Origin of the sequence: Paraburkholderia sp. CNPSo 3076, from assembly GCF_026343935.1 — a bacterium.
In the GTDB taxonomy this organism is placed as follows: domain Bacteria; phylum Pseudomonadota; class Gammaproteobacteria; order Burkholderiales; family Burkholderiaceae; genus Paraburkholderia; species Paraburkholderia nodosa.
Window position 1 is genome coordinate 56,223 of the sequence record NZ_JAPMAL010000024.1, and the last position, 56,944, is coordinate 113,166.

General features: G+C 62.5%; 51 protein-coding genes and 4 pseudogenes (2 of these 55 only partly in view). 32 read left to right on the forward strand and 23 right to left on the reverse strand.

Annotation, left to right across the window (positions count from 1 at the left end; all coding sequences use genetic code 11):
* From M3A49_RS26480 to nirB, 3 genes are all read right to left on the reverse strand, one after another.
* A protein-coding gene (locus tag M3A49_RS26480; protein ID WP_266231680.1) for a bifunctional nitrate reductase/sulfite reductase flavoprotein subunit alpha crosses the window boundary here: on the reverse strand, positions 1–2,787 show its 5' portion. The gene continues 1,407 nt to the left of window position 1, outside the view; the window shows 2,787 of its 4,194 coding nt (coding positions 1–2,787); its start codon is at positions 2,785–2,787; its stop codon lies beyond the left edge, outside the window.
* A gap of 96 nt (positions 2,788–2,883) precedes the next feature.
* Positions 2,884–3,231 carry a nitrite reductase small subunit NirD gene (gene nirD, locus M3A49_RS26485; RefSeq protein ID WP_133186372.1) on the reverse strand — a complete coding sequence of 116 codons (348 nt, stop codon included), beginning with the start codon at positions 3,229–3,231 and terminating at the stop codon, positions 2,884–2,886.
* A gap of 29 nt (positions 3,232–3,260) precedes the next feature.
* A complete protein-coding gene (nirB, locus tag M3A49_RS26490) occupies positions 3,261–5,852 on the reverse strand; it encodes a nitrite reductase large subunit NirB (RefSeq protein WP_266231745.1) in 2,592 nt (863 codons plus the stop codon).
* A gap of 694 nt (positions 5,853–6,546) precedes the next feature.
* Here nirB and cobA point away from each other — a divergent pair.
* On the forward strand, positions 6,547–7,341 hold the full coding sequence (cobA, locus tag M3A49_RS26495) for a uroporphyrinogen-III C-methyltransferase (protein ID WP_266231746.1): 795 nt from the start codon (positions 6,547–6,549) through the stop codon (positions 7,339–7,341).
* 57 nt (positions 7,342–7,398) lie between these two features.
* Here cobA and M3A49_RS26500 read toward each other — a convergent pair whose 3' ends face one another.
* Positions 7,399–8,793, reverse strand: coding sequence for an MFS transporter (locus M3A49_RS26500; RefSeq protein ID WP_266231681.1), 1,395 nt, complete (start codon positions 8,791–8,793; stop codon positions 7,399–7,401).
* 23 nt (positions 8,794–8,816) lie between these two features.
* Entirely contained in the window at positions 8,817–9,551 is a 735-nt protein-coding gene (locus tag M3A49_RS26505; RefSeq protein WP_266231682.1) for a type IV pili methyl-accepting chemotaxis transducer N-terminal domain-containing protein, read from the reverse strand.
* Positions 9,552–10,046: 495 nt separating this feature from the next.
* On the opposite strand from M3A49_RS26505, the gene M3A49_RS26510 reads away from it, so the two are divergent.
* From M3A49_RS26510 to M3A49_RS26545, 8 genes are all read left to right on the forward strand, one after another.
* Positions 10,047–10,415 (forward strand): hypothetical protein, encoded by a 369-nt coding sequence (locus M3A49_RS26510; RefSeq protein ID WP_266231683.1) that lies wholly within the window; start codon positions 10,047–10,049, stop codon positions 10,413–10,415.
* Positions 10,416–10,757: 342 nt separating this feature from the next.
* The gene (locus M3A49_RS26515) at positions 10,758–11,864 is read left to right on the forward strand and encodes an AI-2E family transporter (RefSeq protein ID WP_266231684.1); all 1,107 of its coding nucleotides are present in this window, start codon (positions 10,758–10,760) and stop codon (positions 11,862–11,864) included.
* 64 nt (positions 11,865–11,928) lie between these two features.
* Positions 11,929–13,458 carry a TolC family protein gene (locus M3A49_RS26520; RefSeq protein WP_266231747.1) on the forward strand — a complete coding sequence of 510 codons (1,530 nt, stop codon included), beginning with the start codon at positions 11,929–11,931 and terminating at the stop codon, positions 13,456–13,458.
* On the forward strand, positions 13,455–14,573 hold the full coding sequence (locus tag M3A49_RS26525) for an HlyD family secretion protein (RefSeq protein ID WP_266231685.1): 1,119 nt from the start codon (positions 13,455–13,457) through the stop codon (positions 14,571–14,573). Before M3A49_RS26520 ends, M3A49_RS26525 begins: the two co-directional genes overlap by 4 nt.
* Before the next feature lie 9 nt (positions 14,574–14,582).
* Positions 14,583–15,629: a DUF2955 domain-containing protein gene (locus M3A49_RS26530; RefSeq protein WP_266231686.1), complete on the forward strand. Its 1,047-nt coding sequence runs from the start codon at positions 14,583–14,585 to the stop codon at positions 15,627–15,629.
* A complete protein-coding gene (locus M3A49_RS26535; RefSeq protein ID WP_266231687.1) occupies positions 15,626–16,006 on the forward strand; it encodes a potassium channel family protein in 381 nt (126 codons plus the stop codon). Before M3A49_RS26530 ends, M3A49_RS26535 begins: the two co-directional genes overlap by 4 nt.
* Before the next feature lie 133 nt (positions 16,007–16,139).
* Positions 16,140–17,072 carry a hypothetical protein gene (locus M3A49_RS26540; RefSeq protein ID WP_266231748.1) on the forward strand — a complete coding sequence of 311 codons (933 nt, stop codon included), beginning with the start codon at positions 16,140–16,142 and terminating at the stop codon, positions 17,070–17,072.
* A 96-nt stretch (positions 17,073–17,168) separates the two neighbouring features.
* Positions 17,169–17,498 carry a hypothetical protein gene (locus M3A49_RS26545; protein WP_266231749.1) on the forward strand — a complete coding sequence of 110 codons (330 nt, stop codon included), beginning with the start codon at positions 17,169–17,171 and terminating at the stop codon, positions 17,496–17,498.
* A gap of 51 nt (positions 17,499–17,549) precedes the next feature.
* Here the strand turns inward: M3A49_RS26545 and M3A49_RS26550 are convergent, their stop codons facing one another.
* Positions 17,550–18,326, reverse strand: a complete 777-nt coding sequence (locus tag M3A49_RS26550) for an NAD(P)H-dependent oxidoreductase (RefSeq protein WP_028207140.1) — start codon at positions 18,324–18,326, stop codon at positions 17,550–17,552.
* An 83-nt stretch (positions 18,327–18,409) separates the two neighbouring features.
* On the opposite strand from M3A49_RS26550, the gene M3A49_RS26555 reads away from it, so the two are divergent.
* Together M3A49_RS26555 and M3A49_RS26560 are read left to right on the forward strand one after the other, a co-directional pair.
* Positions 18,410–19,306: a LysR family transcriptional regulator gene (locus M3A49_RS26555; RefSeq protein WP_266231688.1), complete on the forward strand. Its 897-nt coding sequence runs from the start codon at positions 18,410–18,412 to the stop codon at positions 19,304–19,306.
* A 161-nt stretch (positions 19,307–19,467) separates the two neighbouring features.
* Positions 19,468–19,722, forward strand: a pseudogene (locus M3A49_RS26560) (cupin domain-containing protein); the annotation flags it as partial.
* A 70-nt stretch (positions 19,723–19,792) separates the two neighbouring features.
* Here M3A49_RS26560 and M3A49_RS26565 read toward each other — a convergent pair.
* From M3A49_RS26565 to M3A49_RS26600, 8 genes and pseudogenes are all read right to left on the reverse strand, one after another.
* Positions 19,793–21,031, reverse strand: coding sequence for an acyl-CoA dehydrogenase family protein (locus M3A49_RS26565; RefSeq protein WP_266231689.1), 1,239 nt, complete (start codon positions 21,029–21,031; stop codon positions 19,793–19,795).
* 69 nt (positions 21,032–21,100) lie between these two features.
* Positions 21,101–21,865 carry an SDR family oxidoreductase gene (locus M3A49_RS26570; RefSeq protein WP_266231690.1) on the reverse strand — a complete coding sequence of 255 codons (765 nt, stop codon included), beginning with the start codon at positions 21,863–21,865 and terminating at the stop codon, positions 21,101–21,103.
* 46 nt (positions 21,866–21,911) lie between these two features.
* Positions 21,912–22,931 carry a phosphotransferase gene (locus tag M3A49_RS26575; protein WP_266231691.1) on the reverse strand — a complete coding sequence of 340 codons (1,020 nt, stop codon included), beginning with the start codon at positions 22,929–22,931 and terminating at the stop codon, positions 21,912–21,914.
* 22 nt (positions 22,932–22,953) lie between these two features.
* Positions 22,954–23,628 (reverse strand): histidine phosphatase family protein, encoded by a 675-nt coding sequence (locus M3A49_RS26580; protein WP_266231692.1) that lies wholly within the window; start codon positions 23,626–23,628, stop codon positions 22,954–22,956.
* A 95-nt stretch (positions 23,629–23,723) separates the two neighbouring features.
* Positions 23,724–24,623 carry a LysR family transcriptional regulator gene (locus M3A49_RS26585; protein ID WP_266231693.1) on the reverse strand — a complete coding sequence of 300 codons (900 nt, stop codon included), beginning with the start codon at positions 24,621–24,623 and terminating at the stop codon, positions 23,724–23,726.
* A gap of 76 nt (positions 24,624–24,699) precedes the next feature.
* On the reverse strand, positions 24,700–25,467 hold the full coding sequence (locus tag M3A49_RS26590) for a class II aldolase/adducin family protein (protein WP_266231694.1): 768 nt from the start codon (positions 25,465–25,467) through the stop codon (positions 24,700–24,702).
* A gap of 132 nt (positions 25,468–25,599) precedes the next feature.
* Positions 25,600–26,103: pseudogene (locus M3A49_RS26595) on the reverse strand (substrate binding domain-containing protein); the annotation flags it as partial.
* 78 nt (positions 26,104–26,181) lie between these two features.
* On the reverse strand, positions 26,182–27,114 hold the full coding sequence (locus M3A49_RS26600) for a LysR family transcriptional regulator (protein ID WP_266231750.1): 933 nt from the start codon (positions 27,112–27,114) through the stop codon (positions 26,182–26,184).
* A gap of 287 nt (positions 27,115–27,401) precedes the next feature.
* Between M3A49_RS26600 and M3A49_RS26605 the strand changes: the two genes are divergently transcribed.
* The gene (locus M3A49_RS26605) at positions 27,402–27,728 is read left to right on the forward strand and encodes a carboxymuconolactone decarboxylase family protein (RefSeq protein WP_266231695.1); all 327 of its coding nucleotides are present in this window, start codon (positions 27,402–27,404) and stop codon (positions 27,726–27,728) included.
* A gap of 136 nt (positions 27,729–27,864) precedes the next feature.
* Here the strand turns inward: M3A49_RS26605 and M3A49_RS26610 are convergent.
* Positions 27,865–28,095: pseudogene (locus tag M3A49_RS26610) on the reverse strand (DDE-type integrase/transposase/recombinase); the annotation flags it as partial.
* Positions 28,096–28,248: 153 nt separating this feature from the next.
* On the opposite strand from M3A49_RS26610, the gene M3A49_RS26615 reads away from it, so the two are divergent.
* On the forward strand, positions 28,249–29,142 hold the full coding sequence (locus M3A49_RS26615) for a LysR family transcriptional regulator (RefSeq protein ID WP_266231696.1): 894 nt from the start codon (positions 28,249–28,251) through the stop codon (positions 29,140–29,142).
* 21 nt (positions 29,143–29,163) lie between these two features.
* Here M3A49_RS26615 and M3A49_RS26620 read toward each other — a convergent pair whose 3' ends face one another.
* Positions 29,164–30,171 carry an aldo/keto reductase gene (locus M3A49_RS26620; protein WP_266231697.1) on the reverse strand — a complete coding sequence of 336 codons (1,008 nt, stop codon included), beginning with the start codon at positions 30,169–30,171 and terminating at the stop codon, positions 29,164–29,166.
* 106 nt (positions 30,172–30,277) lie between these two features.
* Positions 30,278–31,219 carry a LysR substrate-binding domain-containing protein gene (locus tag M3A49_RS26625; protein WP_254358336.1) on the reverse strand — a complete coding sequence of 314 codons (942 nt, stop codon included), beginning with the start codon at positions 31,217–31,219 and terminating at the stop codon, positions 30,278–30,280.
* 156 nt (positions 31,220–31,375) lie between these two features.
* On the opposite strand from M3A49_RS26625, the gene gtdA reads away from it, so the two are divergent.
* From gtdA to M3A49_RS26705, 16 genes and pseudogenes are all read left to right on the forward strand, one after another.
* The gene (gtdA, locus tag M3A49_RS26630; protein ID WP_266231751.1) at positions 31,376–32,425 is read left to right on the forward strand and encodes a gentisate 1,2-dioxygenase; all 1,050 of its coding nucleotides are present in this window, start codon (positions 31,376–31,378) and stop codon (positions 32,423–32,425) included.
* A 95-nt stretch (positions 32,426–32,520) separates the two neighbouring features.
* A complete protein-coding gene (locus tag M3A49_RS26635) occupies positions 32,521–33,219 on the forward strand; it encodes a fumarylacetoacetate hydrolase family protein (RefSeq protein WP_266231698.1) in 699 nt (232 codons plus the stop codon).
* Between the two features lie 29 nt (positions 33,220–33,248).
* Complete coding sequence (gene maiA / locus M3A49_RS26640) at positions 33,249–33,899, forward strand: maleylacetoacetate isomerase (RefSeq protein WP_266231699.1); 651 nt, start codon at positions 33,249–33,251, stop codon at positions 33,897–33,899.
* Positions 33,900–33,942: 43 nt separating this feature from the next.
* Positions 33,943–35,151 (forward strand): 3-hydroxybenzoate 6-monooxygenase, encoded by a 1,209-nt coding sequence (locus M3A49_RS26645; protein WP_266231700.1) that lies wholly within the window; start codon positions 33,943–33,945, stop codon positions 35,149–35,151.
* 398 nt (positions 35,152–35,549) lie between these two features.
* A pseudogene (locus tag M3A49_RS26650) lies at positions 35,550–35,642 on the forward strand (hypothetical protein); the annotation flags it as partial.
* A gap of 120 nt (positions 35,643–35,762) precedes the next feature.
* On the forward strand, positions 35,763–36,740 hold the full coding sequence (locus M3A49_RS26655; protein ID WP_266231752.1) for a tyrosine-type recombinase/integrase: 978 nt from the start codon (positions 35,763–35,765) through the stop codon (positions 36,738–36,740).
* Between the two features lie 115 nt (positions 36,741–36,855).
* Positions 36,856–37,308 carry a hypothetical protein gene (locus M3A49_RS26660; RefSeq protein WP_266231701.1) on the forward strand — a complete coding sequence of 151 codons (453 nt, stop codon included), beginning with the start codon at positions 36,856–36,858 and terminating at the stop codon, positions 37,306–37,308.
* A gap of 120 nt (positions 37,309–37,428) precedes the next feature.
* Positions 37,429–37,635, forward strand: coding sequence for a helix-turn-helix transcriptional regulator (locus tag M3A49_RS26665; RefSeq protein ID WP_266231702.1), 207 nt, complete (start codon positions 37,429–37,431; stop codon positions 37,633–37,635).
* Between the two features lie 9 nt (positions 37,636–37,644).
* A complete protein-coding gene (locus M3A49_RS26670) occupies positions 37,645–37,857 on the forward strand; it encodes a hypothetical protein (RefSeq protein ID WP_266231703.1) in 213 nt (70 codons plus the stop codon).
* A gap of 9 nt (positions 37,858–37,866) precedes the next feature.
* Positions 37,867–39,351 (forward strand): primase-helicase family protein, encoded by a 1,485-nt coding sequence (locus tag M3A49_RS26675; protein WP_266231704.1) that lies wholly within the window; start codon positions 37,867–37,869, stop codon positions 39,349–39,351.
* A gap of 213 nt (positions 39,352–39,564) precedes the next feature.
* A complete protein-coding gene (locus M3A49_RS26680; protein WP_266231705.1) occupies positions 39,565–39,756 on the forward strand; it encodes a hypothetical protein in 192 nt (63 codons plus the stop codon).
* Positions 39,757–39,911: 155 nt separating this feature from the next.
* Positions 39,912–40,805, forward strand: a complete 894-nt coding sequence (locus M3A49_RS26685) for a hypothetical protein (protein WP_266231706.1) — start codon at positions 39,912–39,914, stop codon at positions 40,803–40,805.
* 73 nt (positions 40,806–40,878) lie between these two features.
* Entirely contained in the window at positions 40,879–41,295 is a 417-nt protein-coding gene (locus M3A49_RS26690; protein ID WP_266231707.1) for a hypothetical protein, read from the forward strand.
* 737 nt (positions 41,296–42,032) lie between these two features.
* On the forward strand, positions 42,033–44,462 hold the full coding sequence (locus M3A49_RS26695; RefSeq protein WP_266231708.1) for an ATP-binding protein: 2,430 nt from the start codon (positions 42,033–42,035) through the stop codon (positions 44,460–44,462).
* Positions 44,404–45,705: a hypothetical protein gene (locus M3A49_RS26700; protein WP_266231709.1), complete on the forward strand. Its 1,302-nt coding sequence runs from the start codon at positions 44,404–44,406 to the stop codon at positions 45,703–45,705. The genes M3A49_RS26695 and M3A49_RS26700 overlap by 59 nt, the downstream gene beginning before the upstream one ends.
* A gap of 180 nt (positions 45,706–45,885) precedes the next feature.
* On the forward strand, positions 45,886–47,121 hold the full coding sequence (locus M3A49_RS26705; RefSeq protein ID WP_266231710.1) for a hypothetical protein: 1,236 nt from the start codon (positions 45,886–45,888) through the stop codon (positions 47,119–47,121).
* Positions 47,122–47,267: 146 nt separating this feature from the next.
* On the opposite strand, the gene M3A49_RS26710 is transcribed toward M3A49_RS26705, so the two are convergent.
* Positions 47,268–47,576, reverse strand: coding sequence for a hypothetical protein (locus tag M3A49_RS26710; protein WP_266231711.1), 309 nt, complete (start codon positions 47,574–47,576; stop codon positions 47,268–47,270).
* Positions 47,577–47,668: 92 nt separating this feature from the next.
* Complete coding sequence (locus M3A49_RS26715) at positions 47,669–48,025, reverse strand: hypothetical protein (RefSeq protein ID WP_266231712.1); 357 nt, start codon at positions 48,023–48,025, stop codon at positions 47,669–47,671.
* A gap of 359 nt (positions 48,026–48,384) precedes the next feature.
* Between M3A49_RS26715 and M3A49_RS26720 the strand changes: the two genes are divergently transcribed.
* Complete coding sequence (locus M3A49_RS26720; protein ID WP_266231713.1) at positions 48,385–49,377, forward strand: hypothetical protein; 993 nt, start codon at positions 48,385–48,387, stop codon at positions 49,375–49,377.
* A gap of 13 nt (positions 49,378–49,390) precedes the next feature.
* Complete coding sequence (locus tag M3A49_RS26725) at positions 49,391–50,101, forward strand: hypothetical protein (protein ID WP_266231714.1); 711 nt, start codon at positions 49,391–49,393, stop codon at positions 50,099–50,101.
* Positions 50,102–50,484: 383 nt separating this feature from the next.
* Here M3A49_RS26725 and M3A49_RS26730 read toward each other — a convergent pair whose 3' ends face one another.
* Positions 50,485–51,915 (reverse strand): IS1182 family transposase, encoded by a 1,431-nt coding sequence (locus tag M3A49_RS26730; RefSeq protein ID WP_266231715.1) that lies wholly within the window; start codon positions 51,913–51,915, stop codon positions 50,485–50,487.
* 287 nt (positions 51,916–52,202) lie between these two features.
* Positions 52,203–53,957 carry a P-loop NTPase fold protein gene (locus M3A49_RS26735; RefSeq protein ID WP_266231716.1) on the reverse strand — a complete coding sequence of 585 codons (1,755 nt, stop codon included), beginning with the start codon at positions 53,955–53,957 and terminating at the stop codon, positions 52,203–52,205.
* 483 nt (positions 53,958–54,440) lie between these two features.
* Here M3A49_RS26735 and M3A49_RS26740 point away from each other — a divergent pair, with 483 nt between their 5' ends.
* The gene (locus M3A49_RS26740; protein ID WP_266231717.1) at positions 54,441–54,941 is read left to right on the forward strand and encodes a hypothetical protein; all 501 of its coding nucleotides are present in this window, start codon (positions 54,441–54,443) and stop codon (positions 54,939–54,941) included.
* Between the two features lie 384 nt (positions 54,942–55,325).
* Here M3A49_RS26740 and M3A49_RS26745 read toward each other — a convergent pair whose 3' ends face one another.
* Together M3A49_RS26745 and M3A49_RS26750 are read right to left on the reverse strand one after the other, a co-directional pair.
* Complete coding sequence (locus tag M3A49_RS26745; protein WP_266231718.1) at positions 55,326–55,724, reverse strand: hypothetical protein; 399 nt, start codon at positions 55,722–55,724, stop codon at positions 55,326–55,328.
* An 890-nt stretch (positions 55,725–56,614) separates the two neighbouring features.
* On the reverse strand, positions 56,615–56,944 hold the 3' end of the coding sequence (locus M3A49_RS26750) for an ABC transporter ATP-binding protein (protein WP_266231719.1). It continues 372 nt past the right edge of the window; only the last 330 of its 702 coding nucleotides appear in the window; its start codon lies off the right edge, out of view; the stop codon is at positions 56,615–56,617.

Below are 56,944 nucleotides of genomic sequence, written 5' to 3' on the forward strand. Positions count from 1 at the left end.
CCAGAAGGCTTCGCCGTTGTCGGGCGCGTCGCCGTCGCCGAACGTGCTCGTCATCAGGAGGACGTATTGCGCCGTGGCGAGGTTCGCGAGCGGGTAATCCGTCATGCAGGCCGTGCGAATCTCGAAGCCCGACTCCATCAGTTGCGTTGCGTATTGCTCGACGAGCGATTCGACGTTGCCAGTTTGCGAGGCCCACAGCAGCACGACCTTGGGGCGCGTGTGGGCGATGCGCACGCCATGCGGCTTTTCTTCGGGCGCGCCCGGCGCGGTGAGCACAGTCGTACGAGCGACGGGCTCGCCGCGGCTGAACAGGCCCGCCAGCAGGCCGTCCAGCCATACGCGCGTGTCGGCGGGAAACGGCGCGTGCACGGGCAGCATCGGCACGCCGACGGGCTCGGCCGCCCGCAACGAGCGCAGGCCGCCGACAAAGCCCGCGAGATACTGGCGTTGCGCGTCGCCCAGTTGCGGCGCGGCGACGTCGTCGAGACCGAGTAGCGTCGAAAAGGCATCGATACGGGACATGTCGAGTTCCTGAGACGGGTTGACGGCTTGCGCCGCGCTGGCGTGTTCAGCAGACGCAACGGCGGCATCGGCGGCGTCCGGTACGCGCGTGGTCTCGAGCGGCGCGGCTTGCGGGCCGACGCGCGTGAGCGCGACCGCGCAGAATTTCAATTCGGGCTGCTGGGAAATCGGGTCGATCGCGTCGCTCGTGACTGCGTTTACGCAAAGCTCCTCGCCATACACGTCGTTCCAGTGCATGGGCGCGAAGCAGTTGCCGGGCCGCACCCGCTCGGTCACCACGGCGGGCAGCACCACGCGGCCGCGGCGCGAGCGCACTTCCACGCGATCCTTCGCGGCAATGCCGAGCGCGGCGGCATCCTCGGGATGAATCTCGACGAAGGGGCCCGGGTTGAGCTTGTTGAGCATCGGCACCTTGCCGGTCTTCGTCATGGTGTGCCACTGGTGCTGCAGGCGACCTGTGTTGAACACGACCGGGAACGTGCCATCGGGCAACTCGGCAGGGGCAACATGCGGACGCGCGAAGAACATGCCCTTGCCGTGCGGCGTGGCGAAAGCGATGCGGGGGCGCGTGCCGTCGGCGTTTTCCTTGAGCGTCTGGCTCATGCCGTCGTTCACATAGCGCAGCGGGTTGCGGTCGCTCGCGGGATCCGGTGCGATGGGCCATTGCAGCGGCGTTTCGCGCAGCTTCTCGTAGCTCGCGCCGCGCAGGTCGTAGCCCGTCTTCGGGTTCGCGAAGCGCGTGATTTCGTCGAACACCTCGGCGGCGCTCGCGTAGCTGAACGCCTGCGCAAAACCCATCTCGCAGGCCACGCGCGCGATGATCTGCCAGTCGGGCAGCGCCTCGCCCGGCGGCTCGACGGCCTGCTGCATGAGCGTCATGTTGCGCTCGGAGTTGATCATCACGCCCTCGGCCTCGGCCCAGAGCGCGCCGGGTAGCAGCACGTCGGCGTACTGATTCGTTTCGGTGTCCAGAAAAGCGTCCTGGGCGATCACCAGTTCGGCGGCCTTCAGGCCCGCCACCACCGTTTGCCGGTTCGCGACGCTCGCCACCGGGTTCGTGCAGATGATCCAGCACGCCTTGATCTCGCCCGCCGCCATGCGCGAGAACATGTCGATGGTGCCGCCATCCACTTTCACGGGCAGCGTGCCGGGCGCGACACCCCAAGCCGCTTCCACGAACGCGCGGTCGTCTTCCGCAAGCACCGTGCGCTGACCGGGCAAGCCGGGCCCCATGTAGCCCATCTCGCGCCCGCCCATTGCGTTGGGCTGCCCCGTGAGCGAGAACGGTCCGCTGCCGGGACGGCAAATCTTGCCCGTCGCGAGATGCAGGTTGCAGATCGCGTTCGTGCTCCACGTGCCATGCGTGCTCTGGTTCAGGCCCATGGTCCAGCAGCTCATCCACTCGGGCGCCTCGCCTATCATCTGCGCGGCGCGGCGAATGTCGTCGACGGCGAGACCTGTGATTTCGGCGACCTTTTCCGGCGTGTAGTCGTCGAGGAACGCGGGCATCGCGTCCCATCCATCGGTGTGCTGTGCAATGAAGTCCGCATCGGTGTGGCCGTTCTTGTGCAACAGGTGCAGCAGGCCATTGAGCAACGCGAGATCGGTGCCCGGCGCGATCGGCAGGAACAGCGACGCCTTCTCGGCGGTCGCCGTGCGGCGCGGGTCCACGACGATGAGTTTCGCGCCCGCCTTCACGCGGTCCATCATGCGCAGGAACAGGATCGGATGGCAGTCCGCCATGTTTGCACCGATCACGAAGAAGAGGTCTGCGCGGTCGAAGTCCTGATACGAACCCGGCGGCCCGTCCGCGCCGAGCGAGAGCTTGTAGCCGCTGCCCGCGCTCGCCATGCACAGGCGCGAGTTCGACTCGATGTTGTTGGTGCGCACGAAGCCCTTGGCGAGCTTGTTCACGAGGTACTGCGCCTCGATCGACATCTGCCCGGAAACGTAGAACGAGAGCGCGTCGGGGCCGTGCGCGTCGAGCGTCGAGCGCAGGCGGCGCGCCGTATCGGCGATCGCCTGCGCGAGCGGCAGCGGCACCGGGTCCTCGTCGCGCGCGTGGCGTACGAAGGCGCGCTCGAGGCGCCCCGACTTGCGCAGCGCCACGTGCGCCGACGAACCCTTCGTGCAGAGGCGGCCGAAGTTGGCCGGATGCTCGGCGTCGCCGGAGATCTTCGCGACCTGGCCGTCCTCGACGTGCAGGATCATCCCGCAGCCTACGCCGCAGTACGGGCAAACGCTCTTTACGCTCTCGCTGCTCATGCGGTCGATCGATATCAGCTAGAAACAGATTCGGGGCGCACGGCGCATCCTGCGCGCCGCGCGTTTGTCACTACCTTTGTCACTTCGATCGGCATGTCAGGCGGCAATCCAAACCTGACCGTTTTCCACGCGTGCGGGGAACGCGTTGACCGAATGCTGCGGCGCTTCGATGCACTCGCCGGTGGACAGATCGAAGTGATGCTTGTAGATGGGCGAGGCCACCACGATGCGCTCGCCGAAGCTGCCCACGAGCCCGCGCGAGAGCACCGCTGCGTGCGAGTTCGGATCGTAGTTGCCGATGGCGTACACGCGCGCGTCGCCGTCGTCGACATGGAACACGGCGACCTGTTCGCCCTTCACGAGCGCGCACACGCCGGTGTTCGGCACGATGTCGTTGAGCGTGCAGACGGGAACCCAGTTGCCTTGACTATGTTCGTTGCTCATTTCGTACTCCTCGGTTCGATGAATGGGAATCAGACGGTTTCGACGACGACGGGAATGCCGGACAGCGCCTCATGTCGCTTGAATTGCGGCGCCGCCTGCGGGACCTGCGTGCGCTCCTCGGGCGTAGCCGGGCGAATCTGGCCGCGCTCTTCAATGAAGGTGACGTGCTGGTCACCGGCATCGCTATTGACGAAGTGACGGAAGCGGCGGCGCGTTTCAGGATCGGTTACGGCCTTCTTCCACTCGCATTCGTAGGTGTCCACCACGAGCTGCATTTCCGCTTCGAGTTCGGCGCCGAGGCCCAGCTTGTCGTGCACGACCACGTCGATCAGATAGTCGAGGCCGCCTTCGAGGTTGTCGCGCCACACGCTCGTGCGCTGCAGACGGTCGGCCGTGCGCACGTAGAACATGAGGAAACGATCGACGTAGCGCACCAGCGTGGCCTGATCGAGATCGGCAGCGAGCAGTTCCGCATGGCGAGGCTTCATGCCGCCGTTGCCGCACACGTAGAGGTTCCAGCCCTTCTCGGTGGCGATGATGCCGACATCCTTGCCTTGCGCCTCCGCGCATTCACGCGTGCAGCCCGAGACACCGAACTTGATCTTGTGCGGCGCGCGCAGACCCTTGTAGCGGTTCTCGAGTTCGATCGCGAAGCCCACCGAGTCGCCCACGCCGTAGCGGCACCACGTCGAGCCCACGCACGATTTCACGGTGCGCAGCGCCTTGCCGTATGCGTGCCCCGATTCGAAGCCAGCGGCGATCAGCTCCTCCCAGACGAAAGGCAGCTGCTCGACGCGCGCACCAAAGAGGTCCACGCGCTGGCCTCCCGTGATCTTCGTGTAAAGGCCGTACTTCTTCGCCACCTGCCCCACGGCGATGAGGCCGTCCGGGGTGACCTCGCCGCCCGGCATGCGCGGCACCACCGAATACGTGCCGTCGCGCTGAATGTTGGCGAGGTAGTAGTCGTTCGAATCCTGCAGGCTCGCGTGCTCCTTCTTCAGCACGAATTCGTTCCAGCAGGACGCCAGAATCCCGCCCACGGCCGGCTTGCAGATATCGCAGCCCAGCCCCTTGCCGTGCTTCGCGAGCAGTTCGCCGAAGGTCTTGACGCCCTCCACGCGCACGATGTGATACAGCTCCTGGCGCGAGTAATGGAAGTGCTCGCAAAGGTGATTGTTGACGGCGAGCCCCTGGCGCTTCATCTCCGACTTCATGACCTGAGTGACGAGCGGCACGCAGCCGCCGCACGACGTGCCGGCGTTGCACGCCCCCTTCACCGCGGCGATGGTCGTCGCACCGTCGCGCACGGCCGCACAAATTTCGGCCTTCGAAACGTTGTTGCACGAGCAGATCTGTGCGGCGTCGGGCAGCGCTTCCACGCCGATCGCGGGCTTGGCCTTGCCGTCGGCCTGCGGCAGGATCATGAATTCGGGCGACTCGGGCAGATCGATGCCGTTGAGCATCATCTGCAGCAGCGTGCCGTATTCGCTCGCGTCGCCCACCATCACCGCACCGAGCAGCTTCTTGCCGCAATCGGACACCACGATCTTCTTGTAGACCTGGCGGCGCTCGTCGGCGTAGCGGTACGAACGGCTGCCGGGGGTCTTGCCGTGCGCGTCGCCGATGCTCGCCACGTCCACACCCATCAGCTTGAGCTTGGTGCTCATGTCGGCGCCCGCGAAGCTCGACGCCTCGCCCGCCAACGCCCTGGCGGCGATGCGCGCCATGTCGTAACCGGGGGCGACGAGGCCGAAGATCTGGCCTTGCCAGAGCGCGCATTCGCCGATGGCGTAGATGTTCGCGTCGCTCGTGCGGCACTGGCCGTCGATCACGATGCCGCCGCGCGCGCCGACTTCGAGGCCGCAGGCGCGGGCAATTTCGTCGCGCGGGCGAATGCCGGCCGAGAACACGATCATGTCGGCGTCGAGGTGCGTGCCGTCGGCGAACTGCATGCGGTTGGCGGCCGTTGCGCCGTCCACCGTTTTACCGTCCACGATCGCCAGCGTGTTCTTCTGCGTGTGCACGCTCACGCCGAGTTCTTCGATCTTGCCGCGCAGCATGCGGCCGCCGTCGTCGTCCACCTGCACCGCCATGAGGCGCGGCGCGAATTCCACCACGTGCGTCTCGAGGCCAAGGTCGCGCAGCGCTTTCGCGCATTCGAGACCGAGCAGGCCGCCACCCACCACCACGCCCGACTTAGCGTGCGCGCCGCGCGCCTGCATCGCTTCGAGGTCGGCAATGGTTCGGTAGACGAAGCAATCGGCGCGATCGTTGCCCGCGATGGGCGGCACGAACGCCGAGGAGCCGGTGGCCAGCACGAGCTTGTCATACGAAAGCGTCTGGCCGTTGGACACCTCGATGGTGCGCGCTTCGCGATCGATCGACACCGCCCTGGCGTTCAGCACGAGACGCACGTTCTCGCGATCGAAGAAGCCGGGTGCCACGAGCGAGAGATCGTCCGCCGACTTGCCCGCGAAGAATTCGGAGAGGTGCACGCGGTCGTAGGCGGGACGCGGCTCCTCGCAGAGCACGGTCACGCGCGCCTTGGGCGCGCCGTCCGCAAGGATGCACTCGAGAAATTTGTGGCCCACCATGCCATGGCCGACAACGACGATCTCCATCGCCGCCGAGCTGTTCACTTCGTTCGTTGCTTGCACCGTGAGCCCCTGCCAATAAAAAAGGCGTCCCGCGATTCCAGCTTGCGCGAAGCCAGATTCGGGGGACGCCGTTGCCCTGAATACGAAACCCTTGTGCGCCGCGCTACTGCTTGCGGCCGAATCCCCATTGATTCGCGTGGCACTTGCTGCGTAGCAATACGCAAGCACTGTGCCAATCTGCGCGCATCCCGCGCAATGCCCCGTCCGGCGGACTACGGCGGCTGGCGAGCGGGGCGTGCGGCACCTCGCCGGCGCGCGCATCGAGATGCAGGCCAGCACAAGATTGGTGCCGTGCAGCACATTCGCTGTGCGCCGTGGGCGTGCAGGTCGCGGCGTGGTCAATTGGGGGCGGCCGGCTAGGTGCGGCCGGCTAGGTGCGGCCGGCTAGGTGCGCCCGGCTCGGTGCGCCCGGCCCAGGGAGCGCCCCGCTAGCGGGCGGGCGGCGCGAGCGCGTGCAAGTTGGTCTGGAACTTGCGTGAGTCCGGGCGCCCGGCAGCGTTGCCGGGCATGCAACCCTGGTGCCGCGCTTCGCGCGCCGCGCGCCTCTTTTCGAACACACCGGACAATGGCGTCCCCTCGTCGCAAGCGGCGAGCGGACGCCATTTGTTTTATGGCGCTCCCCACGTGGGTGCGCGCAATACAAAGGAAGACAACGATGATGACGGGCAACGAAGGCAAGGTCACGCTGGTGAGCGCAGGTCCGGGCGATCTCGACCTCCTCACCCTGAAGGCGGCGAAGGTGCTCGCGAGCGCCGACGTCGTGCTGCTCGACGATCTCGTGAATCCGGAAATCGTCACGCTCGCGCCGCAGGCCCGCGTGATCCGCGTGGGCAAGCGAGGCGGCTGCCGCTCCACACCGCAGGCGTTCATCGAGCGGCTGATGCAGCGCTACGCGCGCCGCGGCTTGCACGTGGTGCGCGTGAAAGGCGGCGACGCACTGCTGTTCGGCCGCGCAGGGGAAGAACTCGCGGCATTGCGCCGTGCGGGCGTGACGGTGGAGATCGTGAACGGCGTATCTTCGGCGTTCGCGGCGGCGGCGGGACTCGGAGTATCGCTCACGCATCGCGACCATTGTCAGGGCGTGATCTTCGTGACCGCGCACTTGCGCGACCACAGCGAACCGGACTGGCAGGCGCTCGCCGCGACGGGCATGACGCTCGCCATCTATATGGGCATGAGCCGCATCGAGTCGCTGTGCGCAACGCTCGTGGCCGCGCTCCCCACGGCGACGCCCGCCGCCATCGTGCAGTGGGCGGGCAGCGCGAACGAGCGGCGCGTCACGGGCACGCTCGGCACGATTGCGGCGCACGCGCGTGCAGCAGGCCTTGACAGCCCCGCCATCATCCTCGTGGGCAACGCGATTGGCGAGGCGGCTTCGTTCGCCATTTCGCCTGCGTCGTTCGGCGTGCATTCGTGCGAAGCGAGTATCGCGGACCTGCGTCGCCGCGCGTAAACTCGTTAGCGGCCCGTCGCTCGCGCGCGGGCCGCATCCTGCTAACTACCCAGGTCTTCAGTTGCTAGCGCTCGCCTGAGCGCCCTGCACGACAGCCGTTGCCATCGCCGGCTCCTGGGGCAGCGCCCATTCGAGCCAGCGTGCGCGATGCAGCACCACGAGCCCGAATGCGGCCGCCGCGATCACACCGAACGTCGCGAAGCCCATCTGGTAGCTGCCGGTGCTCTCCTTGGCGATACCCATGATGACCGGCAGATAGAAGCCGCCGATCCCCCCCGCCGCGCCGATGATGCCCGACATCAGGCCGGTGCGGCCCTGCCAGCGGCGCGGGACGAGCTGGAACGTCGCGCCGTTGCCGAGACCGAAGCACACGTAGGTGAACGCGAGCAGCGCAATGCCGGCGGCGAACGGCGGCATCCACAGCGCAAACGCGAAGTCGCACACCGAGATCGCGGCAAGCAGCACCACCAGCGCGCGCACGCCCGAGATGCGATCCGCGACAAGGCCGCCGAGCGGGCGCACCATGGCGCCGGTCAGTGCGAGCAGCGACATCACCACGCCGGCTTCGAGCTTCGGTACCTGGTAGAGCGAAATCAGCAGCGTCGAGACATAGGACGACATGCCCACGAAGCCGCCGAACGTGATGCTGTACACGAGCATCACGACCCACGTGTCGCCTTCGGTCAGCACCGCGCGATAGTGGCGCGGCAACACGCCAATGGCGAGCAGCGCGCCGAACACCGGCAGCAGCAGCACACCGGTCTTGCCCGCGCCGAACACGCCGGCATGCACGGCAAGCACGAGCGCGATCAAGCCGGCGAGCGTGATGCCGAACGACCGCAATGCCTGCCGCGCGCTGCCGGACTTCTGGCCGAGGTCGCGGGCCCAGAACGTCACGGCCGTCGCGGCGAGCGCGAGCAGCGGCAGCGCCGCGCCCGTGGCGCGCGCCCATCCGTAGTGGCTGGCGAGGCCCGGAAAGAGGAAGCCGTCGAGCACGGCACCGATATTGCCGGCCGCGGCGAGGCCGAGCACGAGGCCCTGCACCTTCGGCGGATAGTTGCTGCCCGCCATGGGCAGCGCCACGGCGAAGCTCGCGCCGCCCACGCCGAGCAGCACGCCGAGCACGAGCAGCAAGGTATAGGACGGCGTGCCCGGCAGCATCAGCAGCACGGCAGCGGGGATGGCGGAAAGCGCGATGCCCATCAGCGCGACACGGCGGCCGTCGTAGGCCTGATAGAGATTGCCGAGCGTCACGCGCAGAATCGCCGCGCCGAGCACGGGCACGGCCACGAGCAGGCCCAGTTCGGCCGGCGTCATCGCAATGTCCCTCTGGATGAACGGCGCGAGCGGGCCGAACATCACCCACACCGTGAAGCCAGTGTCGAAATACAGGAAACACGCGACCAGCGCGCGCCAGTTACCGCTCTTGAGCGAGCTTACCAGGTCTTTCACGAGGTTCTCTCCAGTAATGGATCTCAACCCGCCATGCGGGCATGCATCCGTTGATTTCGGAATCCAGAATGTCTTTCGGGCGCGCTGCTGCGCGTTTCGGGCTTGCTGACCACGCCCTGCACGAGCCTGTCCATTTCGCCTATCACGTGCGCCAGCTCTGCCGTGATCACCGCGAATTCGCGGCCGAACTGGCCGGCGCGGGCGGCAGCCACCCGTGCATTGAGCGCGACGATGTTCGCGCGCAGGGAAATGGCGGCGAGTTCATCGACGATGCCGGCCTGGCGCTTCGCCGCCGCGGCTTCCACGCTGCGCAATTCGTCCTGGTACGCCTGGGTCAGCGCTTGCAGCAGTTCGAGCAGCGGCGTGGCGGCAGTGGTGAGCTCCGTCACGGCTGCCTCGCACCCGCTATCGGCCGTCGCTGGCTGGACTGAGCGCTCAAGGCAAGCGCACGCGTGCGCGGCGAGTTTCGTGAACGCGCGAATGCGCTCGTCGGCCTTGCGTGCGCCGAAATAGAGTTCGCGCAACGCCGTCGAAAACACGCCGGGAAAGTGATCGTCACCCTCGACCAGCCGTGCGTGCGAAGCCGCAAACGTGTCGAGGCATTCGCGCGCGACGACGAGCGCGGCCGCGTCGCCGTGCAAGCCGAGCAGCGCATGCAGGACCACGCGCTGCGAGAGCATGCGCTGGCGCCCGGCCAGATTGATGAGCTCGCCGACGATTTCCGCAGAGATGTCAGGTATCGTTTCCCGCATGGTCATCTTTAGTAGTGCAAATCGCGTCGCCCAGGGGTTTGCCAGACCACGGCGATTGCGCGACGCGCAAAAAAAAGCGTCCCGAAGCGCACCCGCCACGCACGCTGTGCCGTGGAGTGCCACTTCGGGACGCCGTTGCCCCGCACGATCGAAAGATCCCGCGCACGGCGGGACGATGATGCAATTCATTGGAGCCTTCATTGGCCCCGGTAGCGATAAAGCAATAGGTATGCCACCCGCTCGCAGACAGCCCGCGCGCCCCGCGCAACGCCCGGCTGGCGCGGGTTTCACGGTTCACGCAGCGCGCGCGGCCCGAAACGCCGTAACCGGCTGCGCGCCACCAATCGTGTGCTTCAGGTGGCTGCTGCTGGTGCACTGCAGCGAAGCCCCGCACCATCGCCGGGCACCGTCTTGCCCTTCGGCGCGACCGCACTAATCTGTCAACATGGATTTGAGGGCCGCGCCAGCGCGCATGCGTAACGCCGGCCCGGGAGGTGAGTCATGAAGCCAACCGCAATCGCCCTCGCGCTCACATGGGTCACCTTCGGGCTCGGCGGCGGCGTCATCGCTTCAGCGGCGAGCGCCGCGAATGAAGCGACGATCGCTATCGTCTCCGGCACCTACGGCAGCAACTGCGGCGCGCCACATGGCAATGTCACACGCGACCTCGCCGCGCACTGTGACGGTTTGCGAACCTGCAGCTATCCGGTGTCGATGATCGCCGCGCAATCGGGCGGCTGTCGCAACGACTATCTCGCCGAATGGCGCTGCGGCGGTCATGAATTCCACAACGCGGCACTGGCTCCCGGCGCGGGCAACGGCGATCGGCTCGTTCTCAGTTGCGTGCCTTCGAGTGGTCCGGGGCATTGAGATCTGCAAACAGGAATCAGAATCAGCATCACAGCCCGCGCGCGACGGCATTTTCAGCGCACTGCTAACCACTTTTCTCGCTGGTCCAAAGCGGGCCGCACGTTCATTGTCCCTTTTCAGTGCGTGTAATAGACTCAATTCGACGGAGCGCTCCGCACAACTCACAGGCGTCTGCAAACATCGTAGAGTTGTGCTCCCTGTCACGGGGTCATGCCAGGAAGGAGCGCAACGTCGGCGGACAGTTTCTCGTACTACCTGGGGTTCCGGCGGTCCTCGCCGGAGCGCGATAGGAGCCTCGGCGCGTGTGAATTGCGCGCCCGGGTCAGCGAGGAGACACAGACGATGCTGCTGCCCACTACATCAGCGCCAAAGGCGCAGTCCCGGGATCTGCTCGACGTCCTGATCCGCGCCGCGCTCATTGCCGTCCTGGCGATGTTTTGCTTTCGCATCTTCGCCCCGTTCCTCGACCTCATGGTCTGGTCCGTGATTCTCGCGGTCACGCTTTATCCGCTGCAAATGAAGCTGCAGCGCAGCTTCCCTCACAAGGATGGGCTCATCGCCACGCTCATCATTCTCGTGGCGTTCGGCGTGATCCTCGCGCCCACCTGGCTGCTCGGTGTAGCCGTGGCCGATTCGATCGAGCATGTCATGGGCGTCGCGAAGAGCGGCACGTTTCATATCCCGCCTCCCGCCGACTCGATCGCTCACTGGCCAATCGTCGGTCAGCGCGTCTACGACTTCTGGATGCAGGCGTCGACCGACATCACCGGTCTCGTGCAGCGGTTCGCGCCGCAACTGAAGGCGGCCGGCCTCGCCCTGCTCGGCACCGTCACCGGACTTGGCGCCGCACTGCTGATTTTCTTCGTAGCCCTGATCGTTGCCGGCATTCTCATGGCGCACGGCGACAAGGGCCATCGCAGCACGGTGCTGATCGCTTCGCGCGTTTCCGGCCCGGAAAACGGCCCGCAAATCGCCGAGCTTTGCACCGCCACGATTCGCGCGGTCGCCCAGGGCGTGGTGGGCATCGCGTTCATCCAGATGGTATTGATTGGCATCGGCTTCATCGTGATGGGCATTCCCGGCGCAGGCCTGCTCGCACTGGCCGTGCTGCTGATCGGCATCATGCAGTTGCCCGCCACGCTCATCACCGTGCCCGTCATTATCTTCGTGATCATGACGCAGGGCGTGAGCACAGCGACCATCGTGTTCTCCGTCTACGAGTTCGTCGCGGGTCTCGCCGACAACGTGCTCAAGCCGCTGCTGCTTGGCCGCGGTGTGGCCGTTCCCATGCCCGTGGTGCTGATCGGTGCGATTGGCGGCATGGTCACGGGCGGCGTGATCGGCCTGTTCATCGGCCCGGTGATGCTCGCCGTTGGCTATCAACTGTTCTGGCGCTGGGTGAAAGACCAGCCGCAAGCCGAGCACGCACAAGACGAACAACAGGCTTGAGCCGCGAGGCCACCCTGTGATCCTCTGCGAGCGCCCTTACTGGCTCCCGCTCGGCGCCTGCTGCCTGAGCACGCTACTGGTCGCGTGCACGCGCGTGGGCCCCGACTTTCAGCCGCAACACGAGAGCTGGAGCGAGCACTGGAGCAGCGCGTCGATCGAGCAGGTCACGTCGATCGCGGCACAAGCCAATGAGCAACCCGACGCGCGACAATGGTGGCGCGTATTCGGAGACGAAAATCTCGAACAGTTGATTGCCGCAGCCGACGCGAACAACAGCGACCTGAAGATCGCCGCATTGCGCGTGATCGAGGCGCGCGCCCAGCTCGGCATCGCGCTCGCGGGGCGTTACCCGCAGGTGCAGCAAGCCAACGCCGACGTGCTGGCCTCGGCGCGCAAGCGCCACGACGGTTTCGACCCGCGTTCGGGCGCGTACTTTCAGTACGGTCTTGGCTTTAGCATCGGCTGGGAACTGGACTTCTGGGGACGCTTTAGCCGCGCGATCGAATCGGCCGACGCCTCGTTCTTCGCCGCCCAGGACAACCGCGAGGACGCGCTCGTGCTCGTCCACGCGCAGGTCGCGGACACCTATTTCACCCTGCGCACGACCGAAGCGCGCCTGCGGATTGCGCGCGAAAACGCGCAGCTGCAAAAGCGCAGCTACGACATCACGCAAAAGCTCTTCAAGAGCGGCGAAACCGACGAGCTCGATCTCCAGCAAGCGAAAACACAGTATCTCGGCACGCTGAGCAGCATTCCCGTGTTCGAGAGCCAGATCGCAGTAGCGCGTCACGGGCTGTGCGTGCTGCTCGGGCGGCCGCCCGGCCCGCTGCCGGAACTCGATGTACAGCCGGCCAAGGCTGGCTTCGTCCCGCTCATCGACCGCGCCGTGCTTCAGGATGTGCCCGCGAGGCTTTTGCTGCGTCGGCCGGACGTGCGCGCGGCGGAGCAGCAGATGGCCGCACAGTCGGCGCTGATCGGCGTGGCCAAGGCCGATCTGTACCCATCCGTTTCGCTGGTCGGCTCGCTCGTGTGGAGCGCCAGCTCGCTCGCAGGCGCGCCGAGCACGCTCGCCGTGGTGGGCGGCCCAAGCATCACATGGAATCTGTTCGATCACGGCCGCATCACGAACAACGTACGCGTGCAGGATGCCCGCCTGCAGCAATTGATCGTCGCCTATCAGGAGACCGTGCGCGAAGCGGCGCGCGAGGCCGATGACGCCGCAACGGCACTGAACGCGGCACTGCAGCGCGACACGATCCTGCACGACGCCCAGGGCGCGGCGCAGCGCTCGCTCACGCTCGCCAATACGATCTACCGCGAAGGGTACTCGGACTTCCAGCGCGTGCTCGACGCGCAGCGCGCACTCTCCGCGCAGCAGGATGCGTTCGTCGTCAATCGAGGCAACGCCGTGAGCAGCCTGATTGCGCTGTACAAGGCGGTGGACGGCGGTTGGGATCTGGATCATCCGCTCATCGATCCAGCTACCCGCGCCCAGATGCAGCGACGCACAGACTGGGGCGACCTGCTCGACGAACCGGCATCGCCCTCTGCCGCGCAGAGCCCCGGCAATCAACCGGAAGGGCCGACACGATGAGCAGTGCGTCCGAACCTTCCAGCCCGCCCGAGGCGCCGCCGGCTTCCGACTCCTCGGGCAAGGCGCTCAAGTGGATCGTCGTCCTGATCGCCATCAGCCTGGTCTGGTACCTGCTTGCCGATCGCTTCACGCCTTATACGCAGCAGGCGCGCATTGCGGCCTACGTCGTGCCCGTTGCGGCAGAAGTGTCGGGACGCGTGACGCGCGTGCTCGTGCACAACAACCAGGAGGTCGACGCGGGCGACGTGCTGTTCGAAATCGACAAAGAGCAATACCGCATTGCCGCCGACCGCGCGCGCGCCGACCTCGAATCCACGCGCCGGCAGATCGGCGCGAGCACCGCCGGTATCGATTCGGCGCAAGCCTCATTGCGCGCGGCGCTCGCCAACGAGGTCAAGGCGCGCCAGGATAGCGACCGGCTGGAACGGCTGTACCGCGAAGACGAGGGCACGGTCTCGCTGCGGCGGCTCGAAGTGGCGCGCGCCACGCACGAGCAGGCGCAAAGCCAGGTCGAAGCGGCCCGTGCCGAAATCGAACGCGCGCGCGAACAGCAAGGCGGCAGCGAAGCGGAGAACGCGCAGTTGCGCAGCGCGGCAGGCGCGCTCGAAAAGGCCGAACTCGATCTCGCCAATACGCGCATTCGCGCGCGCTCGGCCGGCGTCATCACCGACCTGCGCACCGAAGTCGGCCAGTTCGCGGCAGCGGGCAATCCGGTCATGACGCTCATCGCCATTCACGATGTCTGGGTCAGCGCGGACATGACGGAGAACAATCTGGGCCGCCTCCATGCGGGCACGCCCGTCGCCATCGCGCTGGATGCGCTGCCGGGCGAAGTGTTCACCGGACGCGTGCGCAGCATCGGCTATGGCGTGAGCGTCGGACAGAGCACGCCGCCCGGCACCCTGCCCACCGTGCAGAATAGCCGCGACTGGCTGCGGCCCGCGCAACGCTTTCCCGTAATCGTCGAGTTCGACAGCGACGAACGCGCACGGCTGCGCAACGTTCGCGTGGGTGGGCAGGCGGAAGTGATGGCGTTTCCGAGCGCCGGCAACCCGCTCAATCCGCTCGGCCGCGTGTTCCTGCGCGTGATGAGCTGGCTCTCCTACCTCTACTGAGCGGCGTCCATGCAAACGAGCCCTTCGATTCCCGGCCGCCGCGCGCTACGCGTTGCCACCGGCACGGCGCTTACGCTTGCGATCAGCTTCGCGCTCGCCTTTCCGATTCCAGTGATCGCGCCGGTGCTCGCCGTCTTTCTGCTGGGGACGCAAAACCGGCCGCTTTCGCTCAAGGCGGCGCTCGCTCTCGCACTGGTCGTCGCGCTCACGACGGGCAGCGGCCTGCTGCTCGTCCCCGTGCTGCGCGATTACGCATTCGCGGGCGTGCTGCTCGTCGGCCTCTGTCTCTTCCTCGCGTTTCGCGCCGGCCTGCGCGGCGGCAACAATCTCGTGGCGACGTTCCTCGCGGCGGGCCTCACGATGATTACCGCGGCCGGCGTGGCCGACCAGCAACTCGCCGCCACGGTGGTCGGTGCGCTCGTCAAAGGGCTGCTGCTCGCCGTGCTCGTCTCGGTCGTGAGCCATGCGCTCTTTCCCGAGGCCGGCGCCGCGGTGGCGGGCGCCAAACCGGCCGCGCGCGTCCTGCCGCAGGGGACGGCGTCGCGCATCGCCTTGCAGGCCGCGCTCGTGGTCATGCCCGCCTGGCTGCTGGCGATGAACGACCCCGCGAGCTACATGCCGATCATCATGAAGTCCGTGAGCCTCGGCAGACAAAGCTGCACCACGTCGGCACGCGGCGCGGCGCGTGAACTGCTCGGCTCCACGGCGCTCGGCGGACTGCTCGCCGTCGCGTTCTGGTTTGCGCTCAGGCTCTTCGTGAACATCTGGATGTTCTATCTCTGGATGCTGCTGTTCGGCCTGCTCGTGGCGCGCAAGCTTTATCGCATCCGCCCCACGCGTTATTCGCCCGGCTTCTGGCTGAACAGTCTCGTCACCATGATCATTCTGCTGGGCCAGTCGGTCCAGGACAGCGTGGCGGGCAAGGATGTGTACCGCGCATTCGCCGTGCGCATGGCGCTCTTTCTTGCCGTCACCGCTTACGCGTGCCTGATGCTGCAGATAGTCGAGCGTTTCGCACAGCGTGGCGCAGCCGCGCCCAAGAGGAATACACCATGAACAATGCGCCAACAAGTGCGGACCATGCCCCGAAAGCACGCGAAATCCTGCTGGAATCGAGCCGGACAATCTGGTACATGCGTCTGCTTCTGGGCGGGCTGCTACTGATATTCGTCGTCCTGACGATCGGCATGTTCTACTTCGGCGGCGCCGTGGAGACGCTGAACCGCAGCCCTTCGCCGATGGGCGAGACCGTGTACTTCTGCGCGATCACGGCGCTGACCATCGGTTACGGCGATGTGGTGCCGACCACCGCGTTCGGCCGCATCGACGCGGTGCTGCTCGGACTGATCGGCCTCGTGTTTACCGGATTGATCGTGGCCGCCGCCGTACGCGGCGTGCAGGAGGCCTCACGCCATGCGCGCAATCGGGCGTGAGAAGGCTTTAAGCAAATTCGAGCAGGTGCAATCAGACCCCATCGGGCATCGGGAACCGGCAGGATCGAACATGACGAACACCACCGTCCGTTGGCTGCAACTGCGCATCGCGCTAGTGAAGACTGGGACGGCGATGCTCGCCGCAGTGCTGCCGTGGCAAGCGCACGCGCAGAGCGTACCGGGTCAACTGTCGAACCAGACCGTGATAGGCGGCAACATCAAGCAGCATGCGGACGCCGTGCTGTCCATCATGACCTACACCACGGTGCCGGACGTCACCACCAGTTCGCTTTCGATCAACAACGGCACCACCGGTAACCCAGGCTTCGGGCAGACACAGCTAGGCGGCGGTTTTACGCTGAGCCGGTCGTTTCCGTTGTACATGGAAGGCACGCTCGCCTATAGCCGCTACGACCCGACGTTCATCGCGACCGACGGTGCACAGACGCGGGCGGTGCCCACGCGGTGGAATACCTTCAGCGGCACGGTGGGGCTTGGCTGGGACTTCCGCATCACCAACGAACTCGTGTTTCGCCCGATCATCAACGGCACGATTGGCCGTGTTTCCAGCGATCTGCGCGTCGGACAGACGTTGTTCAACCATGTCACGGACAGCAATCTCCAGTTCCTCAATAACGGCTATCTGGACGCGTATGGCTACGGCGGTTCGCTGATGCTCGACTATGAGCACTACCGCGAAAACTACGAAATCGATGCGGAATTGCGCGCAACCGATATCTACCTGCGCAGCTTTGGAGGCAGTTCGCAAGCCGTTCAGGGTTCTGCGATGGCGCAGCAAGTGAGCCTCTGGACGCGCTGGCGCGCGCCAACGGGCTGGCACGCGCTCGACAAACCGGTGCGCTACGTGCTGGAGTTCGCCTACTCGCATTACTTCGGCGACAGCGCCGGAGTGCTCGGCTTTAACGAACTGACCTCGCTGGGGGTGGGCCTGGAACTCGACAGCAGCACGTATCCCATCATCATCACCCGTACCCGGGCAATGGTCCGCTATGTGTTTGGCCACAACGTGCACGGCGTGTCGTTTGGCCTGGCGGTCAGCTTTTAGGATGTCGAACGATATTTCGCATTGAGGAGAACTGTGATGAGTCTACGGGGCGAGCGTCAATGTTCCTCAACAGCAGGTTCAGTCGTGAGGGGTCTCATGTTCGCCGGGGCTTGTGCCTGCCTGCTGCCACTGGCGGGATGTCCCTACTATGCGGTGCCGCCCGGCACCGTGGTCATGACGCCCGCCAGCTACGACCGGTCATTCGCCGCCGCAGCGGGCGCCATGCGCGACGAGGGACTCACGATCACGGTGCAGGACCCCGGCGCGGGCACGATTGCGGGGACACTCGACGGCGGCACCGTGACGGCGAACGTGCACCAGCAAACCGACGGCAGCGTAGTCGTGAAGTTCGATACCGCCGAAGCGCGCGACCCCACGCTGATTCACCGGGTCGTGAGCAGCTACGACCGGCGCATGGGGCGCTAGGCGGATCGTTTTCCGGTCGCTCGCGGAGCCCGCAAGCGCCACCGCACTCGCTTACGCTACGTGCGCGGCAAAACCCGTGCGTTCCGGCGCGACGCCTTCACGCAGCGTGAGCGCCGGGATTTCATACGCACCCCCATTCTGTTTGCGAAACGCGATGGGTTCGGTCTTTGCCAGCGCATCGAGGCGAGCACCGAGCGCGTCGCGCGTTTGCGCATAGCGCACCTCGTCCATGCGTCCCGTGCGATACACGAGAAACGGCGGCAGCACGTCGTAGCCCGGGTAATAGAGCACGCCATGATGGATCGGGAACAGAATGTCGTCGATCGGGCCGTTCACGCCCCGAGGCCCGTAGTGCGACGCCCAGCCGCCCATCGTCACGACGAGCATCGCGCGCTTGCCGGCCAGCGTACCTTCGCCGTAGCGGTTTCCCCAGCGCACGTCGGAGTGCTCACCCACGCCATAGGCGAAGCCGTACGCGAATACACGCTCCACCCAGCCCTTGAGGATGGCAGGCATGGAGAACCACCAGAGCGGAAACTGCAGGATGAGCGTATCGGCCCACAAGAGCTTGGCCTGCTCCCGCGCGATGTCCCCGGCCTGGAGGCCGTTCTCGAAAGCGTGCTTCGAATCGAGCGACGGATCGAACGGCGCGCCGCCCCGGCGCTCGACGCTGTCCTGCGCGTCGAGCGTCGCTTTCCAGTTCATGGCATAGAGGTCCGACACCTGAACGGCGTGACCCGCCGCCTCGAGACGCCGCACGGTGAAGTCTCTTAGCGCGCCGTTAAGCGACTTGGGTTCGGGATGCGCATAGACGAGCAGGATATTCATAGGAGGGCTCCGTGATCTGGTACGAACCCAGCTTAGTTCCCCGGCTGCTATAGTGGAAATGAATAACGGAAATACCAGCCATTATGTCCGCTAATTTGCGCAGCCTCGATCTCAACCTGCTCGTCACGCTCGACGTGCTACTCGCCGAGCACAACGTCACACGCGCGGCGCGACGCCTGAACTTCTCGCAGCCATCGGTTAGCGTGCATCTGGCGAGGCTGCGCGAGATTTTGGGCGATCCACTGCTGCTGCCAGGCCCACGCGGCATGCAGCCCACGGCTCGCGCGCTGGCGTTGCGCGAGCCCCTGCGCGAGGCGCTCGAATCGCTCGAGCGGGCAATTGCGCCCGAGAGCCCGTTCGATCCGGCCAGCGCCCGCGATACCTGGTGCGTGGCCGCGAGCGACTATGGCGAGTCCACCATCGCGTTGCCGGCGCTGCGTGGCTTGCGCGAGGCCGCGCCGCATACGCGCCTTGCCGTGATCGAACTCGCGCCTGCGCGCGTTGCGAAGCAGGCGGCGCAGGGCGAAATCGATCTGGCGTTCCATACCACCAGCGACGCACCCGAGAACCTGCGCCGGCGCGCGCTCTTCACCGAGCGCTACGTGCTTGCGGGCCGCGCGGACCATCCGCGCCTCAAGCGCCGTCCGAGCGTCAAGCAGTTCTGCGCACTGGAGCACGTGATCGTCTCGCCCGATGGCGGCGGATTTCGCGGCATCACTGACGAAACGCTTTCGCAAACCGGACTCACGCGGCGCGTCGTGCTCTCCGTTCCGCACTTTCTTTTTGTCGTTTCAGTACTCGAACGCAGCGACCTGGTGGCGATGCTGCCGTGGCGGCTCGTACGCGAAAGCGCTGCGCTGCGCGTGGTCGAACCGCCTGTCGAGGTACCTGGCTACGAAATGTGCATGCTCTGGCACGAGCGCTCGCATCGCGACCCCGCGCACCGCTGGCTGCGCGAGCAGATCGCGCGCGCTGTGTAGGTGCGGGCGACGCACAGCATCGTCACGATCGTTCAAGACACGCGCTGCTAAAGCGGCGTACCCTCGGCTTCGTCAATATCCACGACTGGGCGCTGATCAGCGCAACTTTTCCCCCAATTCCCGTACGACGGGCGCTTCCGCGGCTCATATCGCCCGAGCACGGCGCAGAAATCTGGCACAGCCACGCCGACACCGACGAAACGTTCATCGTGCTCGAGGGCGAACTGCGCATCGACACACGCGAGGGACCCATCGTCGTGCGTGCGGGCCAACTCGCCGTCGTGCCGAAGGGCGCCGAACACAAGCCCTGCGCAATCGGCGAAGTGAAGCTCCTGCTGATCGAGCCGCGCGGCGTGGCCAACACCGGCGACGGCGCGCGCAGCGAACGCACGGTGGAAAACGATCTCTGGATCTGAGTGCTGCCTAGCCTACGGAGGAAACGCGATCGCTCGTGGGTGCGTCCCAAAGCAATCGCGAGACCTCTCGCTAACGCGTCAGGTAAGGACTCTCATGGCCCGGCTCATAGGGCCGCGCCTTGATCTCCATGCGCGCAATGCTCTGGAGATGCACCTCGTCGGGGCCATCGGCGAACTTCAATGCACGCCCCCAGGTCCAGCTGTCCGCCAGCGGCGTGTCGGGGCTCAGCCCCATCGCGCCGAAGGTCTGGATCGCGCGCTCACATACGGCGGTGTGCACGCCCGGCACGAGCGCCTTGATCATGGCGATTTCCTTGCGTGCCTCCTTCGCACCCACGTTGTCGATCATCCAGGCCGCCTTCAGCACGAAGAGCCTTGCCTGATCGATTTCGATACGCGACTTCGCGATCCACTCGCCAACGGAGCCGTGCTGATAGAGCTTCTTGCCGAACGCCGTGCGCGCCTGCGCGCGTTCGATCATCAGTTCGAGTGCCAGTTCGGCGGCGCCGATCGAGCGCATGCAGTGGTGAATGCGGCCCGGTCCCAGACGCGCCTGGGCGAGCGCGAAGCCGCTGCCTTCCTCGCCGAGGAGGTTCGAACGCGGTACGCGCACGCCCTTGAATTCGATCTCGCAGTGGCCTTCGGGCGCCGTGTGGTTGACCACCGTGATATTGCGGATGATCTTCACGCCCGGCGTATCGCGCGGCACGAGAATCATGCTTTGCTGACGGTGCGCGGGGGCGTCCGGATCGGTTTTGCCCATGACGATGAACAACTGGCAATTCGGGTGCGCCGCGTTCGTGATGAACCATTTGCGGCCGTCGATCACATAGTCGTCGCCGTCGAGTCGAATCGATGTGGTGATATTGGTCGCGTCCGAGGACGCCACTGCGGGCTCCGTCATCGCAAACGCCGAGCGGATCTTGCCATCGAGCAGCGGCTCGAGCCACTTCGTGCGCTGCGCGGGCGTGGCGAACATATGGAGCAGTTCCATGTTGCCCGTGTCCGGCGCATTGCAGTTGAACACCTCGGAAGCCCACGACACGCGCCCCATGATCTCGGCCAGCGGCGCGTACTCGAGATTGGTCAGCCGCGTGCCCGGCTCGTCGTCGCGCAGGTGCGGCAGGAACAGGTTCCAGAGGCCTTCCGCACGCGCCTTCTCCTTCAGGTCTTCCATGAAGGAAACGGGATACTGCCCCGCGCTCACTTCTTCGTGCCATTGGTGGATGCGCGGCACGATATGCGCGTCCATGAACGCGCGCAACTGCGTGCGCAGCGCTTCGACTTTCGGGCTATAGGCAAAGTCCATCTTGCTCTTCCTTGAATCATGGTGAATGTCGTGCGGCGCGTGGGTCCATGACGCGCGCCGCTCCCATCGTCAAATCGTCAGGCCACCGTCCACGACGATGCACTCGCCGTTGGTGTAGCTCGCCGCGTCGGAGACGAGATACAGCACGGTGCCGGCCATCTCGCGAGGCTCCGCATGGCGGCGCAGCGGAATCTTCGTCATCCAGCTTTCGTACATGGCCTGGTCTTCGAACAGCGCCCCGGCGAATTTCGTCTTGGTGAGACCCGGCAGCAGCGCGTTCACACGGATGCCGAGCGGCCCGCACTCCTTGGCGAATGCCCGCGTCATGTTGACCACGGCGGCTTTGGTGATCGAATAGATGCCCTGCTTGTCGCCGGGCTGCAGTGCATTGACGGAAGCCGTGTTGACGATCGCACCGTCGCCGTGCTCGCGCATCAGCTTGCCCGCCTCGACCGACATGAAGAAGTAGCCACGCAGGTTGACCTCCACCGTCTTTTCAAACGACGAAAGATCGGTGTCGAGAATGTGGCCGAAATACGGATTCGCCGCCGCGTTGTTCACGAGGATGTCCAGCCGGCCATGTTTCGAGCGGATGTGCTGGAAAACGCCTTGGATGTCGTCGAGACGCCCCACGTGGCACGGATACGCCTCGGCGCTGCCGCCCGCTTCCCGGATGCCGCGCGCCACGGTTTCGCAGTCGTCGAGCTTGCGGCTCGACACGATCACATGGGCGCCCTGTTTTGCCAGCAGCTTCGCGATCTCCTCGCCGATACCACGGCTCGCGCCGGTGACCAATGCAATCTTTCCGCTCAGATCGAACAAATTAGTAGTCACAACTGTCTCCTCAATGTAGTCGCTTGTCCGCGTCAAACACCGGGCATCAAATGACGTCGACGCCCATCTTCGCGAGCGCCGCGGTCATTTCGCCGACCTGGCGCGCCTTCTCATGCGATGCGTTGCCGCCCAGCGCACGCTTTTTCACGCCCTGAGCGATGGCGGCGAGCCGGAAGAAGCTGAACGCCAGGTAAAAATTCCAGTTCCCGACCGATCCGATTCCCCGCAAGCTGCAATACCGCTCGACGATCGCGGCCTCGTCCGGCACGCCAAGCGCTGCCCTGTCCAGCCCCGCGAGACCGCCGATATGGCCTTTGGGCGGCAGCCGCAGGCACATGCAGAAGTACGCGAGGTCGGCGAGCGGATTGCCGAGCGTGGAGAGTTCCCAGTCGAGCACGGCGCGAACCTTCGGCGTGCCTCGGTGGAAGATGAGGTTATCGATGCGAAAGTCGCCGTGCACGAGCGAAGGCTTGCCCGCTTCGGCCGGACAGTGTGCCGGCAGCCAGTCGATCAGCGCTTCCATGGCGTCGAGCTCGTCGGTCTGCGTCGCGCGATATTGCCTCGTCCAGACTTCGATCTGCCGTGAGAAGTAGTTGCCCGCGCGGCCGTAGTCGGCGAGGCCAACGGACTCGACACCCACATCGTGCAAAGCCGCCATCGTGCCGATCAGCGCGTCGTACACGGCGTGACGCTCATCAACGGGCAGCGCGGGCAAAGCTGGATCCCAATAGATTTCGCCCTCTTCAAAGCTCATCACGTAGAACAGGCTGCCAATCACGTCGCGGTCCTCGCAAAGATGCAAGGCCCGCGCGACAGGAACCGGCGTGCTGCCGAGCGCGCTCAGCACGCGGAATTCGCGGTCCACGGCATGCGCGGACTTGAGCAGTTCGCCCGGCGGCTGACGCCGCAGCACATAGCGGCCGCTTTGCGCTTCGAGAAGAAACGTGGGGTTCGACTGTCCGCCAGCGAACTTCTCGACGACCATCGGCCCCTGAAAGCCGGGCACGTGCGCGGCCAGATAGCGCGCGAGTGCATCGACATCGAACTGAAGACTTGCATTCATCATGGAGCGGGAATCCGGATTCGCATCAGCCATAGGTGACGTGTTCGCGCCTCTCGGCCTGTTCGAGATGCGGCAGGGTGTTGAAGGTGACCAGCGACATGGCGCTGTCGTTGAAGACGTACTGGCTCACGCTGCTGTTGCGGGTCTGCATGTTGAGCGCAATCGCGGCCGCAGCCGGCGCCTGAAGAACCTGCTGGGTGAACACGGCAATCGGTCCGCCTGAACTCACCACCAGAATCCGCTTGCCGCCGCCGCGTTGAATGGCGCGGCGTGCACGCTCGCAGCGCGCCTGGAACTGCCGCCAGGTCTCGGGAACGCGCCCGGGCAGCTTATCCTCCGACCAGAGCTGCAAGACCTGCTTGAGCCCCTTGTAGAAGTGCTTCATCGAGCCTTCGGCCAGCAGGCCGGGCGCCAGACCGCTCTCGCCGAGCGCAGAAAACAGGGCGTGAAAATCGTACTCGTTCAGGTCCGCGTCCTGCACGATCTCCGCGGGCGCGCCGCCCATCGCGGTGAGCAAGGCGTCCGCAGTCTGTGCGTGCCGGCGCATCGTGCCGGTCACGACGCGATCGAACGTCAAGCCTGCCTGCGCGCAGTATTCGCCCAGCCAGCGCGACTGGGTGCGGCCGCAAGCTGAAAGCTCGTCATAGTTTTCGGCACCGAGTGACGCCTGCCCGTGCCGCACCAGGTAGAGTTCCGCCATGCCAACCTCGTCTGAACATGACGGAAACGATACTGGGACACAGGCTATTCAGGAAATTTATTCTGGTGATACTGCGTCATAACGATTCGTGACACCTATGGTCTCTGCTTGCGCATGAGGCGGCCAATCTGCTCGCGCAGCCAGCGATGAGCCGGATCGGCCGTGACGCTGCGGTGCCAGTAGCCATGTGTCTCGAGATCGGGGAGATCGAACGGCAGCGCCAGGATGCGTGCGTCATAGCGCTTGAGCAACATGAGCGGCGCAGTCAGGACGAGATCGGTGCGCATCGCGATCAAGGGCGCGACGAGATAATGCTGGACGCGGGTCTGGATGGTGCGCCGGAGTCCCAGCTTGTTGAGTTCGGTATCGACGAGACCGGGTCCCTGCCGGCGGCTGGACACATGGATATGGCCGAAGCGCAGGTAGTCGTCGATCGTGAGCTTCCTCTTCGCGAACGGATGGTCCTGGCGAAGCATGCACGCGTAACGGTCGCGGCCGATCGGCTCCTGCTCCAGGTACGGATCGTCGATGAGCGGCGCATCGATCGCCAGATGGACCGCGCCGCTCGCCAGCGCTTCGGGAACGTCGCGGCGCGTCGTGAAGTAGCTCTCGATGCGGATGCCTGGCGCAAGACGCTGCAACACTTCTTCCAGCGCAGGAAGCAGCATTGTCTCGGTCAGGTCGTTCATGCTGAGCCGGAAGGTTCGCTGCGACGAGGCCGGATCGAAGCGTTCACCGGCATGGGTGCTCGAATCGAGCAGCTGCAGCGCCTCGCGCACGCGCCCAATGATGTTTTCGGAGACGGGCGTGGGCATCATGCCGGCCGGCGTACTCACGAACAACGGATCGTCGAATGCCTTGCGCATGCGCGCGAGCGCGTTGCTCACGGCGGGCTGCGTGATGAAGAGCAATTCCGCCGCGCGCGTGAGGTTGCGCGTTCGATAGACGGCCTCGAACACGACGAAGAGATTCAGATCGACTTTGGATGGGCGCATGGCCGGAGCCTAACCGGCCCATCGCAGCGCCGTCAATCGACGGCGTGATCGAGCGCGGATCGCGTCGCGTCCAGTGTCAGTCCGCATACCCCGGATAAGTTCGATCGAGCCGGCGCAGCAGACCGGGCCAGACGAGCGCCCCTGGCGTGACGCCGCGCGTCACCGCCACGATCTGCTGCTTGAAGCCGTTGAGAATGGGCTGCGCGATTGGCGTCAGCTTTGCGCCGCCCGACTGCGCGCGCACCTGGATCATGCAGGCCGCCTCGAAGAAGTACATCGCGACAAAGGCGTCCGCCGGCGTGCTGCCGACGGTAAGCAGCCCGTGATTACGCAGCATCAGATACGTTTTGTCGCCGAGGTCTCGAACCAGACGAGGCTTTTCGGCTTCGTTCAGGGCAAGGCCCTCGTAGTCGTGATAACCGAGCGACGCCAACACCCCGAGAGACTGCTGCGAGAGCGGCAGCAGTCCCGCCTCCTGGGCCGACACGGCAACGCCGTTGATCGAATGGGTGTGCATCACGCAGTGCGCGTCGTCACGTGCTGCATGCACGGCGCTGTGGATCGTGAAGCCAGCCGGATTGATGTCGTACGGCGACTCGCTGACCTTGCGGCCGTCGAGGTCGATCTTCACCAGGGAGGACGCCGTGATTTCCTCGAACATCATGCCGTACGGGTTGATCAGGAAATGATGCTCCGGGCCGGGCACGCGCGCCGAGATGTGGGTAAACACCAGATCGTCCCAGCGGAACAGCGCTGTGAGGCGATAGGCAGCTGCCAGATTGACTCGCGCCTCCCATTCTGCGGGTGACACGTCGTTCTTGACATTGACACAAGGTGAAGCCATGTCGACGCTCCTTGGTTGGATTTGGTGAAATCGAGAGAGTCCTCATGATGCGTGCGAACTCGCCAAAAGATTGTCGGCCAGGCGACAACTTCATTCAACCGCGGCTGGCGCATGCCATTCGATACCGCTCGTCTAAGGCATCGCCTTGCGATCCCATGGCGGTTCGTCGCCAAACGTCCCAGCAAGGTAATCGACAAACCGGTGCGCCTTGAGCGGTATGCGCCGCACGCCCGGATACACCGCCTGGATCGCCAACTCGCTCGCGCGATAGTCCGGCAGCAGCGCCACCAGTTCGCCGCGCCCGAGGTGCTCGCCGAACACGAAGGTCGGACCATACGCGATGCCGGCTCCGGCCAGCGCGGCGCCGAGCAGCATCTGCGTATTGTTGGCCGCCATCCGGCAAGGTCCGTCGATGATGTGTGCGCGGTTGCTCGCATCGAGCAAGGTCCAGTCGCCAGCCGACACGGCCTCGCTGAAGGCGAGGCGCTGCGCGCGCCGCAAGTCGTCGGGGGTGCACGGCGTGCCATGCCGCTCGAGATACGCGGGCGACGCACACACGACCATCCGGCACGGTGCAAGCCGGCGCGTCACGAGTTCCGGGTCCTGCAGCCGTCCGATCCGGATCGCGACATCGACGACGCTGGTTGAGGCCATCCTCCCACTCCGCCCACGAATGGTTGCTGCACTGGCACATGAACTGCCCTTCCGGGTCCGTTATGCTTTTTGCATGAGGCGCACGCCGCTTGCCCGGCCAGACTCAACGAGGCGCAAAGCCTGCACGACGAGCGAGAATGCTGGCGACGGCTGGCGCCTGCTTGGGTAATACAGGTGATAGCCCTCGAACTTCGGACACCACTCCTCCAGCACGCGCACGAGGCGACCCGACTTCATGTGCGGCATCAATTCGTCTTCAGGCAGGAGCGCGATCCCCAGCCCAGCCAGCGCTGCGTCCACCTGGGGCTGTGTGGTATTGAAAATCAACTGACCGTCGACGCGCACATTCACCCTGCGGCCCCGCCGTTCGAAATCCCACACGTACAGGCCGCCTGAGCTCGGCATGCGCTGGTTGATGCAGGAGTGCCGGGTAAGGTCATTCGGCGTTTTCGGTGCGGGGTGCGCCGCAAGATACTTGGGCGACGCCACCACCGCCAGACGCATCGGCGGCCCGATCGGCACCGCGATCATGTCCCTGTCAATGGTGTTCCCGAGACGCACGCCCGCGTCGAACCGGTCCGCCACGATGTCGCGGAATCCGTAGTTCACGTCGAACTCCAGCTTGATGTCCGGATACTCATGCAGTAGCGGAGCAAGTTGCGGCAGCAGAATGCTGTGCAGCACATAGTCGCCACAGGTGATCCGCACGGTGCCCGCGGGCTTCTCGCGCAATTCGGTCAGTGCATCCAGTTCCGCCTCGATTTCGTCGAAGCGCTCGCCGATGGCCTGCATCAGGCGCTCGCCGGCTGCGGTAGGTGAAACGCTGCGCGTGGTACGCGTGAGGAGCCGGATCTGCAGGCGCTCCTCCAGCGCGCGAATGGTTTGGCTCAAAGCCGATTGAGTCACCCCCAGTGTGGCGGCAGCACGGGTGAAGCTGCCTTCGCGCGCCACGGTGACGAACGCCAGAAGATCATTGAGGTTGCGTCGGACCACAGCCATTTCTCCTGTCAGGAATTGATTAGCCTATCTTATAGGGTCTTTAAGAATCCATTAGCTAGTCAAGGTAGCGTTTGCCCGCGAAGATAGACGCCGTGGGCAAGCTTCCCGATGCCTGCTTGCGATTGGAGCGGTGGTCAACATCGCAGGTTCGGGCAGCACCGCGGTGTCGATTGCCGGTTCGAATACGGTATTGACGCTTGGCTGGCCCGGCAGTTCACAGGACCCGACAGGGCAGCGAACCACGCAAAGGACTGCACCAACCAAATCGGACGAGAAACCATATGAAACACGAACCCACTGCCGCCCGCGAATCCTTTGGCGACGTTGCGCCCCACCTTGCTGAACTCACCGACAAGGTGTTGTTTGGTGATGTCTGGGAACATGCTTCACTATCGCCCCGCGACCGCAGTCTCATCACGATCACGAGCCTGATCTCGCTTTACCGCGTCAACGAAATGCCTTTTCATTTGAAAAAAGCCATCGAGAACGGTCTCTCACGCGACGAGATCGTTGCGACGATCACGCAACTGGCGTTTTATGCGGGCTGGCCGCCCGCCATGACGGCTTTGCAGATTGCGAGGAAGCTCTTAGACGAGACCGGAAAATAAGGGCGACCTGAGCAGACCCTCGTGCCGGAGGCGACCACGCCCCCCTGGGACCACCGCTATCCCTCTGTTGGCGCCTTTATGGGTTTCGTCGCGGTAAGGATCGTGTGGTTGGCGAAGTCTATATGCCATGCACTGCTTACATTGCGGGATCGTAGAATTGTTCAGCAGCGCTCGGATGGGTGCCACGAGCACACTGCATCTGTTTGGCGATCGTGAGCATCAGTTCGATTTCGGCCAGCAAGATCCGGACACAGCGAAAGGTTTTGAGCCACAGCATGGGTCACGTGCGTTGCTTGATCGCCCGATGGTCCTACTCGACTACGTTATTGAGATACTTCGACTGGCGGATCTTGATGGGCGTTGCTCGACGCGTTTCAGGGCGTACGCGCGCTGCAAGCGCCGTGCAAGCGGACTTGCCGGAGCACGTCGCGGCGAATGTGCATCAAGGAGGCGAGGCGCGCACTTGACGTTCGCGTGTTTGATACGATTCGCTCCACCCGCCCCCACAGCGAACCCCATCATGGCGCGTGAAAACTTCAGCGATCTCCTTGCGTTCCTGGCCGTCGCGCGCGAGCGCAGCTTCACGCGCGCGGCCGCGCAACTCGGCGTCTCGCAGTCGGCGCTGAGCCACACCATCCGCAGCCTCGAAACGCGCCTCGGCCTGCGTCTGCTCACGCGCACCACGCGCAGCGTCGCCACCACGGAAGCCGGCGAGCGGCTCTTTCAGGCGCTCTCGCCGCGCTTCGAGCAGATCGACGCCGAGCTTGCCGCGCTCACCGAACTGCGCGACAAGCCGGCGGGCACCATCCGCATCACCGCGATCGATCATCCGATCGACACCGTGATCTGGCCGAAGCTGCGCCCGCTCCTCGCCGACTATCCCGACATCAAGGTCGAGATTACCGTGGACTACGGCCTGCGCGACATCGTCGCCGATCGCTACGACATCGGCGTGCGCCTGGGCGACCAGGTCGAGAAAGACATGATCGCGGTGCGCATCGGGCCGGACGTCAGGATGGCGATCGTCGGTTCTCCCGATTATTTCACCGCGCACAAGGCGCCGCGCGCGCCGCAGGATCTGCTCAAGCACAATTGCATTACGCTGCGGCTCACGTCGTCGGGTGGCCTGTACGCGTGGGAACTCAAGAAGGACGAGCACGAGTTGCAAGTGCGCGTGGACGGCCAGCTCACGTTCAACGCCATGCCGCAAATGCTCAACGCCGCGCTGGACGGTCACGGCCTGGCGTTCGTTCCCGAGAATGCCGCGTTGCCGTTCCTCCGCGCAGGCCGCCTGAAAAGCGTGCTCAAGGACTGGTGCCCGGTTTTTCCCGGTTATCACGCGTTTTACCCGAGCCGGCGACAGTCGTCGCGCGCGCTCGCGCTCGTGATCGACGCGCTGCGCTATCGCACATAGCGCAGCGCGTCCTGGCGCAAATTAAACGCCGATCTTGCGCCCTTCGACCGGATAGCCCGGATCCGTATATCGCGGCGTAGAGGCATGCCCCGGCGCCACGAGGCTGTCGACGAACGTTTCGTCATCGGGGCCGAGCTGAAGGCTCAGCGCGTCGATATAGCTGTCCCAATGCGCTTCGGTGCGCGGTCCCGCGATCGTCGAGCTGACGTGACAATTCTTGAGCACCCATGCGAGCGCGAAAGCAACAGGCGTCGTGCCGCGCTGCGCCGCGTAATTCGCGATCTCGCTCGCAATGTGCAGCGACTCGGCGCGCCACTCCGTCTGGTGAATGCGCCGGTCGCCGCGGCCCGCGCGACTGTCGCCGGGCGGCGGTGCATCGACGGCGTATTTGCCGGTCAGCACGCCGCGCGCGAGCGGACTGTATGGTACGACGCCCAGCCCGTAATGCGCGGCCGCGGGCAACTGCTCGACCTCGGCCGTACGATCGACGATGTTATAGAGCGGCTCGCTCGCCACGGGCCGGTCCATGCCCATCTGGTCGGCGAGGCGCACGATCTCGGCAATGCGCCAGCCACGGAAATTCGACACGCCGAAATAGCGCACCTTGCCCTGGCGGATCAGATCGCCCACGGCGCGCACGGCTTCGTCGAGCGGCACGTCGGGCAGCGCGCGGTGAAAGTAGAGCATGTCGATATAGTCGGTTCCAAGGCGCTTCAGGCTCGCCTCCACCGACTGGTAGATCCACTTGCGCGACTGCCCCTGCTCATTCGGCCCCTGTGCGAACGGGAAACCGAATTTCGTCGCCACGACCCAGCTGTCGCGCTGCGCCGCGATTGCCCGGCCGACGATTTCTTCCGAGCGGCCCGCGTGATAAACATCGGCCGTATCGATGAAGTTGATCCCCTGTTCGAAGGCCTTGTCGATGATGCGCTTCGACGCGGCCTCGTCGGTCTCGCCGCCAAACATCATCGCGCCGAGGCACAGCGGGGAAACCTTGAGCGCACTGCGGCCCAGATTGCGATAGTCCATATCCTCTCTCTTCGAGCTCGTTGCCAAAGTAGCGATTTAAATACGTAGTCGTTTTTCGATAAAGGCCTGGATCGCGCATGCTTTCATGAATGGGATTCATGAAACGCTATTGAAGAACCGCGCCCTCCGCCGGCAGGTTCGCGCTCTCGCGCAGACAATCCAGCGCCAGCGCCACCGCCGCGCGGCTCACGCTGTCGCGCCGCCAGTACATGGCCACCCCGCCCGAGCTGCCGAGGGGCATCGGCATGGCAAGCACGCGCAGCACGTTCAGCCGCGAGAAGCGCACGGCCGCGCGATGCGAGGCCACGCCGATCAGGTGCGTCTGGTTCAGGAGCGTCACATTGAGCATCGACGAATTCGACTCCACGGTGTGGCGCGGCATGCTGCGCCCCGCCGCGGCGAGCGCCGTTTCGAGCGCCGTGCGAATGGGCGTGCCGGCCGGCCAGACGATCCACGCATACTCGAACAGATCGGGCCAGTCCAGCTTGCGGCGTTTCGCAAGCGGATGCCCGAGCCCCACGACGAAGTTCACCGGGTCACGATAGAGCGTTTCCATTTCGAGCGTCGGGTCGACCTGCGCGTTTGCTGCGCGTCCCACCACGATGTCGAGGTCCCCATGCACAAGCGCCGGCATCATGAGGTTCATCGTGCTTTCGACGAGGCGCACCTGCGCGCGCGGCATGGCCTCGACGAGGCGCGCGACCGCGAGCGGCACCGTGTCCGCCGCCGAAACGCCCGACGTGCCGATCGAGATCAGCCCGCTGCCGCCCTCGCGCAGCGCATCCATGTCGTCGCGCGCGCTGTCGAGGTGGCCTTCGATGCGCCGCGCATGCTCGATCAGCGCCTCGCCGTAGGGCGTGGGCCGCAGTCCGCGCGCGTGGCGCTCGAAGAGCGGCAAGCCGATATCGGCTTCGAGATCCTTGAGCCACTTGGAAAGCGCCGGCTGCGTGGTGTTGAGCGCCTCGGCCGACTGGCTCAGATTGCCGGTCTGCGCCACGGAAAGCAGCATCTGCAGGTGCCGCAGACGCAGGCGATGTGTCCAGTCCATGTGTCCCCCACTTAGCCATATCCAAAAACATATGGATACGAAGAAATCATGATTTTACTGGATATGGCTCGCTGGCTTATAAATACGTTCAACGGCGACGCAAGCCTAACGCCGTGCCGACGAATACACGGAATAAAGGAGACTCGCATGTCCAGCATGTCAGCCAGCGCAACGACGCCCGAACGCGAAGCCTACTACGCGCAGATCGCCCGCAGCGGCATGTCGCCGCTCTGGGAATCGCTGCACGCCCTCGTGCCGAAGTCGCCGCGCCCGCAGGCCCTGGCCGCCATCTGGAAGTACGCGCAGTTGCGCGAACTCGTCATGCAGGCAGGCACGGTCATCAGCGCCGAAGAGGCGATCCGGCGCGTGCTCGTGCTCGAAAATCCCGGTCTGCCCGGCAAGTCGAGTCTCACGCCCAATCTGTACGCCGGCCTGCAACTGATCCTGCCCGGCGAGATCGCGCCGAGCCATCGCCATACGCAGTCGGCGCTGCGCTTCATCGTCGAAGGCAAGGGTGCGTGGACGGCAGTGAACGGCGAGCGCACAACCATGCACCCCGGTGACTTCATCATCACGCCCTCGTGGACCTGGCACGATCACGGCAACCCGTGCGTCGAGGAAGGCGGCGAGCCCGTGGTGTGGCTCGACGGTCTGGACATTCCGCTCATCGCCCATCTCGACGCGGGCTTCGCCGAGAACTATCCCGAGGCCACGCAGCCCATTGCGCGACCCGAGGGCGACAGCTACGCGCGCTTCGGCCACAACATGCTGCCGATGCGCCATACGGTGAGCGCTCCGACCTCGCCGATCTTCAGCTACCCGTATGCGCGCAGCCGCGAAGCGCTCGACACGCTCTACCGCGGCGGCGAACTCGACGACTGGGACGGCGTCAAGCTGCGCTACGTGAATCCGGCCACGGGCGGCTGGCCCATGCCCACCATGGCGACCTTCATGCAATTGCTGCCGAAGGGCTTCAAGGGCAAGACCTACCGCAGCACCGATTCGACCGTCTACTGCGTGGTGGAAGGCAGCGGCGCGGTGCGCATCGGCGAGGAACGCTTCGCGTTCGACCCGCACGACGTGTTCGTTGCGCCCTCGTGGGTGCCGGTGCAACTCGAAGCGCAAAGCGACGCGGTGCTGTTCAGCTACTCTGATCGCCCGGTGCTCGCCGCGCTCAATCTGCTGCGCGAAGAACGCATCGGCTAACGCCCTGACGGCGAGCGCACGTCCGATTTGATACGCGTTCGCAACTTGATTCGTCATCCATATCAATCTGTTCACTCTCTCCAAGAGCAACCATCATGGCATTCGTTTTCCAGCCCGAGGCGCCCGTCGCCCTTGCCGTCGCCGGCTCGACCGATCAGTTCGCCGTGCGCCGCGTGTACTGCGTGGGCCGCAATTACGCCGCGCATGCGCGCGAAATGGGCTTCGACCCGGACCGCGAGCCGCCCTTCTTCTTCTGCAAGCCCGATAACGCCATCGTGCCGGTCGCCTATGGCGAAACGCTCGAACTGCCGTATCCGGCGCAAACGCAGAACTACCACTACGAGGCCGAACTCGTGGCGGTGATCGGCAAGGCGGGCTCGGACATCGCCGAGGAAGACGCGCTCTCGCACGTGTGGGGCTACGCCGTGGGCCTCGACATGACGCGCCGCGACCTGCAGATGAAGATGCGTGAAATGGGCCGCCCCTGGGAGATCGGCAAGGCGTTCGATCTGTCCGCGCCGGTGGGCCCCGTGCATCCGGCAAGCGCGGTCGGCCATTTCGGGAACGCAGGCCTGTGGCTCACCGTGAACGGCGAAGCGAAGCAGAAGAGCGACGTCTCGCACCTCATCTGGTCGGTGGCCGAAACGGTTTCGTATCTCTCGAAGTTCTTCCGCCTCGAGCCGGGCGACGTGATCTTCACCGGCACGCCCGAAGGCGTGGGCCCCGTGAAGGCCGGCGACACCATGAAGGTGGGCGTCGAGCGCCTGGGCGAGCTGACCGTGAAGGTGGTTTGAGCCGCATCCGCTCTACAGGAAAGTCCATCGTGCAGCTCTACAGCTTCTTCAATAGCTCGACTTCGTACCGCGTGCGCATCGCGTTGCGGCTCAAGGGCGTCGAGCATGAGTATCTCGGCGTCAACATCCGCACCGGCGAGCATCGCGCGCCGCAGTACGTGGAGCACATCAACGCTTCGGCAGCCGTGCCCGCGATCGTCGAAGGCGACTTCCATCTGGGCCAGTCGCTCGCCATCATCGACTGGCTCGATGCGCGCTATCCCGAGCCGCGTCTGATTCCGGCAGAGCCGCAAGCGCGTGCGCGCGTGCTCGAACTCGCGTACCTGATCGGCTGCGACATGCATCCCGTCAACAACCTGCGCGTGCTCAAGTATCTGCAGGATGTGCTGGGCGTGACGCCGGAGCAGAAGAGCGCGTGGTATCGGCACTGGGTCGCGCAAGGCATGGCGGGCGTGGAGCGCCTGCTCGCGCAGGCCGCCGGGTCGCACGATGGACCGTGGTGCTTCGGCGCGGCGCCCACGCTGGCAGACTGCTGCCTCGTGCCGCAGATCGCCAACGCGTTGCGCATGGGCTGCGATTTGTCCGCTTACACACGCAGCATGGCTGTGTATCGGCACGCCAGCGAGCATCCCGCATTCGCGGCAGCCGAGCCGCAGCGTCAGCCCGATTACACCGAATAGCCGCGCGCCGCGGGCCTCAAACAAGTCATTCAGGAGACAAGACATGCATACATCCAACGCCAGACGCAGCGCGATCGTGGTGGGCGGCGGCATCGGCGGCCTTGCTGCGGCGCTCGCGCTTGCGCGGGCCGACGTCCGCGTGCTGCTGCTCGAGCAGGCCCCGCAGATCGGCGAGATCGGCGCGGGCATCCAGCTCGGCCCCAATGCGTTCACGGCGCTCGACGCGCTCGGCGCGGGCGAGGCGGCGCGCAATCGCGCCGTGTTCACGGACTCGCTCACGCTCATGGACGCGACCAACGCGAAGCCCGTTGCGCGCATCGAAACGAGCGAGCACTTTCGCGAACGCTTTGGCAATCCGTACGGCGTGATTCATCGCGCGGACATTCATCTGTCGATTCTCGAAGCGGTGAAGGACAATCCGCTCATCCAGTTCCGCACCGACACGCAGATCAAGTCGCTCGAACAGAACGAGCAAGGCGTAACCGTGATCGACCAGCATGGCGAGCGCTACGGCGCCGACGCCGTGATCGGCTGCGACGGTGTGAAGTCCGCGGTGCGCGCGGCGCTGATCGGCGACGAGCCGCGCGTGACGGGCCACGTGGTCTACCGCGCCGTGGTCGACGTGGAGAACATGCCGAAGGATCTGCAGATCAACGCGCCCGTGGTGTGGGCGGGGCCGCACTGCCACCTCGTGCACTATCCGCTGCGCGGCGGAAGGCAGTACAACCTCGTCGTGACTTTCCATAGCCGGGAGCAGGAAGTCTGGGGCGTGCGCGACGGCAGCAAGGAAGAAGTCATTTCGTACTTCGAAGGAATCGACGCGTTGCCGCGGCAGATGCTCGACCGCCCGACGTCGTGGAAGCGCTGGGCCACGGCCGACCGCGATCCGGTCGAGCAATGGAGCTTCGGGCGAGCCACGATACTCGGCGACGCTGCGCACCCGATGACGCAGTATGTGGCGCAGGGCGCCTGCCAGGCGCTCGAGGATGCGGTCACGCTGGGCGTAGCGGTCAAGGCTGCCGATGGTGAATTCGTCGAGGCGTTCAAGCGGTATGAGGCGGCGCGTATTCCGCGGACGGCGCGCGTGCTTTACTCCGCGCGGGAGATGGGGCGCATTTATCACGCCAAGGGCGTGGATCGGCTCGTGCGCAATGCGCTGTGGGTGGGGCGTAGCCAGGAGCAGTTCTATGACTCGCTGCAGTGGCTTTATGGTTGGAGTGCTGAGAATTGTCTCGATACTGGCGCGGTCTGAGCCGCTAGTGCGTTTGAGGTTTGCCTGGGTTCTGGTCGTAGTTCCTAGTCGCTTTGGCCTTTCCTTGTTTTCGCGTCGGTATGCAGGCGTTGCCCCTGTGCGGGGAATTTGATTAGTCTCTCTCGGTATCCTAGAGTTAAATTCGTCAACAGAATCAAGACCTTAAGTTCATCCCGGTATCTCTGGGTTCACTGCGGTTTGCGGCGCGTACTGTCCTCGAATAGTCCTCGCGTCGTGAACCGGCCACTTGAGGACAAAAAATGGCGAAGCAACTACAACGTATCAACCGCGAACTGATCCGACGGCTTGAAGGCGAGCGCACGGTGGCGCTGGCCCGAGGCGAGGTGCCGAAGCTTCGCGACGTCTACGACGACACCCTGACCGGCTTCGGGCTGCGCATGCGGCCGAACGGTTCGGTATCGTTCGTGTACCGCTGGAGCGCACCCGAAGGCCAGCAGAAGAGGAGCATCGGACGCTGGCCGGGGATGACCGTCGAGGAAGCCCGTGCGGCAGCGAAGGCCTTCATCGGACGCACCGATCACAAGGCCGACACGATGCCTACGCGCGTCGCGAAACACGAGCGGCGCATGGCCGATGCGAGGCACTGTTCAATGCCGACCGTCGGCAGCTATCTCAATGATGCTTACGCGGCGTACTGGCGTGGCACGACTCGGAGCGAGACGCCCGAACAGAACCTGAAAAATATCCGGCGCGATTTCCCCGACCTGATGAACAGCCGGCTCGATGAGGTGACACGACCGATGATGAAAAAATGGATCGAGGCGCGGGTCGCGGCGGGCTGCAAGCCCACGGGTATCAACCGGATCCTCGGATCGATTGGCGGCCTGTTCTCGCACGCCGTTGAGCACGAGATTATCGGCAGCAATCCGTGCGCGCGGTTGCGCTGCAAGACCGATCCCGAGGAAGAAGCCGCACATGGCCGCGAACTGACGGTCGAAGAAGAAGAACGACTGCGCGCCGTGCTCGCGGCGCGCGAGGCGCGTCTCCGGGAAGAGGCAGCGGCACTCATGCGGGATGGTCGCAGGCTATCGAACCTGCCCGCCGCACATCATACGTTCGTTGACCACGTGCGGCCGGCCATCCTCGTCGCGATCAACACCGGCCTGCGCCGCAGTGAACTGTTGCGGCTCGAATGGAAGTCGGTCAATTTCAGGGCTCGCACGATCACGGTTGAGCCGGCCACGTCCAAGGTGAAGAAGCGCCGCGTGATCCCGATGAACCGTGAAGCCTATGAGACGCTGATTGCGTGGCGGCATCAGGTGAAGTGGGTGCGGGTATTCACCGATGAGTTAGGCGGCCCATTGCGCGAAGTGCGCGACTGGCAGAAGGTCAGGCGCGAGGCGAAGATCGAGGACTTCCGGTTCATGGACTGCCGCCATCACGTAGCTACGCGCATGGTCAATGAAGGCGCGTCTCAGTTTCATGTGCAACGGCTCCTTGGCCACAAGGATGCCCGCATGTCGCAGCGCTACATGAAAGCGCGTGAGACGAAGCTCGCCGAAGCGCTCGCGCTACTCGACCGGCCACGCACGGCCGAATCGCCGGATGCCGACGAGATCGCGGCGTAGAAAAGCAATGTGACTCTCATGGAAGCCTGCAGATCAGCAGGCTTTTTTTGTGTGACTTTGCTCTGGTCTGCATCGGTTAATATAGGTGTCTCCTGTATGAAGGAAACACCCGGCTATGCCCACCGACCTTACGCATGTCGTGCGCCAGCTGCGCCGCGTCAGTGTGCGCGTTCACACGATGCAGGAATGGCTCGACCTGCTGCAACACCAGATCGAGCGAGCGCAAGAACCCAACCCTGAACTTGCTTTCGAACTAAGCGCGATCCATGACGCCATGTACGACGCCGGCGCCTTACCCGGCAGCATGGCCGACCAGCTCGGCGCGGCGGCGCTGGCAGCGCGATCGCTGGCCGTGAGCACAGCCAACAAGAAAAACGCAAACAAGCCACGCGGCACCGACGAGGACGTGAGGGCGGCGCGCGCCGCGTTCGATGCATGGGGTGGCGCCGCGATGACGCCCGAAAAGCGCCGCGAGTGTGAGTTGCACGTGGCGCACGAACTTGGCACGAGCCGCCCGAAGATCACGCGTTGGTTTGCCTATTTCATCGAGCACCCCGACCTCTCATAGCGCCGCTATCACATGTCATAGCCCCGCTATGGCATGTCACGTCTTGCCCGCTCTATATTCCCTGCACCAACCTTGTAACTGCGAGCCTGTTGTGGGCTCAATCATTCAAGGGAGGTAAGCATGGATACGCCCCGCCCGAAGTCCGTCAAGCAGCTCTGCGACTTCTACGGCATTTCCAAGCCCCATTACTACGCACTCAAGGCGAAGGGCCTTGCGCCGGCCGAACTGAAGCTCGGCAAGCGCACCATCATCACGCCCGAAGCCGAGCGCGCGTGGGTTGAAGCGAATACGTTGCGCGCGGCCGCCAACGCGAACGCAATCGCGTAGGAGCCGGACATGATCCACCATCCCTATCAGGACCAGCACACGGTCGTCACGAACGGACAGCACGCGGGCCGCAAGGGCAAAGTCGTCGGCGCGCACCACGACCTGACCAACGGCGCAGGCGACTACTTTGTCGAGATCGAGTTCGACTCGCCACCCGGTTCAAAGAAAACGCCGGCTGAGCGCGACCTCGTGCCGTCCCGCTACCTCGATCACAACGAGTAGGAGTTCGCGATGGATGCACCGGATCTGGCGGCTGCGCTGCGGCGTCTGGAGAGCGACGAGCCAGGCCGCAAGCGCGTGCGCGGTAAGGACACAGAGGTGGATCGCGTGGTCGATGAATTCTTCGCGAAGGCTAATGGCAGCGCGCGCATTGGTGCCGCGCCGGGTTACAGCTACAGCGACTTCTACGCACACATGCCGACGCACAAGTATCTGCACGTACCGACCGGCGAGTTGTGGCCCGCGTCGAGCGTGAACGCGAAGTTGCCGCCGATGAAGGTGGGCGACGATAGGTACATCAAGGCGAGCGCATGGCTCGACGAGCACCGGGCTGTGATGCAGATCATCTGGATGCCCGGTGAACAGCAAGTAATTGAAGGTCGCGTGATGCAGGCCGCAGGCTGGCAGGCGCACGCGAGCGCGCAGTCGTTCAACCTCTACATGCCGCCGGCGCTGGTGACGGGCGATGCGACAAAAGTCGGACCGTGGCTCGGACATCTCGCACGGCTATATCCGAACGACTGGACCCATCTCGCGGATTGGTTCGCGTACACGGTGCAGCGGCCGGCGGACAAGATCAACCACGCGCTCGTGCTCGGCGGCGGCCCGGGCATCGGCAAGGACACGCTGATCGAGCCGTTGTGCGTGGCCGTCGGCGCGCACAACGTTGCCGATATCACGCCCGCAGTCATGTTCGAGCGCTTCAACCGCTGGGTGCGCAACAAGCTCGTGCGCGTGAGCGAGGTGCGCGACCTGGGCGATCTCGACCGGTATGCCTTCTACGAACACTGCAAGCCATATCTGGCGAGTCCACCTGACGTGATCCGCGTGGACGAGAAGAACCTGCGTGAATACTACGTGGTGAACGCGTGCAACTTCATCTTTACCACCAACCATCTCACGGACGGCCTGTACTTGCCCGCCGACGACCGGCGCCACCACGTCGCATGGAGTACGAGCACGAGCGCCGAGTTCACCGACGCGTACTTTCGGAAGTTCTGGACGTGGTACGCAGACGGTGGCGTAGCGAACGTGGTGGCGTTCCTGCACGAGCGCGACCTGTCGAATTTTGACCCGAAGAGGCCCCCGCCCAAGACGCCTGCGTTCTGGCAGATGGTGGCCGCCGGCGAAGCGCCCGAAAGCGGCGAGATGCGCGACGTCATCGAACGGCTCGGCAACCCGCCCGCGCTCACGATCTCCGACGTCATCCATGAGGCGGAGGCCGCAAAGATGTACGGCCTGCGCGATGAACTCACCCTGCGCGCCAACCGCCGCTCGATCCCGCACCGCATGGAACGCGCGGGGTATTCGGCGGTGCGCAATCCGAACGCGCCTGACGATGGGCTATTCAAGGTCGGCGGCAGGCGCGTCGCGATCTACGCAAAGAGCAATCTCACGATTGCGCAACGTATCACGGCGGCGCAGAAGCACGCAGAGGGCGGCGGCGTTATATCGAAGCCGCAACCGCAGCCGCTACCCGATCAGTGCAGTAGGTGAAGTCAGTGGTTTCCTATCTCCATTCACGCGCGCGCCACGCCCAGCCCCGCATTTTTTTCGAAATACGACAGCGTGTGGAAGGAGATAGGAAATCACCGACTTCACCGACCCTACCGACGCGATGATCCGCCAAACAATCGAAAGGATGCGATATCTGCCCTGCAGCCTGCGCGGCTCGCAGGGTTCGCAGGCACCAAGCAACCGGAGGGGAACATGACAACCGAGTTCAAAGCGACGGGAGCAAGCGCCCGACCCACGCGGCAAGCGCGCTGGCCGCGCAGCGTCAGCGCCGCCGCATGCGCGTTTTTCAACCGCCTCGTGCATGGAGCGGCCGCCGAAACTGCCGCCGACCGCGCGGCGCGCACCAAGGCCCGCGTCGAAGCGCTGATCCGGCGTTTGCCGTGAGACGGCGATCGCAATCATGGCTCTTGCCGGCGATGATGCGATCTTCATCAACGTAAGCGCGCCGCGATGCAGGGTGAAGATCGTCCCGCCGATGCGCGCGAGGCAAGCGCTGAGGCGAAGCGCGCGAACAGTGCGCGAGAAAGGGCCTGCGTTTCATGACGACGCGTTCTAGACTTCTTACCAAGGAGAACATCATGGCCACCAAAGCAACGCGTAGCACGCAGCATATGGAGAACGTAGTGGACGACTCGACCGGCGATATTCCCTTGCCGGAATCCGGCACGGCAGATTCCTTTTCGCGGCTTGCGCAGTTGATGTCGACGAAAGACCGGCTCGTCGAGACAGTCGAATCATTGCCGGCCGCAATTTCAGCCGCCGAGGAAGCCGCCGCCGGCGCACGCCGCGAAGCGGTCGACGCCGAGATGCGCGAATGCGAGGATCCGGCATCGTCGCCCGCGTCCCGCAAACGGCTGGGCAGCGTGCAGGGTGCATGCGAAGCCCGCGCTTCGGATCACGAACGCGAAGCGCGCATACTGGCCTCGCGAGTGGCTGCGATGGAGGAGCGTATCGCAGCGATCGACGGCAAGATCGATACCGCAGTCGTCGAGGTGCGGTCTGACGTTACACGCGCCGTATCTAACGACGTTGACCGTTTGGCCGAACTGCTGATAGTCGCGGTCCCTCCTATCCGCGCGATTTGCGCGGAGTTGTCGGCGCTGCACGCTATCGCCCCAATGGCGTCCGTGGTCGACTTCGGCATCAGCGCCCATCTTAGCGACCCGCGCCGGTCGCTGGTGTCCTATGCGGGAGGTGGCGCAGGTCGGGACTGCGCGGCGAACTTGCTCTCCGTCGAGAACGAAGTAGGCCGCGCTGCCGCCGAGGCAGTCTGCGCAAGGTTTGCCTCTGCGCTCGAAGCGCTTACACTGGCTCGCTCACACCAGCCTTATGTGCCGCTCGCGAAGCGTCCGAGGGACTACGAGCGGCGGGGCGTACTGGTTGAATTCACAGGCTCGCCGCCGACGCGCGCTGCCGAGGTTGTGCAGCGCTGAAGTTCACGGGCTGCTCTGTTGCAGCCCTAGCGCCTGCGGATCATCATCGGCACAGCAGCAACCGGAGGTGACTATGAACCGCCAGGAAGTTGATCAACGCTTGGACCACGCGTTTGCGAAGATCGCGCCGCGCACGCCGTCGACCACGAAGCACGCAGCACGCGAGCCCGCCGCGCCGGCGCCGCGTAGCTCGCCACAGGTGAATGCCGTCTTGAAGGACTGGCTCGGCGCGACGATCGCAGCTGGCGTGCTGCAATCCGCTGCGCCGGCGACGAAACGCAAGTCAGGCAAAACACGCGGGTCGTCTGCGCAGCCGGGCGAGTGGTTGCCGCCCTCCGTCAGACGCACATGGGCCAACCGGTATCGGGCTGATGAAGGCGAAGCGCAGGCCGAGCGGTTACCGCACCGTCAATCGAGGCCGGCGGTCACGGTGTCGAAGACACGCCTGGCAAGTAGCCCGCTCAGTCTCGTGCACCTGCTGTCGTTTTAATCGAAGAGGATGTCCAGCCGGAGGTGACGAATCTGCGTGACGATGCCCGCGCGCAGATGAACAACACCGGCCCGCCGTCGCGCATCACGTCCCCGACACGGTGAGCGGCGGCACAATTGGATCGGTGCCGGTACATCGTTGACGACCACGGCTGGGGATGGACGCGCTTTGCGCACGTCGTACGCGTTCCCGACGCTGACGCGTAGAGCCTGTCATAGCGCCGCTATGGCAGGTGGTGGCTACAACCGCTCCCACGAGGACGCGCGAGCGGCGCGGGCACCGGTTCTCGCAGGCCGTAGAGGTGGACCCTCGGGCCCGATCCCGAAGGCCCCCTCGGGGGAGCCCCTGCGGGCTGGGGCCCCCATTTGCCCGGCTGCACTGGCAGACCGGGGGGTAGGGGTCGCGGGTCCTTCCACCCCTGCCGAAAAGCGTGGGCAATTGTGCGATCACCTTTTCCTCGTAGCTGCGGGGCGCGAAAGGCCTTTGCACTTTCCATTTTCCACTTTGCACGTCGCATTTTGCATCGCACCATCCAGAAGCGAACTTCGCCGGCGTCAGGCCGAGACCGCTTTGTAAACAGTTCGCAAAATTTAACTACGGAGCGAATCTCGTTTACTCGTTACGACAGAGGCAACAGCTCCGACAACGTGACGAGGCAATCTTCACTGTTGGGCCTTTTCTGGATACCGATGTTAAGCTGCCGCCGTATCCTCATACGCGGCAGCTTCGAAAAGGCAATGTTCAACGAAACGATTCGGCAACTCGCGACGATTACCGATGCGGCGCAATTCGAACGCATCGCCACGTCCGTACTTCGGTCCGCCAAACCCGCGCTCTACGCGAACCTCTCCCATCAGGGAGTGAACACAGACGGCAAGACTGTAAAAGCCCCTTTGGACAACATCGGATGGGTCCGCGTAGATGGAGCCCCGATGTGCGTAGCCGGCGCGCATACGACCTCCAGCAGAGATGACTTGGAGGGAAAGTGGCTACACGATCCATCCACGGTCAAACCACGAAAGCCGGGTAAAGCGCCCACACAAGTTGCAGGCGATCTTGTTAAAGCGATCGGCGAGATTGCCGAGATGCGCAAAACGCACCCCGACTTGAAGGCGACCCTCGCGTTGACCTGCAACCGGGAGGAACCTACAGGCGTCCGCCTGAAAGCGGAAGCGTTAGCGGACGCCGCCAATATCGCTCTCGACATCTGGTCAGTATCGAGGATCGCCCAGTATTTGGACACTACTCCTGAGGGCCAGGCGATTCGCCACGCCTATCTAGGTACGCAAGTCGAACTGCTGTCAAAAAATGAGTTACTACGCGTGGGCGCTCTCAGCCTGAGTGCGAGAGACACGAAAACAGAAGCAAAGACCTTAGTCACACGGAACATGTCATTCGATGGCACCGGCCACGTATTGCTCTCGGGAGCATCGGGGATGGGCAAGTCAACTATTTGTTTTGGAATTTTGAGGAAGGCACTAGGCGAGGGGCAGCCTGGAATCGTTCTCGATGATCAGACGGTTAGGGAAGCCACGACTATCGAGCAGGCAATCGACATCGAACTCCGTCGTTACCTTCCCAAATTGGAGCCACTAGCTGGCCAAAAGGCGCTCGAGCTTTGCTCTGAGTCGGAACCTTTTATCCTCGTCGTGGAGGACATAAGTCGAGCTGAAAATGCGATAAATCTCCTGAACAAGCTCGTCTCTTGGATGCTGCAAGGAACATCGGCTCGCACGGAGAGCCCGCGCCGGCGATGGCGTTTTGTCTGTCCAGTCTGGCCCAGGTTCATCGCCGGGATCGAGAAATGGAACGAGGTCAACAGTGCCGGCATAGTTCACCCCATTGGATTGTATTCCGAAGACGATGCATTGGAGGCCGTGAAGCGTCGCGGTGATTCCCTGGGGCATCCACAACATGATCTAGCCGCCGCCGCAATCGCAAGGGCTCTCGGCCGGGATCCCCTGCTAATTGGGCTCTACGATTTCTCGGAGCCCACGCAAAGTCAGGATGTGATCACTCAATATGTCCGTCGCGAGTTCAACATCGTGGCATTGGCATCGGACCTTACTGTTACCGATCTTGAGACCGCCGTGGACGCACTCATGTCAAGGATGTTGCGACAGAAGTGCATGTCGCCTACTTGGCGGGAAATCCAGACGTGGTTGGGCAAAGGCGATGACTTGTCTGCTCTTCGCGCCTTGGTCGCGAGAGGAAGTGTCCTTCGACTTGGAAAAGGCGGCGATAGTGAGGTACTAGAAGCGCGCCATGATCGGGTCCTCCATTCGTTACTGGCCCGCTTCATCGCAACGACGTTGCGTGAGGATCCTGAAGCGCCTTACCTCTCTGAGCCGTACTTCGCGGAGTTTGTCGGCACTGCGGTCGCCCTCGTGGAGCTCGATAAAGCAGATCTGCAGATTCAGATGGAAGGAAGTCCATTGGTGGCCTTCTACGCTTTCAGGCATGCCGTACAAAGCGCAAACAATTTCTATGCGACATCCGCGGCTCGTGCAATCGAAGATTGGGTGCTCAAGGGGAAGACGCGGACATCAACATTCTATTTCCGACGGACGCTTGGTCTACAAATCCTCTCTGAGATCGATTCGGCTATGGTCCTCGAATTGACCGAGAAGTTTCCGTCGGACGATTGGCACGAACCACTATTTGAGGCGCGCTTCCGAAATGGTGACCTCGTCGCAGCACTGAATTGGCTGACCGAGTATTCATTCGACACCAGTGTGTCTGGGCGGCAAGAGCTTATTGACCATGTTCGCAACAAGTACGGTTCTGGCCTAGTCCGCGCAGTCGACAACACTTTGAAAACCCGACCATTGGAGATGAGGGCAATGCGAGGCGCGCTATTTTTGGCGGGCTATCTGGCAGACCCCAAACTGGAAGATGCCGTACGCGTAGCGTGGCAACAAACAAATCCGGAGGAGAGAGATCTAGTGGCATTTCTATGGGCCAGCGCCCGAACTTGCAGCCCCAATTCTGCCTTGGCCCTTGGATCTGTACTCGACGCTTGGGAAGCCCTCCCGGAACCGGACGATCAACTATCCGAAAAATTGACTCGATCGTCACTGGCGGCCCATGGCATTTCTTGGAAATTTTGTGATCACATTCCCGCGGGCCGCACTGCCTTACTTTGTGCAACGTGCCAACGAGTCTGAAGCACTGAGATGGCCGATTACTTACATGCTTCGCGGAATTGACGATCCCATCGCGGTTCAACACGAGGTCGAATTTCTCGCCGAGCGCAGCCGGCAGGTCGCCGATAGCGGCGGGATAGTTGACCACTTTTTGAGTGATGAGTGGCGTCGCCGGACCGAGAAACTTGGCAAGCCAATGTCAGAAGAGAGCAAACAACACCTGCTTAACCTCGCACTGAATCAGGACAATGATGTGCATCTTCGCAAACGCGCATTCTTGCTGTGGGAGATCAGTATTAGAGAAGGTGACATCAACGTTGCACGCGCAATTAAGACAGGGGACCCGTTGTACAACAGTGCGGTTTGGGCTCGTGTTCGAAGGCGTGACTTCACTGTGATCCCAGAACTGCTTGAGAAGATCAAAGAAAATCCGCGTTACTGGTGGCAGGCCGGAAGGTACATCTGGGCAGATGATCTAACCGTCGCATTAAAGGAGTCACTTTATGCACTGCCAGAGGTTCCGGAGGAAAAGCACGAAGAGCTCGGTGAATGGATTTTCCCCGAGCTAATGCTCCGGCTCGACATTAAAACCTCAGAGCAATTGCTCTTGGGCATATGGCCAAAGGTTCGAATGTTACCAACCTTCGTCCAACTCGCAATGTGCTTAGCGACACCGCGGCTCGTCGACTTGGCGAATCTTGCGATATCGGAAGCGGCAGATCCTCGTAAGCTATTTGAGCACTTCTTGCATACTGCTGGACTAAACATAAATGGGAGAACGGACTTCAGCCGTTTCGAGCAACTAGATGCGATTCGCCCGCATTTGATCCATTTTTCGGAACTCGAACTTGCCCAACTCTGGGATTTCTGCAACGAACGAAATTGGCAAGAATTTCGGATAACTTACATCGAGCCGATTCTCGCAAGCCTCCCGCCCAGTGCATTGACTCGTCGCCGCACTAGTGACTCTATCGACATGTCAGATCTTGAACAGGAACTGACGAGCAGGCGATGGAGAACATACCACTGGATCGAGCAACAAGAGCTCAACGGTGTGAAGCGCGAAGAGCTGTTCCCGGCACTTATTCAATGGGTTCAGGGAAAGGGCGATATCCAAGCTCTCGCAGTGGTGGCTGAAATATATTCCAAAGATGCTACTCGAACGGAATACTTACAGTTCGAGGACGTAGCGGAGCGAATTGATGGTCACGAAGACATTCTGGCAGCGGTAAAGTTTGCCGTATTCAACAGAACCTTGCTCTAATTGTCGGTTCCCTTCGGGAAGCCCTTTCCTCACGTGTAGGTGAGCGTGTCGCGGGTGAGGTGCTACATGCATTCGACGTCGGCATGAACGCGCTGAGAAAAGGGAAAAATCCGATGCATAACAAATGCTTAAATTTCTGATCTTAGTGTTCAGTTGGGTTTTCAATAATTTGGGTACTCCATGAGAAGAACCATCTTTTATTCTTGGCAATCTGATCTTCCCGCTGCAGGAAATCGCAACCTCATCGAAGACAGTCTCCGGCGAGCTTTGCGTGCAATCGGCCGAGAGCAGGATGCTACGGTGGAACCAGTGCTGGACCGAGATACAGCCAATCTCGCCGGAGCTCCAGATATCGCGCACAGTATATTGGCGAAAATCGCAATGGCCGATGTCTTCGTAGCCGACGTCAGCATAGTATCCGGCAATGAAACTCGTCTCGCACCAAATCCAAACGTTCTCGTTGAAACTGGATACGCCGTTGCAGAACTCGGATGGGGAAATGTGCTGTTGGTGCAGAACAGCGCATTTGGCGGCCCTGAGTTATTGCCGTTTGATCTACGAGCTCGACGCACGGTCGTGTATGAGGCGACGGCCGGCACAAACCGGGCAGAGGCACGTGCCTTACTGCAGGGTCGTCTTGAGGCAGGATTACGCGCGGCGCTCGAAAGCGGGCCGGCGGGGAGCCTTCCGACCGGCCGCGAAGCAAATTTGTGGTGGGGAAAGTGGACATTCCGCGTTGCCGATACTATGGGTGGCGAACTATTCATCCGAGAAGTCGGCCCGAACGGTTTCCTCTTTGATCTTACCGTTCATCATGGAGCGCACCTAGGCAATCTCACCGCGTTTGCGCGTGTCGTCTCTCAGGATCTTGCCTATTGTCGCGTTTCAAACGGCGATGGTCAGCCGGAAGGCGAGTTGGTATTTCGGCGAAGCATTGATAACGGGCAGCGCACTATCGATATCGAAGAGACCTTGCCTTGCACGTTTTATCATGGTGCCAGAGCTCATTTCGGTGGACGCTTCTCCAAAGAACACGAGCCTTGGTTTGACGCGGGCCACATGAATGAAGTTGAGGTCGCGCGCCTATACACTATAGTCGGCGAACACATCGACAAATTGCGACGCTGTACCGGCGACATTGGCGAAAGAGACAATCTGGACGGCGAGCTAGGTGCGAGAGTAGTTTGGGGAGGCGTTGCTGGTCTCTACACGATCATGGAAAGCATTGTGATGCTCAACCGGTATGGGCAGATGTGGGTCGCATATATCGACGACGAGACAGTGCGATATTTCACGAACGTTCCAGCCTATCGGGACACCCTGCCGGCGACAATCGAAGATTGGCGTAGCCGCTTCGCTGAAAAGACAGTTGTCTATTGTGAGCCAGTGACCGTTGTCCCGATGCACCGTGTATAGCTCAATGGTCCACGATCCTGAAGTGTAAATTGAACGCTAAGCATCGGGGCGACGGCGGCATAGTCGCGCCTTGCTTACACGATGACAGTCGCGCCTAAGTCTTTTCGAGGGTCTAGACACTCTTCGAAGTGGGTCGATCTCTGCCTCTAGTATCGGGTCATGAAGCCTGAGCCACGCTGCCTTTGCGCCGGAACTTCGGCGCCTTCGCCTTTCACGCGCAGCATGGTTTCCATCATAGCGGCCGTGCTCTCGCGCTCGCGCGCCAGTTCCAGCGCGTGATGATCGACCGTGCATGTGGCGGTACGATCCGCGCGGCGAAAGGCGATCCATAGGTAAATAAAAGCCGGGAAGACTCCAAACAGAAAGAAGAATACAAAGGCGATGATGGAGACGCCCTGATAGCGGTGCGGCGTCTGTGCCCGGCAGACCGGGCAGAATTGCATCCGAGTTTTCATGATTGCTAGCGTACGAGGTGGCAGAAGGCGCAGCGAGTGACGAGGCTCTTAGTCGCGTCGAGATAGCCCATCACCGATGACACGTAGGGGTACTAGTAGGTCGTTGCACGCTTTGCAGCGCTCAAACGTTGTTCGGAATAAGGGGTTTTGTAGAAATCGGTTACGGCATAAGTGCGCACATGGATGCCATCTATCAATTGCCAATTAACGGTAACTGTGCCGGTGTTTTCATCGTGCGTGTAACACCCATACAGATCGTCAGCGCCACTTCCGTAGCTGTGAGCAATACTGCCGGTTCCGGAACCAGCGGGACATGGAATGTCGCTAAGTTCGATACGACCGCCGCTGGTATTCGGCATGGTCGCGATGACGCCAGCAGCATGCGCCGATGCCGCGGCAATCGTAAGGCTGGCGGCGACCAGCGCGGCCTGAATGACGTTGCGAAACATGTTCTTCTCCACGAAAGTTGATTTGCGTCATTGCAAAGTTGACATATCAACTATAGATGGAGATGTAAGGGTATTGTATGCGTCAGGGCGTCGCCAATACCCGTTTAAATAGCGGCTTCTAGACGACGTAGGCACTTGTGCCGAGTGAGGTAAGGAGTTTCCGGAGAGGCTGATCACATGTCCGCAAACGTGGCTATACAGTGGAGAACTGAGGAGTCGCTGATATTGCGCCAGTCTGAAAGGGTGTTTAGGGGCGACAACCGTCGAGCACATTACGCTGTAGCCGGCCAGCTGCCGCCGGTCATCGATGGCAGCTTTCGGGTAAACTGAAACGCGTCTGTCGTCATTTGAGAGGGCCCATGGCAGCACCCCGTCATAGCAGAGATTCCGGCGGTTCGTTCATGCTGAACAACCCCGACGACGACACGCCCATCAAGGAAATGCTGTCGCTCGGAAAGTACCTCTACCTCATCACAGAGAAGTGCACCTACCGCGTCCAGATGGCCGACCAGGTTGACCCTGAGCGAAAAAACTTAGCCCTGCCGCCTGTGTTCCAGCAGAAGCTCTTCGAGCTGGGCACGGACTCGGAGTTACTACGGCGAACATTGATGCAAGCGAGGGTCTTGTTCCGCAAGGAGTTCCTTTGCATCGACCCAGACAAGGCGTTGGAGCTGACGCTCGAGGCACTGGCAGAGCTGGCGGCGTTGCACGAGGTTTGCAAGAACTTTGCTTCATCGGAGCAGGCGGCAATCGACAAGCTGGAAGCGAGCCCGTCGAAAGACAGGAGCCAGACGGTGCCCTCTGCCGGCAACGTTCAAACGCAGTGCAAGGCTTTCGCTCAGAAGGCCGACCACTTCGCGGCAAAGCTCATGGAGATCGTGCGACTGTTCTATCTCGAGCAGAAAGGAAAAAATTGGGACGCCTTGCAGGCGATGGCCAAGGGCCGCTACGGCGACAGCGACCCGTTCTGCGAAGTGCTGAACATCGCGGTTCCTGTGCTGAAGCTGGTGCGCAACACGCGCGACTGCCTTGAGCACCACTTGCCCGGCGTAGTAGTACGAGATTTCGTGCCTGAGCCCGACGGAAGGATTGCCGTCCCGACCATCGAGGTGAATTTCCGAGGCAGCTCGCTCGAGCGCACCCGCATTTCCTCTTTCATGTCGCAGGTCGCAAAGCACCTGCTGGACACGTTCGAGATGCTCGCCGCTCATATGAGCAGCAAACACATGAAGCCGTTCGCCGGCATGCCCATGGAGATCGGGCTGGTGCCTGAGGATCTGAAAAATGCTTGGCACGTTCGCTTCGCTTTCGGGATGTATGACCAGAATGGGCGGTTCGTCCCATGTCGCTGAGCGAGGGCTCCAAATGAAGTGCTGGATTTGTGGTTCAGAGGAAGCCGCGACGCGCGAACACCTGGCTAAGGCCTCTGACCTGAAGGCGTTGTTCGGTAAGCCTTCTCAGCGTGAACCCCTTTTTTTCAGCGCCAGCGACCGCCCCGGCATGCCCACACGCCGGAACCTCCGCGTCGGCAGTCTCAAGTCGGACACGCTGAAATTCGCGCACCGCATCTGCCTCACCTGCAACAGCGCGCGCACCCAGCCATACGACTACGCCTGGGAGCACTGCTCATGGGAACTGCGCGCGGCGATGCCGAGGCTGCTGGCGAGAGGGTCATTTCGCGCCAACTGGTTGTTTCCCTACGACACGCGCCGTGCGATGCGCAGTGTGCATCTGTACTTCACGAAGCTGTTCGGTTGTCTGGTGGTCGAAGGCGGAATCCCCATCGACACCGCGCCGCTCGCCGAGGCCATCACGAGCGGACAACCACATCCCTACCTCTATCTCGCCTTCGGTCAGCTGGCGATGCCAATTGAAATGGCCGGCGGAAGCGACATCGACACGGCGCAGGTGAATGGCAAAGTCGCCTTCGCCATGTGGTTCTATAACGTAGGCGACCTGGCGGTGAATGTGATGTACGCGCTGCCTGGCGAACAGCGGCAAGGCCTGGAAGTTGCTTGGCATCCCCGCATGGGGGCTCAGTGGCTACGTTTCACGCGGTTTGGAACAGCGAACTAGCCACCAGGCTGGGAATCGCCCGACAACGACTTGAGTTCCATTGCGTTTGACAGGCAAAGCCCTTTCTGCACACGGGGCCGGCTTGTACGTGGTGTTGGTGGCCCGACGCGCTTGGACCCGTCCCGAATAGAGGCTCCTGCCGCTTACCTCATTCGTTGAACGACTACTTTCGGGTGGGCCAGTTCACCCAAGCCAACTTCCGCTATGGCGCGATCTCGGCCGACCACGTCGGGCGGCAGTCGGCCCAGACTGTGTCAAAACGCCTGGCCAGAGGAGATTGACAAGATCTGTCTCGGTATTGGCCGCGGCATGTGAATTGCGGGAACACCAGCTTCAAACCATGGCCACGCATATTGCAAAGGCTCAACAACCCCGTGCGGGCATCATGCTCGCATCGCCTTCATAGCCATTTCCGAGCCGATCAGCTTGATCACCCGCTTCATGTTGTACGCGAGCACATGCAAGCTCATCTCCGTGCTCACCCGCTCGATGGTTTTTGTCAGGAAATGGGTTGCACCCATCCACGCCTTGATCGTGCCAAATGTATGCTCGACAGTCTGCCGTCGGATTCGCATCATCTCAGGGGCTTGGTCAAGTCGCGCCTGCATCTCGTCCAGAACAGCTTCGTGTTCCCAGCGTGCCACGCGGCGTTGAGGACCCGGTGTGCAGTCCTTTTTTAGCGAACATTGCTGGCAATTAGAACTCCAATACTTACTGAGTTTCAGGCCTCGCTCAACGGTCGAGAATCGCCAGGTGAGCCGCTCGCCTGCCGGACATCGATATTCGTTCGTCTTTGCGTCGTAAATGAAGTCTTCCTTGCCGAAGCGGCCATGAGCCGTAGCGCTCGATGTCACCGTCTTTGGAACGAACACGGTTATCCCAGCCTCATGACATGCGAGTATCTCTTCGCTCTTGTAGTAGCCGCGATCCGCTACTGCGGTGAGCTTGTCAACACCCATCTCTGTGCGGGCAAGCTTCGCCATCGACGTTAACTGATCACGGTCGATGCCGTCATTAGTCACTGCGTGCGCGACGATCAGATGGTGCTTTGTGTCAACCGCCGTCTGGACGTTGTAGCCGACGATGCCAGTTCCGCGCGTCTTCATCGAACGGGCATCCGGATCTGTGAGCGATATCTGTCCGTCGGGCGCCGCGTTGAGTTGAACCTCGATCTCCTTCAGACTGCGCATCTGCTCTTTCAAGGCCGCGATCTTCTCCTGCAGTCGCTCTGTCCTGGCCTTCGCGATCGCAGGCTCCTGACGATCCGCTGTGTCCATCGCCTCGAGATAGCGAGCGATACTTGACTCAATGTCGCGCATCCGTCGCTCGAGCTTGGCGCTCGTGAAGTTGCGGTCGCGGTGGTTCACCGCCTTGAACTTGCTGCCGTCGATCGCAACAATCGCTTCTGCGAAGAGGTCCAGACGCTGGCACAGCATCACGAACTGGCGACAGACGCTGCGGATCGCCTTGCCGTTGTCTTTACGGAACCGGGCGATGGTCTTGAAGTCCGGCGCAAGGCGCCCCGTGAGCCACATCAGTTCAACATTGCGCTGGCACTCACGTTCAAGACGACGGCTGGATTGAATACGGTTCAGGTAACCGTAGATGTAGATCTTGAGCATCACCTCGGGATGATACGAAGGCCGCCCGGTCAGCGCTGGCTCGACACCTTCAAACCCCAGCTGCCGGAGATCGAGTTCATCCACAAAGACGTCCACCACGCGCACAGGATTGGTGTCCGTCACGTAGTCATCGAGCGCTTCGGGAAGGAGAAAGCTTTGTGTACGATTGTCGCCTTGCACGAACCGCTTCATCTCGCTCCATCCCTCGCTGTCGGATGAAGCATCTTAGCGCTTCAAAAAAGCGTTTTGACACAGTCTGGGCCAGGAAGAGACGATCGAAGATTTGCGTCGTATGACCGAAACTCGGTGCAGAGCGGTCATTCACCAGCTATCGACACCCATGCTCACCGAATAGTCGTTTTTTTGCGAGCGAAACCTACGCCAGTCGCGACGGGCGAAATGAGCTGAATTGAAAGCACGCCTCGCCCAGTACCCTCGCGCGAAGAAGGTCCTGCGAATGAAGCACGCGTCGGCCGGCCTCAGGCCCCGCCCTGACTAAGTGGCGCGGTCGGGCCTGCAGGATCAGCAGCAATTGGAGTTGCAGGCAAATTGACCTCCGACGCAAGGTTCGCGTCTTTGAACAGACGCTTGATTAGCGTCCCGAGCCGAGCAGAAGCGCTGTCCGATACGATGTTTCGGCACGCCTCTACGAATCGGTCCGTGGCAGCGCCGAAGTGAGTTTCGTATGTCTGTCTCTTAATCCGCATATCTAACATACGGCGCATTAAAAAACGTAGATCGTCAACGTCCAGACTTCGAATGGTCGACTCGAATTCGGCCGCAGTGGCCGTCTTCATCACGACCTCTTCGCGAGTCCCCCAGCCGTTGTGCTTTACGATGTACTTGCAGGTGTCAAACAGTGTTGTCTTCGACTGAGCTTTCGCCTTGATGGTCGCAAACTCTGCACTGATCTCCCGATGAAGCGGCCTGTCGAACGGGTTTTCGTCATTGATGTCCTCATGCTGTTGCGTCCGGAACCAATCGAGCCAGCCTCGAACTATCGCCTCGCCAACGTCCTGCCCACCTGGCAATGGGGTCAGCGCCAAACACAGTTCTGTGGCGATGTAGGGATCCATATGTCTCGCAATCGGGACTAGCTCTTTGGCTTGCTCGACAACCTCGGCCTCGCTGAGGTGGTAGTCCCAAACCAATCGTTTCATAAACTCGCGCGACTTCTCCCGAGCTTGCATCGCGTCGGTTTCGGCCGCGTAACGCTCAACGATTGTCGAGACCGCGCCAGCGTCGAATTGACCCGACTCCAGAAATTCGACAACGAGCGCTTCGAACTCATCGCACGAAGTGATGCCAAGCTCTTTCAGAAGCAGTCGCCATTTCGCCTTACGCTTGTCGTCCTCGTCGGGTTCCTTGTTCTTATCCGCCTGACGGTCGTTCCAATCAGATTCGGATCCCGTCGCTAAGACGAACTGAAAGTCCGGACCGTTCTCGATACCCTTGAAATTGATTCCCGACAAAAGGACGATCGACGGAACGACGCGTGCGAGCACTGCGTCCTCAAGCTGCCGCCCGCCAAGGATGCGGTTCACTGCACGGATCACCTTGCGGATGACGCGAATGTTGTTCAGGTCGCAAGCTTCCACCGCTTTCTTGATCCAGTCCGAGTAGCTAGACGGCGTCAGGTTTACTGCAATGCGGAAGGCTTCTTCGGGTGTCGTAAGCAGCCGGATTTCCTGATCGATCACCTTCTCTCGAAGCGTGTCCCAAACCTCACGCTTGGCAAGTTGGTCATCGTTAAGGATCAGAACAAACCGCGCATCGTATTGTTGGGTGAACTCGTCAATGAACCCTAAAACCTCCTCAATACCAAGCTTCTCGTGCTTGCGCTCGATGTCGTCAAGGACGATCACCTTTCCGCTCAACAAGCCCGGGACTACCAGCAAGGCCACTTCGTCGAGCGCGGCAAAGCCTTTGTGCACTGATTCAAGGACCTTCTTTGCGCCCCTGATGGCTGTGCGAACGCTTTCCATTGCAGCCGAGTTCGTTCCGACCTTTGGAATTGCACTTTGCACCGCTTTGAGCTTGAGCTGATTCATTTCGCCCAAGCCGAACAGCGATATGTAGATCGCGGTGTTTACCGTGGGATCTTTGGATTCTTCCTTAACCTCTCGCCACAGATGGCTTTTGCCAGTTCCCCACTTGCCTGATAGCGCGATAACTCTGTTGTCTGCATCGCCGAGCAACTGGGTTAAATGCTGCTTCGTTTCCTGCAATGACATTCGTCCTCTCCCGACTCATCGAAAATGCATAGATCTAGCTGGCTATTGAACGGCGTAAATTCTGCAATAGCTGGACGCTCGATGACACTGATCGGCATTCAGACACGTCAGCGGCCGATCGCTGCGAGCCGAGCGGAGTGCGTTCAACTACATCAACACGAAGGGCGGCGGTCAAAATATGCCTCTTGCATGAATTAGCATCTATCGGCGCAAGTGGATGAGGTGTGAGACCGAATGGCGCCGGCTCGGGGTATTCACCCAAATCGTTTTGGCCGATCAGAGTGTAGGCGTTGCTCTTGATCGTAGTCAAAGCGAGATGCGCTATCTTTCTGCCGGTAGGCTCGTCTGGCTAAAGAATTATTCATGTGCTGCCGATATACAGAAACGACGGAGCGTATTCATGCGTTTTTATTGACCGCGCCCGCTCAGTGCGGACAATCATATTGTCATTGGATTTTAAGTTAATTAAAAATTGGCACGCAAATGAGTCTTTCTGGTATTTCTGATTTTTGGCTTAACGTATTGGCCTCTATTGTCGCCAGTATTTTGTTTACATTATTAGCGAAAGTCGCTCTTGATAAGTGGAAGAAGGTCGCCATCGGCTTGGGTGCTATGGCCATAATAGCTATGGTCGGATCGTTTATCGTATTTGCGGCCGTGACGGTAACAAAAGAGATTGTTTCATACAGGGAGCGAGTCAATCTTCAGGATAAGGTATCGGCATACGTTAACGGACATTATCCCGATGAAGTGAAAAAGGGTTACGGCGTAGAGGTTATCGGCGTTGGAGCACGCGTATACCTCGGCTTCGCCTATCCCAAAGGCCATGGGTATCCCGAACCGAGTCCATTGTCCACCTCGTTCTTCGAAGCAGAGATCACGAATCTTTTAAACGACAATGGGTATTCCGGAAGGCCGCTCTGGGGCTATCTGGCGCAACCGTTGTCGGTTGAGCAGGTAGAAAATCTCAACCAAACTAGGTGAGCGACCGCTCCGGGGTCGATAACGGGCCTTTGGCGACAGACGTCGAGCGACAGCTTCGGGGCGTTCTCAGCCGGTTGCCTCGCGCTCAATAGCAACCACGCAGTGCGTCCACAAACGGGCAGTCATTGCAGCAGGTAATGCTGATCCAGACTTTGATCAGTTTGTCGTCGATCCGAACGGCCGCAAGGTGTTCCGAGCGCCAGTGGACGGAGATATCAAAGTGACGCAAACGATGGAGGGGGCAGGTCTGTCGAAGGCTCGACGAGACAACTCCGCTCGACCTTCACCGGCGACGAACTGGAACGTGGCCAGGCTGATGCGATTCTGCGCATGACGGTGCGCTCCCGGGATCGGCCGTACGATGCAAGCCGAGCGCCACCGTGCTCACGCGCGAGCAAAGTCGATCCGGTAGCGTTCGCCATCCCATTGAGTGACGCGCCCGACCAGCAGGCTGCGGGCGTCGCGATGCCGCGTATAGAAGTACTGGTTTGGGCTCCCTTCGATACGTATATACGCGTGAACCGGCAGTTGGCGCTCCATCGCGTCCTTGAGCGTCGCATCGAACGCGACTCCGGCTGGCGTGTCTGCCCATCCGTTCCACCGCGGGTTGCGCACGTTATCGACCACGCTGCCGTCAGGCTGAAACAGATCGGCCGGTACGGCGATGACTAGGACCGGTGTGCCAGCTTTCGGATCGACCCCGATGGCTGCGCCGATCTCGCGCTCGTAGGGGGCGAGATTGATGCCATAGGTCTGGAAGACGCCGCGATGCGAGAGGTGCATGACGATTCCGGGCGTGCGTGGTAGCGAACCGGTCAATTCTAGCGTGCTGACAGCGACGCCGAATACAGGCCACGTGGGCGCGAAATCCCGGTCGTGGCGACGCTCGGCCTATGCCGATGCTAGGCCAGAACGACTGGGGCTGCCTCCGGGCGCTTTCTGAGCGACGACGCAAATCCATGAGACGCCTGTCCAGCAAGGGCAAACGGCCGCACCGACTGTCGCGCGGAAAACACGCGGCGCTAGTCCTCACGTAGTCCTCGTTGCGCAATTCTGACCGTCGCCAGCACGTTATAATCAACGCTAAGGTCTTGATGGATAAGGGTTCTGGCGTACTGGGCGTGCGGATCGACGTTTTCCCTGTGCGGGGCGGCACCTACTTTCTTTGCGGCGGCAAAGAAAGTAGGCAAAGAAAGCCGCTCAAACCGCCAATGCCTGCCACGGTTCACCTCGCGCCATCAATGGTTAATGGCTCCGGAGCGTCTGTCGCCTCGCACCACCCAAGTTAGTGACAAGGCAGTCATTCATCCCGCTGCTCGCTACGCGCGCTGCGGTTGGGTCTGCAAGGGAAACCAAATGGGACGAATCAGGATTCGCGAGTATGCACGCACATCAACTGCCTTGGGTTATGCCCCACGGCGGGCGCAGCGCCGCCGGAGGTATGAGCGCCTTGTCACTAACCTTGAAGGTGCGAGGCGACAGACGCTCCGGAGCCATTAACCACTAGCGGCGCGAGGTGAACTGTGGCAGGCGCTGGCGGTTTGAGCGGCTTTCTTTGCCTACTTTCTTTGCCGCCGCAAAGAAAGTAGGTGCCGCCCCGCACAGGGGCAACGCATGCATACCGACGCGAAAACAAGGAAACGCGAAAACAGCCAGGAACCACAACAAAAAAGCTAACGCGCGAAATACATATCGTGAAGCTCATCCACATTCACATCCTTAGCGCGCGCAGCAAAGGTAACCTTCCCGCCCTGCATGAGATAAACCTGATCAGCGAGCCGCAACGCCATATTGGTATTCTGCTCCACCAGCACGATAGTGCGCCCCGCCCCCTTGAGCCGATCGAGAATCGCAAACACTTCCTGCACCATCACAGGCGCAAGCCCGAGCGAAGGCTCATCGATCAGCATGAGCTGCGGCGACGACATGAGCCCGCGCCCCAGCGCCAGCATCTGCGCCTGCCCACCGGACAGCGTGCCAGCAGGCAGCGCGCGACGCTCCTT

What these genes read in the sequence shown, in the direction of transcription:
- M3A49_RS26575 (WP_266231691.1), bottom strand. Translation starts at nt 22,931, where the DNA reads ATGATGAATGCAAGTCTTCAGTTCGATGTCGATGCACTCGCGCGCTAT.
- M3A49_RS26530 (WP_266231686.1), top strand. Translation starts at nt 14,583, where the DNA reads ATGCAAACGAGCCCTTCGATTCCCGGCCGCCGCGCGCTACGCGTTGCC.
- M3A49_RS26590 (WP_266231694.1), bottom strand. Translation starts at nt 25,467, where the DNA reads ATGGCTTCACCTTGTGTCAATGTCAAGAACGACGTGTCACCCGCAGAA.
- M3A49_RS26510 (WP_266231683.1), top strand. Translation starts at nt 10,047, where the DNA reads ATGAAGCCAACCGCAATCGCCCTCGCGCTCACATGGGTCACCTTCGGG.
- nirD (WP_133186372.1), bottom strand. Translation starts at nt 3,231, where the DNA reads ATGAGCAACGAACATAGTCAAGGCAACTGGGTTCCCGTCTGCACGCTC.
- M3A49_RS26695 (WP_266231708.1), top strand. Translation starts at nt 42,033, where the DNA reads ATGTTCAACGAAACGATTCGGCAACTCGCGACGATTACCGATGCGGCG.
- gtdA (WP_266231751.1), top strand. Translation starts at nt 31,376, where the DNA reads ATGTCAGCCAGCGCAACGACGCCCGAACGCGAAGCCTACTACGCGCAG.
- M3A49_RS26720 (WP_266231713.1), top strand. Translation starts at nt 48,385, where the DNA reads ATGGCAGCACCCCGTCATAGCAGAGATTCCGGCGGTTCGTTCATGCTG.
- M3A49_RS26605 (WP_266231695.1), top strand. Translation starts at nt 27,402, where the DNA reads ATGAAACACGAACCCACTGCCGCCCGCGAATCCTTTGGCGACGTTGCG.
- M3A49_RS26535 (WP_266231687.1), top strand. Translation starts at nt 15,626, where the DNA reads ATGAACAATGCGCCAACAAGTGCGGACCATGCCCCGAAAGCACGCGAA.
- M3A49_RS26740 (WP_266231717.1), top strand. Translation starts at nt 54,441, where the DNA reads ATGAGTCTTTCTGGTATTTCTGATTTTTGGCTTAACGTATTGGCCTCT.
- M3A49_RS26675 (WP_266231704.1), top strand. Translation starts at nt 37,867, where the DNA reads ATGGATGCACCGGATCTGGCGGCTGCGCTGCGGCGTCTGGAGAGCGAC.
- M3A49_RS26555 (WP_266231688.1), top strand. Translation starts at nt 18,410, where the DNA reads ATGTCCGCTAATTTGCGCAGCCTCGATCTCAACCTGCTCGTCACGCTC.
- M3A49_RS26670 (WP_266231703.1), top strand. Translation starts at nt 37,645, where the DNA reads ATGATCCACCATCCCTATCAGGACCAGCACACGGTCGTCACGAACGGA.
- M3A49_RS26625 (WP_254358336.1), bottom strand. Translation starts at nt 31,219, where the DNA reads ATGGACTGGACACATCGCCTGCGTCTGCGGCACCTGCAGATGCTGCTT.
- M3A49_RS26645 (WP_266231700.1), top strand. Translation starts at nt 33,943, where the DNA reads ATGCATACATCCAACGCCAGACGCAGCGCGATCGTGGTGGGCGGCGGC.
- M3A49_RS26685 (WP_266231706.1), top strand. Translation starts at nt 39,912, where the DNA reads ATGACGACGCGTTCTAGACTTCTTACCAAGGAGAACATCATGGCCACC.
- M3A49_RS26505 (WP_266231682.1), bottom strand. Translation starts at nt 9,551, where the DNA reads ATGACCATGCGGGAAACGATACCTGACATCTCTGCGGAAATCGTCGGC.
- M3A49_RS26515 (WP_266231684.1), top strand. Translation starts at nt 10,758, where the DNA reads ATGCTGCTGCCCACTACATCAGCGCCAAAGGCGCAGTCCCGGGATCTG.
- M3A49_RS26635 (WP_266231698.1), top strand. Translation starts at nt 32,521, where the DNA reads ATGGCATTCGTTTTCCAGCCCGAGGCGCCCGTCGCCCTTGCCGTCGCC.
- M3A49_RS26565 (WP_266231689.1), bottom strand. Translation starts at nt 21,031, where the DNA reads ATGGACTTTGCCTATAGCCCGAAAGTCGAAGCGCTGCGCACGCAGTTG.
- M3A49_RS26550 (WP_028207140.1), bottom strand. Translation starts at nt 18,326, where the DNA reads ATGAATATCCTGCTCGTCTATGCGCATCCCGAACCCAAGTCGCTTAAC.
- M3A49_RS26525 (WP_266231685.1), top strand. Translation starts at nt 13,455, where the DNA reads ATGAGCAGTGCGTCCGAACCTTCCAGCCCGCCCGAGGCGCCGCCGGCT.
- M3A49_RS26710 (WP_266231711.1), bottom strand. Translation starts at nt 47,576, where the DNA reads ATGAAAACTCGGATGCAATTCTGCCCGGTCTGCCGGGCACAGACGCCG.
- M3A49_RS26715 (WP_266231712.1), bottom strand. Translation starts at nt 48,025, where the DNA reads ATGTTTCGCAACGTCATTCAGGCCGCGCTGGTCGCCGCCAGCCTTACG.
- M3A49_RS26725 (WP_266231714.1), top strand. Translation starts at nt 49,391, where the DNA reads ATGAAGTGCTGGATTTGTGGTTCAGAGGAAGCCGCGACGCGCGAACAC.
- nirB (WP_266231745.1), bottom strand. Translation starts at nt 5,852, where the DNA reads ATGGAGATCGTCGTTGTCGGCCATGGCATGGTGGGCCACAAATTTCTC.
- M3A49_RS26705 (WP_266231710.1), top strand. Translation starts at nt 45,886, where the DNA reads ATGAGAAGAACCATCTTTTATTCTTGGCAATCTGATCTTCCCGCTGCA.
- M3A49_RS26620 (WP_266231697.1), bottom strand. Translation starts at nt 30,171, where the DNA reads ATGGACTATCGCAATCTGGGCCGCAGTGCGCTCAAGGTTTCCCCGCTG.
- cobA (WP_266231746.1), top strand. Translation starts at nt 6,547, where the DNA reads ATGACGGGCAACGAAGGCAAGGTCACGCTGGTGAGCGCAGGTCCGGGC.
- M3A49_RS26655 (WP_266231752.1), top strand. Translation starts at nt 35,763, where the DNA reads ATGCCGACCGTCGGCAGCTATCTCAATGATGCTTACGCGGCGTACTGG.
- M3A49_RS26680 (WP_266231705.1), top strand. Translation starts at nt 39,565, where the DNA reads ATGACAACCGAGTTCAAAGCGACGGGAGCAAGCGCCCGACCCACGCGG.
- M3A49_RS26585 (WP_266231693.1), bottom strand. Translation starts at nt 24,623, where the DNA reads ATGCGCCCATCCAAAGTCGATCTGAATCTCTTCGTCGTGTTCGAGGCC.
- M3A49_RS26730 (WP_266231715.1), bottom strand. Translation starts at nt 51,915, where the DNA reads ATGAAGCGGTTCGTGCAAGGCGACAATCGTACACAAAGCTTTCTCCTT.
- M3A49_RS26660 (WP_266231701.1), top strand. Translation starts at nt 36,856, where the DNA reads ATGCCCACCGACCTTACGCATGTCGTGCGCCAGCTGCGCCGCGTCAGT.
- M3A49_RS26690 (WP_266231707.1), top strand. Translation starts at nt 40,879, where the DNA reads ATGAACCGCCAGGAAGTTGATCAACGCTTGGACCACGCGTTTGCGAAG.
- M3A49_RS26665 (WP_266231702.1), top strand. Translation starts at nt 37,429, where the DNA reads ATGGATACGCCCCGCCCGAAGTCCGTCAAGCAGCTCTGCGACTTCTAC.
- M3A49_RS26580 (WP_266231692.1), bottom strand. Translation starts at nt 23,628, where the DNA reads ATGGCGGAACTCTACCTGGTGCGGCACGGGCAGGCGTCACTCGGTGCC.
- M3A49_RS26540 (WP_266231748.1), top strand. Translation starts at nt 16,140, where the DNA reads ATGCTCGCCGCAGTGCTGCCGTGGCAAGCGCACGCGCAGAGCGTACCG.
- M3A49_RS26545 (WP_266231749.1), top strand. Translation starts at nt 17,169, where the DNA reads ATGTTCGCCGGGGCTTGTGCCTGCCTGCTGCCACTGGCGGGATGTCCC.
- M3A49_RS26615 (WP_266231696.1), top strand. Translation starts at nt 28,249, where the DNA reads ATGGCGCGTGAAAACTTCAGCGATCTCCTTGCGTTCCTGGCCGTCGCG.
- M3A49_RS26735 (WP_266231716.1), bottom strand. Translation starts at nt 53,957, where the DNA reads ATGTCATTGCAGGAAACGAAGCAGCATTTAACCCAGTTGCTCGGCGAT.
- M3A49_RS26745 (WP_266231718.1), bottom strand. Translation starts at nt 55,724, where the DNA reads ATGCACCTCTCGCATCGCGGCGTCTTCCAGACCTATGGCATCAATCTC.